Annotated in this window: 43 protein-coding genes; 9 read left to right on the top strand and 34 right to left on the bottom strand. The window is 74.1% G+C overall.

Annotated features, from left to right (window positions below):
* Nucleotides 1–253: 253 nt before the first annotated feature.
* On the top strand, nt 254–1210 hold the full coding sequence (locus tag J5Y04_RS28290) for a hypothetical protein (RefSeq protein ID WP_209415249.1): 957 nt from the start codon (nt 254–256) through the stop codon (nt 1208–1210).
* Between the two features lie 309 nt (nt 1211–1519).
* Here the strand turns inward: J5Y04_RS28290 and J5Y04_RS28285 are convergent, their stop codons facing one another.
* Nucleotides 1520–2329, bottom strand: a complete 810-nt coding sequence (locus tag J5Y04_RS28285) for an RNA methyltransferase (RefSeq protein WP_209415233.1) — start codon at nt 2327–2329, stop codon at nt 1520–1522.
* A gap of 99 nt (nt 2330–2428) precedes the next feature.
* Between J5Y04_RS28285 and J5Y04_RS28280 the strand changes: the two genes are divergently transcribed.
* A complete protein-coding gene (locus J5Y04_RS28280; RefSeq protein ID WP_209415232.1) occupies nt 2429–5197 on the top strand; it encodes a SpoIIE family protein phosphatase in 2769 nt (922 codons plus the stop codon).
* A 361-nt stretch (nt 5198–5558) separates the two neighbouring features.
* Here the strand turns inward: J5Y04_RS28280 and cobA are convergent, their stop codons facing one another.
* From cobA to J5Y04_RS28200, 16 genes are all read right to left on the bottom strand, one after another.
* Nucleotides 5559–6815 (bottom strand): uroporphyrinogen-III C-methyltransferase, encoded by a 1257-nt coding sequence (gene cobA, locus J5Y04_RS28275; protein ID WP_209415231.1) that lies wholly within the window; start codon nt 6813–6815, stop codon nt 5559–5561.
* A 106-nt stretch (nt 6816–6921) separates the two neighbouring features.
* Nucleotides 6922–10875, bottom strand: coding sequence for a nicotinate-nucleotide--dimethylbenzimidazole phosphoribosyltransferase (gene cobT / locus J5Y04_RS28270; RefSeq protein ID WP_209415230.1), 3954 nt, complete (start codon nt 10873–10875; stop codon nt 6922–6924).
* A gap of 629 nt (nt 10876–11504) precedes the next feature.
* A complete protein-coding gene (gene cbiE, locus J5Y04_RS28265; protein WP_209415229.1) occupies nt 11505–12767 on the bottom strand; it encodes a precorrin-6y C5,15-methyltransferase (decarboxylating) subunit CbiE in 1263 nt (420 codons plus the stop codon).
* 223 nt (nt 12768–12990) lie between these two features.
* On the bottom strand, nt 12991–13626 hold the full coding sequence (locus J5Y04_RS28260) for a GNAT family N-acetyltransferase (protein WP_209415228.1): 636 nt from the start codon (nt 13624–13626) through the stop codon (nt 12991–12993).
* A 190-nt stretch (nt 13627–13816) separates the two neighbouring features.
* On the bottom strand, nt 13817–14644 hold the full coding sequence (locus tag J5Y04_RS28255) for a MetQ/NlpA family ABC transporter substrate-binding protein (RefSeq protein WP_209415227.1): 828 nt from the start codon (nt 14642–14644) through the stop codon (nt 13817–13819).
* Between the two features lie 57 nt (nt 14645–14701).
* The gene (locus J5Y04_RS28250; RefSeq protein WP_209415226.1) at nt 14702–15448 is read right to left on the bottom strand and encodes a methionine ABC transporter permease; all 747 of its coding nucleotides are present in this window, start codon (nt 15446–15448) and stop codon (nt 14702–14704) included.
* Nucleotides 15445–16485, bottom strand: a complete 1041-nt coding sequence (locus J5Y04_RS28245; RefSeq protein WP_209415225.1) for a methionine ABC transporter ATP-binding protein — start codon at nt 16483–16485, stop codon at nt 15445–15447. The genes J5Y04_RS28250 and J5Y04_RS28245 overlap by 4 nt, the downstream gene beginning before the upstream one ends.
* Before the next feature lie 544 nt (nt 16486–17029).
* A complete protein-coding gene (locus tag J5Y04_RS28240; RefSeq protein ID WP_209415224.1) occupies nt 17030–17533 on the bottom strand; it encodes a GNAT family N-acetyltransferase in 504 nt (167 codons plus the stop codon).
* 381 nt (nt 17534–17914) lie between these two features.
* Entirely contained in the window at nt 17915–18172 is a 258-nt protein-coding gene (locus J5Y04_RS28235; protein ID WP_209415223.1) for an RNA polymerase sigma factor, read from the bottom strand.
* A gap of 107 nt (nt 18173–18279) precedes the next feature.
* The gene (gene argH, locus J5Y04_RS28230) at nt 18280–19704 is read right to left on the bottom strand and encodes an argininosuccinate lyase (protein ID WP_209415222.1); all 1425 of its coding nucleotides are present in this window, start codon (nt 19702–19704) and stop codon (nt 18280–18282) included.
* Nucleotides 19705–19972: 268 nt separating this feature from the next.
* On the bottom strand, nt 19973–20521 hold the full coding sequence (locus J5Y04_RS28225) for an arginine repressor (RefSeq protein ID WP_148647626.1): 549 nt from the start codon (nt 20519–20521) through the stop codon (nt 19973–19975).
* A 17-nt stretch (nt 20522–20538) separates the two neighbouring features.
* The gene (locus J5Y04_RS28220; RefSeq protein WP_209415221.1) at nt 20539–21750 is read right to left on the bottom strand and encodes an acetylornithine transaminase; all 1212 of its coding nucleotides are present in this window, start codon (nt 21748–21750) and stop codon (nt 20539–20541) included.
* Complete coding sequence (gene argB / locus J5Y04_RS28215) at nt 21747–22622, bottom strand: acetylglutamate kinase (RefSeq protein WP_209415248.1); 876 nt, start codon at nt 22620–22622, stop codon at nt 21747–21749. Before argB ends, J5Y04_RS28220 begins: the two co-directional genes overlap by 4 nt.
* 75 nt (nt 22623–22697) lie before the next feature.
* The gene (argJ, locus tag J5Y04_RS28210) at nt 22698–23870 is read right to left on the bottom strand and encodes a bifunctional glutamate N-acetyltransferase/amino-acid acetyltransferase ArgJ (RefSeq protein ID WP_209415220.1); all 1173 of its coding nucleotides are present in this window, start codon (nt 23868–23870) and stop codon (nt 22698–22700) included.
* A complete protein-coding gene (argC, locus tag J5Y04_RS28205; RefSeq protein ID WP_209415219.1) occupies nt 23867–24895 on the bottom strand; it encodes an N-acetyl-gamma-glutamyl-phosphate reductase in 1029 nt (342 codons plus the stop codon). Before argC ends, argJ begins: the two co-directional genes overlap by 4 nt.
* Nucleotides 24896–24991: 96 nt before the next feature.
* On the bottom strand, nt 24992–26194 hold the full coding sequence (locus J5Y04_RS28200) for a methyltransferase (protein ID WP_209415218.1): 1203 nt from the start codon (nt 26192–26194) through the stop codon (nt 24992–24994).
* Nucleotides 26195–26291: 97 nt separating this feature from the next.
* Between J5Y04_RS28200 and J5Y04_RS28195 the strand changes: the two genes are divergently transcribed.
* Together J5Y04_RS28195 and J5Y04_RS28190 are read left to right on the top strand one after the other, a co-directional pair.
* Entirely contained in the window at nt 26292–26693 is a 402-nt protein-coding gene (locus J5Y04_RS28195; RefSeq protein WP_148647631.1) for a VOC family protein, read from the top strand.
* A 25-nt stretch (nt 26694–26718) separates the two neighbouring features.
* Complete coding sequence (locus J5Y04_RS28190) at nt 26719–27093, top strand: RNA-binding S4 domain-containing protein (protein ID WP_209415217.1); 375 nt, start codon at nt 26719–26721, stop codon at nt 27091–27093.
* Nucleotides 27094–27220: 127 nt separating this feature from the next.
* Here J5Y04_RS28190 and J5Y04_RS28185 read toward each other — a convergent pair whose 3' ends face one another.
* From J5Y04_RS28185 to J5Y04_RS28175, 3 genes are all read right to left on the bottom strand, one after another.
* Nucleotides 27221–27727: an FBP domain-containing protein gene (locus tag J5Y04_RS28185; protein ID WP_209415216.1), complete on the bottom strand. Its 507-nt coding sequence runs from the start codon at nt 27725–27727 to the stop codon at nt 27221–27223.
* A gap of 61 nt (nt 27728–27788) precedes the next feature.
* Nucleotides 27789–28337 carry an HD domain-containing protein gene (locus tag J5Y04_RS28180; RefSeq protein WP_307853335.1) on the bottom strand — a complete coding sequence of 183 codons (549 nt, stop codon included), beginning with the start codon at nt 28335–28337 and terminating at the stop codon, nt 27789–27791.
* A 155-nt stretch (nt 28338–28492) separates the two neighbouring features.
* On the bottom strand, nt 28493–29383 hold the full coding sequence (locus tag J5Y04_RS28175) for an SAM-dependent methyltransferase (RefSeq protein ID WP_209415215.1): 891 nt from the start codon (nt 29381–29383) through the stop codon (nt 28493–28495).
* Between the two features lie 221 nt (nt 29384–29604).
* Between J5Y04_RS28175 and J5Y04_RS28170 the strand changes: the two genes are divergently transcribed.
* Together J5Y04_RS28170 and J5Y04_RS28165 are read left to right on the top strand one after the other, a co-directional pair.
* On the top strand, nt 29605–30528 hold the full coding sequence (locus J5Y04_RS28170) for a polysaccharide deacetylase family protein (RefSeq protein ID WP_245205548.1): 924 nt from the start codon (nt 29605–29607) through the stop codon (nt 30526–30528).
* 170 nt (nt 30529–30698) lie between these two features.
* A complete protein-coding gene (locus tag J5Y04_RS28165; protein WP_209415214.1) occupies nt 30699–31919 on the top strand; it encodes an MFS transporter in 1221 nt (406 codons plus the stop codon).
* A 66-nt stretch (nt 31920–31985) separates the two neighbouring features.
* On the opposite strand, the gene J5Y04_RS28160 is transcribed toward J5Y04_RS28165, so the two are convergent.
* Entirely contained in the window at nt 31986–32804 is an 819-nt protein-coding gene (locus J5Y04_RS28160; protein ID WP_209415213.1) for an SDR family NAD(P)-dependent oxidoreductase, read from the bottom strand.
* Nucleotides 32805–33155: 351 nt separating this feature from the next.
* Between J5Y04_RS28160 and J5Y04_RS28155 the strand changes: the two genes are divergently transcribed.
* Nucleotides 33156–34025: a 3-hydroxybutyryl-CoA dehydrogenase gene (locus J5Y04_RS28155; RefSeq protein WP_209415212.1), complete on the top strand. Its 870-nt coding sequence runs from the start codon at nt 33156–33158 to the stop codon at nt 34023–34025.
* Nucleotides 34026–34432: 407 nt separating this feature from the next.
* Here J5Y04_RS28155 and J5Y04_RS28150 read toward each other — a convergent pair whose 3' ends face one another.
* The 12 genes from J5Y04_RS28150 to infC form a co-directional block, all read right to left on the bottom strand.
* Entirely contained in the window at nt 34433–35164 is a 732-nt protein-coding gene (locus J5Y04_RS28150) for a hypothetical protein (RefSeq protein ID WP_209415211.1), read from the bottom strand.
* A gap of 107 nt (nt 35165–35271) precedes the next feature.
* Nucleotides 35272–36114, bottom strand: a complete 843-nt coding sequence (locus tag J5Y04_RS28145) for a chitosanase (protein ID WP_209415210.1) — start codon at nt 36112–36114, stop codon at nt 35272–35274.
* A gap of 111 nt (nt 36115–36225) precedes the next feature.
* Entirely contained in the window at nt 36226–37200 is a 975-nt protein-coding gene (locus tag J5Y04_RS28140) for an ABC transporter permease subunit (RefSeq protein ID WP_209415209.1), read from the bottom strand.
* Nucleotides 37197–38126 carry an ATP-binding cassette domain-containing protein gene (locus tag J5Y04_RS28135; protein ID WP_209415208.1) on the bottom strand — a complete coding sequence of 310 codons (930 nt, stop codon included), beginning with the start codon at nt 38124–38126 and terminating at the stop codon, nt 37197–37199. The genes J5Y04_RS28140 and J5Y04_RS28135 overlap by 4 nt, the downstream gene beginning before the upstream one ends.
* A complete protein-coding gene (locus J5Y04_RS28130) occupies nt 38123–38566 on the bottom strand; it encodes a GntR family transcriptional regulator (protein WP_209415207.1) in 444 nt (147 codons plus the stop codon). Before J5Y04_RS28130 ends, J5Y04_RS28135 begins: the two co-directional genes overlap by 4 nt.
* A gap of 100 nt (nt 38567–38666) precedes the next feature.
* The gene (gene pheT / locus J5Y04_RS28125) at nt 38667–41168 is read right to left on the bottom strand and encodes a phenylalanine--tRNA ligase subunit beta (protein WP_209415206.1); all 2502 of its coding nucleotides are present in this window, start codon (nt 41166–41168) and stop codon (nt 38667–38669) included.
* Nucleotides 41168–42289 carry a phenylalanine--tRNA ligase subunit alpha gene (gene pheS, locus J5Y04_RS28120; RefSeq protein WP_209415205.1) on the bottom strand — a complete coding sequence of 374 codons (1122 nt, stop codon included), beginning with the start codon at nt 42287–42289 and terminating at the stop codon, nt 41168–41170. The genes pheT and pheS overlap by 1 nt, the downstream gene beginning before the upstream one ends.
* A 250-nt stretch (nt 42290–42539) precedes the next feature.
* Nucleotides 42540–43643, bottom strand: coding sequence for an ATP-binding protein (locus J5Y04_RS28115; RefSeq protein ID WP_209415204.1), 1104 nt, complete (start codon nt 43641–43643; stop codon nt 42540–42542).
* Between the two features lie 51 nt (nt 43644–43694).
* Nucleotides 43695–44570: an RNA methyltransferase gene (locus tag J5Y04_RS28110; protein WP_209415203.1), complete on the bottom strand. Its 876-nt coding sequence runs from the start codon at nt 44568–44570 to the stop codon at nt 43695–43697.
* 293 nt (nt 44571–44863) lie between these two features.
* Nucleotides 44864–45259, bottom strand: a complete 396-nt coding sequence (gene rplT / locus J5Y04_RS28105; RefSeq protein ID WP_209415202.1) for a 50S ribosomal protein L20 — start codon at nt 45257–45259, stop codon at nt 44864–44866.
* Between the two features lie 109 nt (nt 45260–45368).
* Nucleotides 45369–45563, bottom strand: coding sequence for a 50S ribosomal protein L35 (gene rpmI / locus J5Y04_RS28100; RefSeq protein ID WP_030055648.1), 195 nt, complete (start codon nt 45561–45563; stop codon nt 45369–45371).
* A 140-nt stretch (nt 45564–45703) separates the two neighbouring features.
* On the bottom strand, nt 45704–46411 hold the full coding sequence (gene infC / locus J5Y04_RS28095; protein ID WP_209415245.1) for a translation initiation factor IF-3: 708 nt from the start codon (nt 46409–46411) through the stop codon (nt 45704–45706).
* A 459-nt stretch (nt 46412–46870) separates the two neighbouring features.
* Between infC and J5Y04_RS28090 the strand changes: the two genes are divergently transcribed.
* A complete protein-coding gene (locus J5Y04_RS28090; protein WP_209415201.1) occupies nt 46871–47248 on the top strand; it encodes a DUF1844 domain-containing protein in 378 nt (125 codons plus the stop codon).
* Nucleotides 47249–47306: 58 nt separating this feature from the next.
* Here the strand turns inward: J5Y04_RS28090 and J5Y04_RS28085 are convergent, their stop codons facing one another.
* Nucleotides 47307–48050, bottom strand: a complete 744-nt coding sequence (locus J5Y04_RS28085; protein ID WP_209415200.1) for an SseB family protein — start codon at nt 48048–48050, stop codon at nt 47307–47309.
* A 99-nt stretch (nt 48051–48149) separates the two neighbouring features.
* Here J5Y04_RS28085 and J5Y04_RS28080 point away from each other — a divergent pair, with 99 nt between their 5' ends.
* Nucleotides 48150–49382: an amino acid deaminase/aldolase gene (locus J5Y04_RS28080; RefSeq protein ID WP_209415199.1), complete on the top strand. Its 1233-nt coding sequence runs from the start codon at nt 48150–48152 to the stop codon at nt 49380–49382.
* Nucleotides 49383–49623 lie beyond the last annotated feature (241 nt).

The raw sequence follows: 49623 nt of genomic DNA, 5'->3' as shown, positions 1-49623 counted from the left end.
GCCCGGGCGTGCCCCCGACCCGGCGGGCGCTGCGCGCGCCCGCGCCGCGGCGGGCAGCCGGCCGGGCGGGCCTCAGGGCGGCGGGCAGGGCGTCCATGCCGGCGGGCACCCGGGCGTGCAGCCCGGTGGGCATGCGGGCGGGCCTCAGGGCAGGTACCCCGGCGTTCACCCCGGTGCCCGGGCCGGCGTCCACCCGGGCTCGCGGCCCGGTGCCGCGCAGCGGCGGCCGCAGGGCCAGCCGGCCACCACGCCGATGCCCCGGCCCGAGGCCGCCCAGGCCACCCGGCCGCTGCGCCAGCGCCAGCAGACCCCGCCGCCCGGACGGACCGGCGGGCCCGGCGGCCTCGCCGGACCGCGCGAGCGGGAGCCGCAGCGGGAGCGGGAGCCGCAGCGGACGGACCGGCCACGGCGCACCCGCGACCGGCAGCACACCCCCGTCCCGGGCGGCCGCCCCGGCACATCACGGCAGCGGCTGCTGAGGCAGCGGCTGGTCGTCTTCGTCACCGTCACGCTCGGAGTGGCCCTGGCGATCGCGGCGGCGCAGGGGTGCGAGAACCACAGCAACCAGGGTCACGGCCCGGCCGGCGGCGGGACCGTGAGCACCGCGCCCGTCCAGGCCGCCCAGCCGGCCGGGGCCGGGCAGTCGGTGGACGGTGTGTCGCCCACGGCGGTGCCCCAGACCGCGACCACCCCGCTGACCACGGCGGCCCGCGGCGACGGGGCACTGGCGCCCGCCCAGGGCGCCGGGCCCACGGTCGACTGGCCGAACCGCAGCTACCCCGACCCGGCGGGTGGCCCCGCCATCGCGCTGCGGGACGGGCGGTCGGCGGGCGCCGGGCCGCAGGTCGCGCTGAGCGCGGTCCTCCCGGCCCGCTACAAGGGTGCACCGGCCTCCCTGGTGGTGCTGCGGCGAGCAGAGGGATCGGTGCCGGTCGACCTGGTCCAGCTCTTCTCCTTCAACGGGGACGCGCCCGTGCCCCTCGCCTCCCGTTCCTCGGCCGCCGACCCGCAGGCGACCGCCACCTGGCGGCTCGACAACGGCGCACTGGTCCGTGAGGAGCGCAGCGCCCAGACGGGCGCCGCCGCCTCCACCCGCTACACGCTGCGGGCGGACGGGACCATGGAGGAGTCGTGGCCCGGCGCCCCCACTCTCACCGTCACCCCGCCACCGGCCGCCGCCCCCGCCCCGCCCACCGCCCCCGCGGGCTGACGCCCCGGGGCGCTCCCTGCGCCGCGTGTGCAGAACCCTCCGGGGCCCCGGGCAGGTACGGGAAGTCGGACCGGCCGACTTCCCACGCCCCGGGCTGCGCCTCCTGACCGGGCGCTCCCGGGAGCGGGTCAAGGCGGACCCGGGCAGCCGCAGACGCTCCGAACACAGCCGCACACAGGAAGTCGGACCAGCCGACTTCCCACTCCCCCACCACGGACAGCGCGGCGACCGCCAACCGGCCGGACGGCAGCGGGCGTCACTCCGGCGGGTCGCGTGGGAGCCGGGCCGGCCGGCCCTCCGTCTCAGGTGTCAGGAGGTCGCGGTGACGGCGTAGAAGGCCACGGCTGCGGCGGCGCCGACGTTGAGGGAGTCGATGCCGTGGGCCATCGGGATCCGGACGGGGTGGTCGGCGGCCGCGATGGCCTGGCGGGTGAGGCCGTCGCCTTCGGCGCCGAGCATGAGGGCCGCCTTGGGAAGCTGGTGCGGGGCCAGCGTGGCGAGGTCGACGGCGGAGTCGGCCGGAGTGAGGGCGAGCAGGCTGAAGCCGGCGGCGCGGACGGTGTCGAGGGCCGCCGGCCAGGGGTCCAGCCGGGCGTAGGGGACGGCGAACACGGCGCCCATGGAGACCTTGACGGCGCGGCGGTAGAGCGGGTCGGCGCAGTCGGGCGAGAGCAGGACGGCGTCCATGCCCAGCGCGGCGGCACTGCGGAAGATCGCGCCCAGGTTGGTGTGGTCGACCAGCCCTTCCAGCACCGCCACGCGGCGGGCACCGGCCAGCACCGCGGCGGCCTCCGGCAGGGGCTTCCGCTCCATGGAGGCGAGTGCGCCGCGGTGGACGTGGTAGCCGGTGACGGCCTCGGCGAGGGCGGGTTCGACGACGTGGACGGGGGCGTCGGCCTCGGCGATCACGTCCGCCATCACGTCCAGCCACTTGGCCGTGAGCAGCATCGACCTCATCCGGTATCCGGCGGCGAGGGCGCGGCGGATGACCTTCTCGCCCTCGGCGATGAACAGGCCCTCGGCGGGCTCGCGTCGGCGGCGGAGTTCGACGTCGGTCAGGCCGGTGTAGTCGGCGAGGCGCGGGTCTGCGGGATCGGTGATGGTGCTGGGTTCGGACACCCTGCGATCTTGCCAAGGCGGGGTGGAGAAGGCCAAACGGCCCAAAGGGTGGAGGTCGCTACCCTTGGCCCGTCGGCGCGCAGAGTGCAAATATGACGTATGGCCCGTTTTCCGGGCCGATCCTGGGCTCCGTCGGCCACTGGTGCTTCTGGCTCCTCTGTCGCCTCCCGTGCCACTGGCACCGCCGGCTCCGCCGGTGGGCGCCCACACGGTCGGCAACAGCAGCCACAAGCGGCGCAGCCGAAGCCGGTGAAGCACCGGTCGGTGGCCGGGCAGTTCTTCGCGCTCCAGGTACTGGTCGTGCTCCTGCTGGTGGCCTCCGCCGTGGTCGCCCTGGTGGTGCAGTCCCGCAACGACGCCCGGCACGAGGCGACCAACCGGTCCGTGGCGGTGGCGCAGACCTTCGCCAACTCGCCCGGCATCGTCGAGGCGCTGCGCTCCCCCGACCCGACCGCGATCCTCCAGCCCCACGCGCAGGCGGCGCGGATCAACGCGGGCGTGGACTTCATCGTCGTGCTCGATACCAACGGCATCCGCTACACCCACCCGAACCCGGCGCGGATCGGGCAGAAGTTCGTCGGCAACTACGAGCCCGCCTTGCAGGGCCAGGTGGTCACCGAGGAGATCAACGGCACGATCGGGCCGCTCGTCCAGGCGATCGTGCCGGTGCACGCGCCGGACGGCCAGGTGGTCGGGATGGTGTCGGCCGGGATCACGATCGCCAATGTGAGCAGCGCCAGCGAGCGGCAGCTGCCGGTCGTGCTCGGCGCGGCGGCGGTCGCGCTCGGGCTGGCCACCTGTGGGACGGCGCTGATCAGCAGGCGCCTGCGGCGGCAGACCCACGGGCTGGGGCCGGTCGAGATGACGCGGATGTACGAGCACCATGCGGCGGTGCTGCACGCCGTGCGCGAAGGTGTCCTGATCGTCGGCGGCGACGGGCGGCTGCTGCTCTGCAACGACGAGGCCCGCCGGCTGCTGGACCTGCCGGCCGACGCCGAGGGGCGGATGGTGACCGACCTCGGCCTGGAGACCGCGCCCCAGGACCTGCTGACCGCCAACCGGCCGGTCAGCGACGAGATGGTCCTGGCCGGGGAGCGGCTGCTGGCGGTGAACGTCCGGCTGACCGACCAGGCCGGCGGCCCGCCCGGCTGCGTCGCCACGCTGCGCGACTCCACCGAGCTGCTGGCGCTCTCCGGGCGGGCCGAGGTGGCGCAGCGGCGGCTGCGACTGCTGTACGACGCGGGCGTCACGGTGGGCAGTTCGCTGGACGTCACGCGGACGGCCGAGGAGCTGGCGCAGGTGGCGGTGCCGCGGTTCGCGGACTTCGTCAGCGTCGATCTGGCCGAGCAGGTCCTGGAGGGCGAGGAGCCGCCGCCGGGGCTCGAACTGGGGCGGATGCGCCGGGCGGCGTTCAGCGGCGTCCGGACCGACGCGCCGTTCTACCCCGTCGGCACGGTGGTGGACGTGGTGCCGACCTCGCCGCTGGCGGGGGCGCTGAGCAGCGGGCTGGCCGAGGTGGAGCCGAGGCTGGCTGAGGCGGAGGCCTGGCGGGAGCAGGATCCGGAGCGGTCGGCGCAGGTGCTGGCGTACGGGGTGCACTCACTCGTACGGGTGCCGCTGCGGGCGCGCGGGGTGCTGCTGGGGGTGGCGCGGTTCTGGCGGGCCGACCGGGCCGAGCCGTTCGACGAGGAGGACCTGGCGCTGGCCGAGGAGCTGGTCTCGCACGCCGCGGTCTGCATCGACAACGCGCGCCGGTACACCCGGGAGCACGCGATGGCGGTCACCTTGCAGCACAGTCTGCTGCCGCGCAGCCTGCCGGAGCAGAACGCGCTGGAGGTGGCGCACCGGTACCTGCCGGCGCAGGCGGGCGTCGGCGGGGACTGGTTCGACGTGATCCCGCTGCCGGGCACGCGGGTGGCACTGGTGGTCGGGGACGTGGTGGGGCACGGGTTGCACGCGGCGGCCACGATGGGACGGCTGCGGACCGCGATCCACAACTTCTCGACGCTGGACCTCCCGCCGGACGAGTTGCTGGGGCACCTGGACGAGCTGGTGAACCGGATCGACCAGGAGGAGTCGGCGACCGGCGGCTCCGCGGCCGTGACCGGTGCCACCTGCCTGTACGCGATCTACGACCCGGTGTCCCGGCGCTGCACGCTGGCCAGTGCGGGGCATCCGCCGCCGGCGATGATCGACCCGGCCGGGCGGGTGGTCTTCCCGGAGCTGTCGACCGGGCCGCCGCTGGGGCTGGCGGTGCTGCCGTTCGAGACGGTCGAGGTGGAGGTGGCCGAGGGCAGCCGGCTGGTGCTGTACACGGACGGGCTGGTGGAGGACCGCGAGCGGGACATCGACGAGGGGCTGGAGCTGCTGCGGGCGGCGCTGGCCGGGCCGACGCGGACGCCGGAGCAGACCTGTGCGGACGTGCTGGGCGCCATGCTGCCGGCGCATCCGCAGGACGACATCGCGCTGCTGGTGGCGAAGACGCGGGTGCTCGCGGAGGACCACGTGGCGGAGTGGGAGGTGCGGTCCGACCCGGCGGCGGTGGGCGAGGTGCGGGCGGCGGTGGCGGAGCGGCTGGCGCTGTGGGGGCTGGACGAGGCGGCGTTCGTCACCGAGCTGATCCTGAGCGAGCTGGTGACCAATGCGATCCGGTACGGAACGGGACCGATCCGGGTGCGGCTGCTCCGCGACCGGTCGCTGATCTGCGAGGTGTCCGACGGCAGCAGCACGTCGCCGCACCTGAAGTACGCGGCCACCACGGACGAGGGCGGGCGCGGGCTGTTCCTGGTCGCCCAGTTCGCGGACCGCTGGGGGACGCGGTACACGGCCACCGGGAAGGTGATCTGGACGGAGCAGCCGTTGGAGTGAGCGGCGGTGGGGGCGGGGCCGGGAAGCCGGGGGAGCCGGAGGCGGGAGGCCGGGGATGCGGCGAGGGGTTTGGAGTGGGAAGTCGGCTGGGCCGACTTCCCACTCCGTGCTGTTTGCAAAGTGCACTTTGCAAACAGCACGGAGTGGGGGCCCGAGGACGGGGGCCGGGGGCCGGGGCCGGGGATTCGGGGCCCGGGGCCGGGGATGCGGGGCCCGGGGACTCAGGGCCCGGTCTGCGGTTCTTGCAGGTGGTGGGGCGCCCGGGTGCGCGGGGTGATTGCCCCCGCCCCCTCTTTGCAAAGTCACACTTTGCAAAGAGGGGGCGGGCTTGGGCGGGCTGCGGCGGGCCGGGCCGGGCCGGTCAGGAGTGGGCGGCGGGGGCGGCGGGGGCGAGGACGTTGACGACGTCGCCGATGACGATCACGGCCGGGGGTTTGATCTGCTCCGCCTGGACGGTGGCCGCGACGGTGGCCAGGGTGGCGTCCACGCGGCGCTGGCCGGCGGTGGTGCCCTCCTGGACGACGGCCACCGGGGTGTCCGCCGGACGTCCGCACTCGACCAGCTTGGCCGCGATCGCGCCGATCTTGTCCACGGCCATCAGCAGCACCAGGGTGCCGGTCATCCGACCGACGGCCTCCCAGTTGGTCAGCGAGCGCTCGTCGTCCGGGCCGACGTGGCCGGAGATCACCGTGAACTCGTGCGTCATCCCGCGGTGGGTGACCGGCACGCCGACCGACGCCGGGACGCTGATCGAGCTGGAGATCCCCGGGACCACCGTGACCGGCAGTCCGGCCTCCGCACAGGCCAGCAGCTCCTCGCCGCCACGGCCGAACACGTACGGGTCGCCGCCCTTGAGCCGGACCACGAACTTGCCGGCCTTGGCGTGGTCGATGAGCGTCCGGTTGATCGCCTCCTGGGCCATGAAACGCCCGTACGGGATCTTCGACGCGTCGATCACCTCGACGTGCTCCGGCAGCTCGGCGAGCAACTCGCGCGGCGCCAGCCGGTCGGCGACCACCACGTCCGCGTCGGCCAGCAGCCGCCGGCCGCGGACGGTGATCAGGTCCGGGTCGCCCGGACCGCCGCCGACCAGGGCGACCCCGGCCCCGTGCGCGCGGTACTGGCGGGCGGCCAGCGAGCCGTCCCGCAGACCGTCCACGATGGAGTCGCGCAGGGCCGCGGAGTGCCGCGGGTCACCGGTGAGGACGGCAACGGTGGCACCCGCGTCGCGACCGCTGGCCGGCGTCCAGGCGGTGGCCGCGGCCGCGTCGTCGCTGCGGGCGCAGAACACCCGCTCGCGCTCGGCCTCGGCACTGACCTCCGTGTTGACCGCCGGGTCGTCGGTGGCAACCAGGGCGTACCAGGTGCCGGCGAGGTCACCGTCCTGGTAGCGGCGCTCGTGCCAGGTCAGTTCGCCGGCGTCGGCCATGGCCTGCACCGCCGGCGTGGTGGTCGGCGATATCAGGTGCAGGTCCGCACCGGTGGCGATCAGGGCGGGCAGCCTGCGCTGGGCGACGTGGCCGCCGCCGACCACGACGACACGGCGGCCGGCGAGCAGCAGGCCGACCGGGTACGGGGTGCGGCCCTCGGTGCCGGGGTGCGGGTTGGGCGCGGTCATGGGCGGGACTCCTGGATCAGGGGTGAGGGTGGTGGGGGTACGGCACGGCACCGCTCCGCGTTCCGGCGCGCCCTCGGGCCGGACCACGGAGCGGTGCGAACGGGCGTCAGGCCTTCTCGGTGACCCCGGCGGAGTCGAACGTGGCTACATCGTGCATCGCCCGGGCCGCACTCTGCACCAGCGGCAGGGCCAGCAGGGCGCCGGTGCCCTCGCCGAGCCGCAGGTCGAGGTCGATCAGCGGACGCAGGCCGAGCTTGGCCAGCGCAGCCTGGTGACCGGGCTCAGCGGAGCGGTGGCCCGCGATGCAGGCGGCCAGCACCTCGGGGGCGATCGCCTTGGCGGCCAGGGCGGCCGAACCGGCGATGACGCCGTCCAGGATGACCGGCGTGCGCAGCGACGCGGCACCGAGCAGGAAGCCGGCGATGGCGGCGTGCTCCAGGCCGCCGATGGCGGCGAGGACGCCGATCGGATCGGCCGGGTCCGGCTGGTGCAGGGTGAGCGCCGCGCGGACCACCTCGATCTTGCGGGCGTGGGTCGCGTCGTCGATGCCGGTGCCCCGACCGGTGACCTCGGCCGGGTCCAGACCGGTGAAGACCGAGATCAGGGCGGCGGAGGCGGTGGTGTTGGCGATGCCCATGTCGCCGGTGATCAGCGCCTTGTTGCCGGCGGCGACCAGGTCACGGGCGGTCTCGATGCCGATTTCGAGGGCCTTGAGGGCCTCCTCGCGGGTCATCGCCGGGCCCTGCGTCATGTCGCCGGTGCCGGGGCGGACCTTGCGCGGCAGCAGGCCGGTGGTGCGGCCCTGCTGGATCGCGTCGGGCAGCTCGGCGGCGACGCCGACGTCCACCACGCAGACCTCGGTGCCGATCTGCTTGGCGAAGGAGTTGATCACCGCTCCCCCGGCCAGGAAGTTGCCGACCATCTGGGCGGTCACCTCCTGCGGCCAGGGGCTGACGCCCTGGGCGTGGACGCCGTGGTCGGCCGCGAAGATCGCCACGCAGGCGGGCTCCGGGATCGGCGGCGGGCACTTGCGGGAGAGGCCGGACAACTGGGCGGAGATGATCTCCAGCATGCCGAGCGAACCGGCGGGCTTGGTCATCCGCTTCTGGCGGTCCCAGGCCTCGCCGAGCGCCTTGGCGTCCAGCGGGCGGATGCCGCGCAGGGTCTCGGAGAGCACGCTGTGCGGCTCCTCGCCGGGCAGCGCACGGTTGCCGTACTGCTCCTCGTGGACGACCCAGGACAGCGGGCGCTTCTTGGCCCAGCCCTGCTGCTGGAGCTCGGGCTCGTCCGGGAAGGCGTCGACGTAGCCGACGCAGAGGTACGCGACGACCTCCAGGTGCTCGGGCAGGCCGAGCTCGCGGACCATCTCGTCCTCGTCGAAGAAGCTCACCCAGCCGACGCCGAGGCCCTCGGCGCGGGCGGCCAGCCAGAGGTTCTCGACGGCGAGGGCGGCCGAGTACGGCGCCATCTGCGGCTGGGTGTGCCGGCCCAGGGTGTGCCGGCCGCCACGGGTGCGGTCCGCGGTGACGACGATGTTGACGGGCGTCTCGAGGATCGCCTCGATCTTGATTTCCTTGAACTGCTTGGCGCGGCCCTTGGGGAGCGAGTCCGCGTACGCCACGCGCTGGCGCTCGGCCAGTTCGTGCATCTTGCGGCGGGTCTTGGCCGAGCGGATGACCACGAAGTCCCACGGCTGGGAGTAGCCGACGCTGGGCGCGGTGTGGGCGGCCTCCAGGACGCGGATCAGCACCTCGTGCGGGATCGCGTCCGGACGGAAGCCGTTGCGGATGTCGCGGCGCTCGCGGATGACCTGGTGGACCGCGTCGCGGCCGGCGTCGTCGTAGCCGGGGGCGGCCGGGCCGCGCGGCTCGGCGGGCTCCTCGGGGGCGTGCTCCTCGGGGGCCGACTCCTCGGAGGCGGCCTCGGCGGAGGCGGGCTCCTCGGAGGCGGCCTCGGCGGAGGCGGGCTCCTCGGAGGTGGGCTCGGCGGCAGGCTGCTCGGCGGGACCGTCCGTGGCGACACCCTCGGCGGGGGCGTCCACGAGGGCCTCGGGGGCGGGGTCGGCAGCGGCCTCGGTCCCGGCGGGAGCGGCCTGGCCCTCGGGCTGCGCGTCGGCCTCGGCGGCGACGGAAGCCGCGGGCTCGACGGTCGACTCGGCGGCCTCGGTGGCGGCCGGATCGGCGGGTGCCGTCACCTCGGCGGCGGCGGCCTCGGCCGGCGCGGCCTCCTGCGGCTGCTCGGCCTCCGGTGCGGCGACGGCCTGGCCGGAGGGCATCTCGCCGGTGCCGACGGCCGTCTCCGCGACGGCCTCGGGCTGAGCCTGGGCCTCGGGCTGGGCACTCGCCTCGGCGGGCGCGCCGGCCTCGGCAGTGGCGTCCGTGCCGGCCTCGGCGGGCGCCTCGGACTGCTCGGCGGGCGCTATGGGCACGGACTGCTGCGCCTCGGCCTCCGCGCCCGCCGGTGCCTGCTCGACCGCCTCGACCTGCGGCAGACCGTGCGGGGCGGGTGCGGCAAGGAAGGCGGAGATCCGGCGCGGCTGGCCGGCCTGGACGCCCTGAGCCTGGGCGCCCTGAACCTGGGTGCCCTGAACCTGGGTGCCCTGAGCCGGGGCGGCGGCCTCGGACGGCTGCTCCTCGGCGGCGACCGGGACAGCCGGGTCGGCGGGGGCTCCAGCCTCCACGGGCGCCCCGGCGGCGGGCACCTCGGCAGCGCTCGGCTCGGTGGTGGTCGGCTCGGCGCTGCCCGGCTCGGCGGCGTTCGGCTCCACGACGGAGTCGGCCGGAGCCTCGACGGGGGCTTCCGCGGTGGGCTCCGCCACGGGCGCGACGAGAGCCTCGGGGGCCTCCGTCTGCGCGGCCACGGCCTGCGGCTCGGCCGGCTGCTCGGCAACGGCCTCGGACCCGGACTGCGCGACCGCCTCGACGGCGGCAGGCTCGGCGACGGCCACCTCGGCGACGGCAGGCTCGGCGTTGACGGTCTCGGCGTTGGCCGTCTCCGTGACGACCGGCTCGACCGCCACCGCGGCCTCGGCAACCTCGACGACCTGCGCGGCCCCGACGACCTGGGGAGCCTCGACGACCTGCGGGGCCTCCGGGGCCGGCTGCGGCACCGGCTGGGCCTGGACGGGCACGGCTGCCTGCGGCTCCTGCTGCCCGACGACGACCGGGATGCCGTGCGCGGGCGTGCCGCCCTGCGACGGGCCGCGGTCGGCGAGCGAGCGCACCGGGACCTGCCCGGTCATCAGCGACGGGTCCGGGACCGGCGGGCCGGCGTGCAGCGGGCGACGCGGCTGCTGAGCCGCCGTCAGCGCGTCCTGGCCCTGTGCCTGGAGCGGGGTCTGGACGGGCTGGCCGGGGCCCTGCGCCGGCTGGCCCTGGACCATCGGCTGTCCCGGGACCTGCTGTGCGGCCGGGTCGGTGCCGAGCACCGGCGGCTCCAGCGGCGGCCAGGACGGCTCGACGGGGGTGCCGGGCCCGCCCTGCTGGTCGGCGGCCGGGTCGGCGTGGAGGGCCGCGAGCGGCTCGCCCCAGGAGCCCTGCGGGCCGGGCATGAGCAGCACGTCGTCCTCGTCGTCGAGGAGGTCCGGCTGGTCGGGTTGGTCGAGGAAGTGGAAGGCGGGGCGCGGGGCGCCCGGGTCGACGGCCCAGCCCTCGGCCGGCACGCCGCCGACGGGGGCGCCCGGGACGGGCGCACCGGGCACACCGCCGACGGGGGCGCCCGGGACGGGCGCACCGAGCACACCGGCGACCGGGACGCCGTAGCCGGGCGCGCCGAGCGGCTGGCCCTGGCCGGGCAGGCCCTGCGGCGGCACCGCGCCGGGCATGCCGTTCCCCGGCACCGCGGGGTTCGCCATACCGGGGTTCGCCATACCGGGGTTCGCCATACCGGGGTTCGGCATCCCGGCGTTCGGCATCGCGGGGTTCGGGATCATGCCGCCGTCCACCGCGACACCCTGCACGGGTGCGACGCCCTGCAGGGGCGCGACAGCCGCGACGCCCTCCGGCCCGGCGAGCAGGTGCTCCGGCAGTCCCTCGTTCGGGACGTGGCCGCCATCGGTCATGTCAAAGCTCCTTCCAGGCCGCTGCCGCGCCCTTGGCGACGCGATCACCGACCGCAGCGCCCATCCGCACGGGCCGGGCCAGCAGCGGCCCGCCCCTCAACCACACACGGCCGCCGCGCCGAGGCGCTGCGGCCGAAGTCCTTCCGGCGCGCTGCGGCACCCCGGCCCGCGCACCACCCACAGGGGGCGGTGCGCCATCTGAAACAACGACAAGCCGGGGCAACCGGCACGACCGCACCGGACCCTACGGCATTCTCCAGGTCCGGCAGGCGGCCCGTCGAATTGCCCACACTCCGAGCCGTACCGGGTTGCATCGCGTCAAAAAGGCGACAAACCGACCGGATCGGGTGGGCCGTCGGACGCCGCAGCCGTCCCGGACGCCACACTACCGGCCCGGCGCCGCCGCCTCTCGAATCGGTGTCCGGATGCGACCGGGATCACCGACTCGATCACCGACTCGATCATTGACTCGATCACCGCGCGGATCTCCGCACGGAGCGGACGGCCCGGGCGGCGTCACCCCGTCAGGACCGGGGCCCGCAGGCGCGTCCGAGGGCGGTCCGCACCGGGGCGCGCGCCGGAACCCTCACCGGATGCGCCACCGGATGCGCCACCGGGGCACCTCGTCTTCACACGATCTGCTCACCCCAGAGCAGGAGCACGCCCGGCTCCCCCGCCCCGAGCCGCAGCGCGCCCGTCCCGTCCGTCTCCAGCGGGGAGGACTGCAGCAGCACGCCGTCCGGCCGGTAGCCGGCCTCGGCGATGGCGCGGCGGGTCTCCTCCGCCTCGGCGAAGCCGTGGGCGACGGCGACGAACCGCTCGGGCCGACGTGCCAGGACGGCGCGCACCACCGCCGGCCCGCCGGCCTCGACGACGGCGGCGTCCGGCTCCGGCAGGCCGCCGAGCACCTCGGGGCCGGCGCCGTGGACGGTCTCCACCTCGACGCCGTAGCGGCGGGCGGTGACGGTGAGCCGGGCGCAGGCCGCGCGGTCGGCCTCGATCGCGACGACGGCGGCACCGAAGCGGGCGGCCTCGACGGCGAGGGCGCCGTCGCCCGCGCCGACCGACCAGACGAGGTCGCCGGGGCGGGCACCCAAACGGGCCAGCACCAGGGCGCGAACGTGCGCGGGGAGCGTCTCGGATGCGCCGGGCGCGTCCTCCGTGCGCCCCGCGCCCGCGTAGGAGTCTGCGGGGAGCGCCCAGCCGCGGTCCGGGCCGGGGAAGCCGACCGGGCGTCCGGCCAGCCAGCCGGCCGCCTGGCCGACGCTGCCGGCCTGGGGGCCGCTGCCGTTGCCGCCGATGACCAGCACCACGCTGGGGTCGCGCCAGACGTGGTCGGCGACCCGGTCGGATGTGAGGACGGTGACGTCCTCCTCGGGGGTGCCGAGGGCCTCGCAGACCACGAAGGTCCGGTGCACCCCGCGCAGCATCAGGGCGAGTTCGCTGGGGCCGGCGCCGGGCGCGGTGAGGACGGCGACCTTGGGGTTGGCCCGGCAGATGTTGGCGGCGCGGCGCAGCCGTCCGCCGTGTGCGCTGACCACCTGGGCGTCCTCCCAGGGCATGCCGGCCCGGGCGAAGGCGGCGGCGACCGAGGAGACGGCGGGCAGGACTTCGAGTTCGAGGCCGTACTCGGGGCGGCGCAGGGTGCGGACGACGCCGAAGAAACCCGGGTCGCCCTCGGCGACCACGACGGCGGCGCCGCGGTGTTCGGCGATCCGCCGGGCGGCGAGCTGGACGTTCCCGAGGGCGAGCCGTTCGGCGCCCGGCGGCACGGGGAGGGCGCTGAGCTGGTAGGGGGCGCCGGCCACCAGGGTGGCCGCGGCGAGGGCCGCGCCGGCGGCCTCGGTCAGCGGGGTGCCGTCCCACCCGATGACCGTGATCCGGTCAGCCATCTGCGGCCTGTTCTCCCTCGCCTCGTGCGCCGACGTGCGGCGCCCGTGTGCGGCGCCGGTCAGAGGCTACCGGGTGTGATCCCCTCGGCGCCTACATCTCGCACACATGTCCGCCGCGGAGAGTCCTGACCGCGGCCCTGACCGCGGGCCTGACCGCGGGCCGCCCGGCGCGGCCGGGACCCGCGAGCCGGGACGCGCGGCCGCGCCCGGAACCGCCGGGCGCTCAGTCGCGCAGGACGTACCGGTGGTCGCCGGGCCAGCCGCTCCCCTGGTCGGCCGGGTTCTCCATGTCCTCCGGCAGCAGGCTCCACAGGATGAGGTCGCTGCGGCTCTCCTCGGTCACCTCGCCGGACTCGCCGCGCACTATCCAGGCGCTGCGCAGCACGCCCTCGCTGATGGAGCCGATCTTCTGGGCGACCTGCTGGGCGGCGGTGTTGCCGGCGGCGGTGCGCAGTTCCAGCCGCAGGAAGCCGCGGTCCTCGAACAGCCACTGGGCGACGCCGAGGACGGCCTCGGGCGCGTAGCCCTCGCCGCGTGCCCAGGTGGCGGTGACGTAGGAGATCTCGGTGGACCGCAGCCGCCAGTCGGTGTTGCGCAGCTCGACCAGTCCGACGAGGCGCTGGGTGAGGTGTTCGGTGACGGCGAAGACGATGCCGCGGCCGGCCGCGCGGTGGGCGGGGGCGAGGGTGCGGGCGAGTTCGGCGGCGTAGGACTCGGTGAAGGGGTGCGGGAGGTCGGTCCAGGCCAGGACGAGGTCGTCGGCCATCATCTCGGCGAGGCCGGGGGCGTCGTCCTCCGCAAGGGGGCGCAGCATCAGCCGTTCGGTGCTGATGGCGGTCTCGGGGAAGCTCGCTGCCATGCCGTCTCTCCTCGCCGGGTCGTGGACACACCGTACGCCTCCCGGTGCCCCCGGTGTCACGCGGTGCGCGGACCGGACGACGGTACGTCAGAAGCCGGTCTGTCAGGGAGTCACTGGTGCATACTGCCCGACCGGGCCCCCGCCGAGGTGCGGCGGGGGCCCGGTCGTGGAGGTGCGGTGATCCGGGGGATCAGAACGCGGGGATGACGGAACCCTTGAAGTTCTCCTCGATGTACTTCTTGACCTCGGGCGAGTGGAGCAGCTCGGCGAGCTTCTTGACCCGCGGGTCGTTCTCCTTGCCCTGCTTCACGGCGAGGATGTTGGCGTACGGGTTGCCCTCGGCCTTCTCCAGGACCAGCGAGTCGCCGTTGGGCTTGAGGCCGGCGTCGAGGGCGTAGTTGCCGTTGATGACGGCGGCGTCGAGGTCGTCGATGGAGCGGGGCAGCTGGGCGGCCTCCAGCTCCTTCCACTTGAGGTTCTTCGGGTTGCCGGTGACGTCGGCGGGGGTGGCGGCGGTGCCGACGCCGGCCTTGAGGGTGATCAGGTTGTTGTCGGCGAGCAGCTTGAGCGCGCGGCCCTCGTTGGTGGCGTCGTTGGGCAGGCCGACGGTGGCGCCGTCCTTGAGTTCGCCGATGGCCTTGGCCTTCTTCGAGTACACGCCCAGCGGCTCCAGGTGGACCGGCTCGACGGAGACGATCTGGGTGCCGTGCTTCTTGTTGAAGTCCTCCAGGTACGGGACGTGCTGGAAGTAGTTGGCGTCGGCCGAGCCGTCCTGCACCGCGGTGTTGGGGGTCACGTAGTCGGTGACCTCCTTGATGTTGAGCTTGAGGCCGGCCTTGTCCGCCAGGTTGTCCTTGACGTACTTGAGGATCTGGCCGTGCGGGGTGGGGCTGGCGACGACGGTCAGCGGGGCGTTCGGGTCGGAGGACCCGGAGGAGCCCGAGCTGCCGCAGGCGGCGAGGGAGAGGGCGATGCCGGCGGTGGCGAGGACGCTGGTGAACTTCAGGGCGTTGCGCACGAAAAGTGCCTTTCTGCGTGGTACGGGGAGCCGCGTCCGGAGTCGGGCGCGGGAGGTCTAGGGGGCGACGACGTCCTCGTCGGGGGTGGCCGGGGCGGCCGGCGCGGCGCCGCGCGGGCCGAGGAGGCGGGTCCGGCCGCCGGCGCGTCCGCGGTTGGCGAGGCTGCGGACGGCCTGGTCGCCGATCAGCTGGACGGCGGTGACGATGATCACCAGCTCCGCGACGATGATCCACATGAAGGCGGTCTCGAAGCGGAAGTAGCCGTAGTTGATGGCGAGGGTGCCGAGGCCGCCGCCGCCGACGACGCCGGCCATCGCGGAGTAGCTGATCAGCGTGATGACCGTGGTGGTGACGGAGGCGACGAGGGCGGGCAGTGCCTCGGGCAGCAGCGTCTTTCTCACGATGGTCCAGGTGGAGCCGCCCATGGCCTGGACGGCCTCGACCAGGCCGCGGTCGACCTCGCGGACGGAGGTCTCGACCAGGCGGGCGAAGAAGGGGATCGCGCCGATGGTGAGCGGCACGGTCGCGGCCTGCCAGCCGATGGAGGTGCCGACCAGCCAGCGGGTGAAGGAGATCAGGGCGATCATCAGGATGATGAACGGCACCGAGCGGACGACGTTCACGACGGCGCCGAGCACCTTGTTGACGGGCCGGTTCTGCAGCAGTCCGCCCTTGTCGGTGAGGACGAGGAGGACGCCGAGCGGCAGGCCGAGCAGTACGGTGCCGACGGTGGCGACGCCGACCATCTGGAGGGTCTCCCAGGTGGCGGGCCACATCAGTTCCTGCATCTGGTCCCAGGTCATGCCACCGCTCCGCTCGCCCTGCCGACGCCGTCCGCGTCGATCACGTCCACCTGGAGGCCCTGCTCGCGCAGGAAGCCGATCGGCACCACGTTGTCCGTCCGGCTGCCGGGCAGTTCGACCCGCATCCGGCCGACCATCCGGCCGGCGATGGTCTCGACGGCGGCACCGAGGATGTTGATGTCGATCTGGTAGGTGCGGGCGAGCTGGGAGACGAAGGGCCGGGCGGAGGTGTCGCCCTGGAAGGTGATCTCCAGCACGGTGCTGCCGGGGCTGCCGGTGCCGAACTCGCTGAGCGGGAAGAGCTCGCGGGCGAGCTCGGAGCCGGGCGTGGCGAGCAGGTCGGTGAGTTCGCCGGACTCGACCACCCTGCCGCCGCGCATCAGGGCGGCGGAGTCGCAGACGGACTTGATGACGTCCATCTCGTGGGTGATCAGCAGGACGGTGAGGCCGAGCTGCTGGTTGAGGTCGCGCAGCAGCTTGAGGATGGAGCGGGTGGTCTCGGGGTCGAGCGCCGAGGTGGCCTCGTCGGAGAGCAGCACCTTGGGGTCGCCGGCGAGGGCGCGGGCGATGCCGACGCGCTGCTTCTGGCCGCCGGAGAGCTGGCCGGGGTAGCTGCGGGCCTTGTCGGCGAGGCCGACCAGGTCGAGGAGTTCGGCGGCCTTGCGGCGGCGCTCGGTGCGGTCCAGGCCGATGATCTCCAGCGGGAGCTCGACGTTCTGCTGGACGGTGCGCGAGGCCAGCAGGTTGAAGTGCTGGAAGACCATGCCGATCCGGCGGCGGGCCTCGCGCAGCTCCCGGCCGGCCCGGTTCTCGCCGCCGGCGAGCGCGGTGAGCTCGACGCCGTCCACGGTGACCGTGCCGGAGCTGGGGCGCTCCAGCATGTTGACGCAGCGGATGAGGGTGGACTTGCCGGCACCGCTGGTGCCGACGACTCCGTAGACCTCGCCGGGGCGGACGTGCAGGTCGACGCCGGCGAGGGCGGTCACCTCGCGGCCGCGGGAGCGGTAGACCTTCGTGAGGTCCGTGGTGGTGATCACAGCTGCTTCCGTGGGTCGGGGGCGGACGGCGCACGGCCGCGGGACCGGGTTGCGGTCGGCGACGTGGACGGCGTTTCGCCAGGGGGATCCGGACCTGCCACCCCTTGATCGCCCCCGGTGCGCGGTCGGGCCGCGCGACGGCGTGGCCCTTACGAGTCATCAGGGAACGCCACCCGCCCGTGGACGGGCAGGCGGAGGGAGGGGGTGCTCTGCGGCAGGCGGGGCGCGCTCACTCAGGACGGGAGCGGCCGGTCTCGCTTCGGGGCGCGAGGAGGGGGAACGGTGGCCCTCAGCAGTGACACATTCGACGACACATGGCGCGCTCACCTGCCGGCAGGGTGCCGGTGGGGGTCCATTGCGTCGTCGCGGTCATGTGAGCCAGTAAATCAGATGGGCCGATTTGGTCCCAATTATTTGGCTCCTCCGTCCGTAATGCGGACAGGAACCGCTGTGACCAGCAACGATACGGCCCGGCACCGCCTCCGGGATGTCCGGATGATGGCGGCGCCGGGCCGGTGGGGCCGGGTACGGGCCCCGGGAGGGCTCAGGCGGTGGCGGCGAGCTCGACGGCGGCGGGCTTCTCCAGGTGGACCAGGCTGAGCCGGCCGTTGACCTGCTCGACGGTGGTCTGGCGGTAGCCCTGGCGGGCGTAGAGGCGCAGGTTGCCGAGGCTGCGGTGGCCGGTGAACAGGCGGTAGGCGGTCACCGGGCGACCCTCCTCGGCGAGGCGGCGCTCCAGCGCCTCCAGCAGCCGGCCGCCGAGGCCGTGGCGCTGCATCCGGGGATGGACGACCAGACGCCCTATCCGGGCGATGCCGTCGGGGCCGGTCCGGCCGCGGACGGTGCCGACGACCTCGTCGCCGAGGCGGGCGACCAGGAAGTGCTGTTCGGTCAGTTCGCCGCGCAGGCTCTCCAGGGTCTGCGTCAGCGGCTCCAGGGTCCAGTCGCCGTACAGCTCGGCCTCGCTCTGGTAGCCGAGGTACTGGAGCTTGAGGATCTGCTCCGCGTCCTCGGCGTCGGCCGCCGAGATGATCACGCTCATGCCCATGTGCTGGGGCCTCCCCAATGTCGTGCCCGGCGCGCAAACGTGAGGGTGCCGCACCGGATGCCCTGCCGGAGGTATCCCGGCCGGGGATCTGCCCTGACCGGGGGTGGCGCACGAACGTACCAGCCGTGGAGCCCCGGTCGGGCCCGCGACGCCGATGGCGCGTTCACGCTCAGTATCCGAGCGATCGCGCGACCGTCAAGAGCTACGTTCGCCAGCGCTCTACCCGCGCGTCAGCTGCTCTCAACCTTCCGGCTGCCGGACGTGGCGAGGGTCACGTCCGGCGGGAACGGGGCGGGGACGCCGGCGGAGGGCCGCTCGGGACGCCCGGGCGGCGCGTCCGGGGCGGCGGCCGAAGGGGCGGCGGGGCCGGGCCGCGGGCGGTCAGCCGTAGCGCTCGCCGTGCAGGAGGGCGCGCAGGCAGGCGAGGCAGCGGGAGCGGGTCGGGCCGATCGAGCCGCGCGGCATGCCGAGGCGTTCGGAGAGCTCGCGGTAGCTGGGCGGCGGGTCCTCGGCGAGGGCCGCGACCAGCTGGGGGCAGCGGCCGGGCAGGGCGGCCACCGCCTCGCGGACGAGGCGCCGCCGCAGGACGGCGAACACCTCGTCCTCGGCGGAGGGGACGGGCGGAAGGTCGGCGCACACACCGTTCATGACCGGGCGGGGGCGGCCCCGGTTACGGGCGTCCGGTCGTGTGCACGCGAAAGGGGCGCGGCGGCCGGACCGCCACGCCCCTGCCCCGGACCGCGGGGTCAGCCCCGGACCCACGCCTCCTGGAGCGCCAGGTCGGCCTTCACCTCGCCGAGCTGGACGGCGACCGCCGAGGGGGCGGTGCCGCCCCGCCCGTTGCGCGAGGCGATCGCGCCGTGGACGCTGAGCACCGAGCGGACCTCGGGCGTCAGGTGGCCGGAGATCGCGGCGAACTGCTCGTCGGTCAGGTCGGCCAGCTCGATGCCCTGCTGCTCGCAGGTCTTGACGCAGGCCCCGGCCACCTCGTGCGCGACCCGGAACGGCACGCCCTGCTTGACCAGCCACTCGGCGATGTCGGTGGCGAGCGAGAAGCCGGCCGGGGCCAGCTCCTCCAGCCGCTCCCGGTGCACGGTGAGGGTGGCCATCATGCCGGTGAAGGCGGGCAGCAGCACCTCCAGCGTGTCGCAGGAGTCGAAGACCGGCTCCTTGTCCTCCTGGAGGTCCCGGTTGTAGGCGAGCGGCAGCGCCTTGAGCGTGGCCAGCAGGCCGGTGAGGTTGCCGATCAGGCGGCCGGACTTGCCGCGGGCCAGCTCGGCGATGTCCGGGTTCTTCTTCTGCGGCATGATCGAGGAGCCGGTGGAGAAGGCGTCGTGCAGCGTGATGAAGCCGAACTCCTTGGTGTTCCAGATGATCACCTCCTCCGCGATGCGGGAGAGGTTGATCCCGATCATCGCGGTGACGAAGGCGAACTCGGCGACGAAGTCGCGCGAGGCCGTCCCGTCGATGGAGTTGCCGACCGAGCCGCGCTCGAAGCCGAGGTCGGCGGCGACCGCCTGCGGGTCGAGGCCGAGCGAGGAGCCGGCGAGCGCACCGGAGCCGTACGGGGAGACGGCGGTGCGGGCGTCCCACTGGCGCAGCCGCTCGGCGTCCCGGCCGAGGGCCTGCACGTGCGCGAGGACGTGGTGGGCGAAGAGGACGGGCTGGGCGTGCTGGAGGTGGGTGCGGCCCGGCATGGCGGTGTCCGGGTGCTCCTCGGCCAGGCCGACCAGGGCGTGCTGGAGGTCGAGGACGAGCCCGCCGATGATCTTCGCGTGGTCCCGCAGGTACATCCGGAAGAGCGTGGCGATCTGGTCGTTGCGCGAGCGGCCGGCCCGCAGCTTGCCACCGAGTTCGGCGCCGAGCCGCTCCAGCAGGCCGCGCTCCAGCGCGGTGTGGACGTCCTCGTCGGCGACGGTGCCGGTGAAGGTGCCGGCCTCGACGTCGGCGAGCAGCTGGTCGAGGCCGGCCAGCATGCCGTCGAGTTCGGCGTCGCCGAGCAGGCCGGCCTTGTGCAGCACGCGGGCGTGGGCCTTGGAGCCGGCGATGTCGTACGGCGCGAGGCGCCAGTCGAAGTGGACCGAGGCGGAGAGCTTGGCCAGCGCCTCGGACGGGCCGTCGGCGAAGCGCGCGCCCCAGAGGCGGACGTCGGAGGACTTCTCGGCGGACATCGCGTGGCTCCTTGTGCGGGGTACGGGAAGGGGGTTGGAGGGGGTGGGCCGGTCAGCCGAGGCCCCGGCGGGCGGCGGGCTCCGATGGCGTCCCGAAGGTCTCGGTGAAGCCCTCGGACGTCGACCGGTCGAAGGTGTCGCCCGTGTCGCACATGGGTACGGGGGCGTACAAGTTTGCGGCGATGGGCATAATTATGCACTACGCCGTATGAAACGCAAACCCCGGCCGGTGAAGGTCCACCGACCGGGGTCCGTACGGGTGCGGGTGCTACTGGGCCTTGGCCTGGGCGAGTTGCATCAGGTGGTCGGCGAGGGCCTGGCCGCCGGCCGGGTCCCGGCTGATCAGCAGGACGGTGTCGTCGCCGGCGATGGTGCCGATGATCTCGAAGACCTCGGCCTGGTCGATCGCGGAGGCCAGGAACTGGGCCGCGCCCGGCGGGGTGCGCAGCACGACGAGGTTGCCGGAGGCGGTGGCGGACACCATGAGCTCGCCGGCCAGCCGGGCCATCCGGCCCTCGCTGGCCGACTCCCCCATCGGTGCGCGCGGCGTGCGGTCGCCGCCCTCGGCCGGGACGGCGTAGATGAGTGCACCGTCCCGGTTGCGGATCTTCACCGCGCCCAGCTCGTCCAGGTCCCGGGAGAGGGTGGCCTGGGTGACCACCAGTCCGTCGTCGGCGAGCAGCTTGGCGAGCTGGCTCTGCGAGCGCACGGGCTGGCGGGTGAGCAGGTCCACGATCCGCCGGTGGCGCGCGGTCCGGGTCTGCGGGACCTGCGGCGACGGGCCGGCGGCGGGTTGGCCGGAGTTGGGTACGGTCATGTGATTATTCTCCCGGACTACGCTCGGCTCGCATCGGCCGGGGCGTTCTCCCGCACCGTCCGGAGGATCTCCGGCAGGGCGGCCAGGAAGGTGTCCGCCTCCTGCTCGGTGAGCACCAGCGGCGGCGCCAGCCGGACGGCGTCCGGTACGGCGGCGTTCACCAGGAAGCCGGCCTCCTGGGCGGCCGCCTGGACCTGGCCGGACACCGGCTCGGTGAGCACGATGCCGAGCAGCAGGCCGGCGCCGCGCACGTGCGAGACCAGCGGGTCGCCGATCGCCTCGATGCCGTTCCTCAGCCGCTCGCCGAGCTTGCGGACGTGCTCCAGCAGGCCCTCGGACTCGATGGTGTCGAGCACCGCGAGCGCCGCCGCCGCGACCACCGGGTTGCCGCCGAAGGTGGTGCCGTGCTGGCCCGGGGTGAGCAGCTCGGCGGCCTCCCCGAAGGCGAGGACGGCGCCGATCGGCAGGCCGCCGCCGAGCGCCTTGGCGAGGGTGACGACGTCCGGCTCAACGCCCTCGAAGGCCTGGTGGGCGTACCAGTGGCCGGTACGGCCGATGCCGGTCTGGATCTCGTCCAGGATCAGCAGGGTGCCGGTGGCGCGGGTGATCTCGCGGGCGGCGGCCAGGTAGCCGTCGGGCAGCGGGATCGCGCCGTTCTCGCCCTGGACCGGCTCCAGGAAGACGGCGGCGGTCTCGGTGGTGACGACCGCCCGCAGCGCCTCGACGTCGCCGAACGGGACGTGCGTGACCTCGCCGGGCAGCGGGAGGAACGGCGCCTGCTTGGCGGGCTGGCCGGTGAGCGCGAGGGCGCCCATGGTCCGGCCGTGGAAGCCGCCCTCCAGGGCCACGACACGGGTGCGGCCGGTCCGCCGGCTGATCTTGAACGCGGCCTCGTTGGCCTCGGCGCCGGAGTTGCAGAAGAAGACCCGGCCGCCCTCCCGGCCGTCCAGGGCCAGCAGCCGTTCGGCGAGGGCGATGGTGGGCTCGGCCATGAAGAGGTTGGAGACGTGGCCGAGCGTGCCGATCTGCCGGGTGACCGCCTCGACGACCGCCGGGTGGGCGGTGCCGAGCGCGTTGACGGCGATGCCGCCGAGCAGGTCGGTGTACTCCTTGCCGTCGGCGTCCCACAGCTTCGCGCCCTCGCCGCGGACCAGCGGGATCCGGGGGGTGCCGTAGTTCTCGGTGAAGGAGTGCCGGTACCGCTCGGTGAGTTGCTCGTTGGAAGTCATGCCAGTCCCCCGGTCACGGTCGCTTCGTCGTCCGGCACGACCATCGTGCCGATGCCCTCGTCGGTGAAGATCTCCAGCAGCAGGCTGTGCTGCACCCGGCCGTCCAGGACGCGGGCGGTGCCCACGCCCGAGCGGACGGCGCGCAGGCAGCCCTCCATCTTGGGGAGCATGCCGCTGGCGAGGCCGGGCAGCAGCTCCTCCAGCTCGCTCGCGTTGAGCTGGCTGATCACGTCGTCGGAGTTCGGCCAGTCCTTGTAGAGGCCCTCGACGTCGGTGAGGACGACGAGCATCTCGGCGCCGAGCGCGACCGCGAGGGCGGAGGCGGCGGTGTCGGCGTTGATGTTGTAGACGTGGCCGTCGGCGCCGCGGGCGATCGAGGAGATCACCGGGATCCGGCCGTCGGCGATGAGCGCCTTCACGGCGCCCGCCTCGATGTTGACGATGTCGCCGACCAGGCCGATGTCGACCTGCTCGCCCTCCACGACCGCGTACCGCTTGACCGCGGTCATGGTGTGGGCGTCCTCGCCGGTCATGCCGACCGCGAACGGGCCGTGGCCGTTCAGCAGGCCGACCAGCTCGCGCTGGACCTGGCCGGCCAGCACCATCCGGACCACGTCCATGGTCTCGGGGGTGGTGACCCGCAGGCCGTTGGTGAAGGACGACTCCAGGCCGAGCCGGTCCAGCTGGGCGCTGATCTGCGGGCCGCCGCCGTGCACCACGACCGGGTGCAGGCCGGCGTAGCGCAGGAAGACCACGTCCTGGGCGAAGGCCGCCTTGAGGCTCTCGTCCACCATGGCGTTGCCGCCGAACTTGATCACGACGGTCTTGCCGTGGAAGCGCTCCAGCCACGGCAGCGCCTCGATCAGCGTCATGGCCTTGGGCAACGCGGTGTTGTTGCGGGCCTGTTCGCCCTTGGGTGCGATCTGCACGGGATTCCCTTGATCGGCTCAGGTGGAGTAGGCGCTGTTCTCGTGCACGTAGTCGGCGGTGAGGTCGTTGGTCCACAGGGTGGCGGCGGCCTCGCCGGCGTTGAGGCGGGCGGTGATGACGACCTCGCGGCCGGTCATGTCGACGAGGTCGCGGTCCTCGCCGACGCTGCCGTCCCTGCAGACCCAGACGCCGTTGATGGCGACGTCGAGGCGGTCCGGGTCGAAGGCGGCGCCGGTGGTGCCGATGGCGGCCAGGACGCGGCCCCAGTTCGGGTCCTCGCCGTGGATCGCGCACTTGAGCAGGTTGTTGCGGCCGATCACGCGGGCGACGTCGACGGCCTCCTCCTCGGTGGCGGCCGCGGTCACGTCGATCCGGATGTCCTTGCTGGCGCCCTCGGCGTCGCCGATCAGCTGGCGGGCGAGGTCGGCGCAGACGGTGCGGACGGCCTCGTCGAACTCGGCCTGTCCCGGGGTGACGCCGGAAGCCGCCGAGGCGAGCAGCAGCACGGTGTCGTTGGTCGACATGCAGCCGTCGGAGTCGATCCGGTCGAAGGTGGTGCGGGTGGCGCCGCGCAGCGAGGCGTCCAGGGCGGCGGCGTCGAGGTCGGCGTCGGTGGTGAGGACGACCAGCATGGTGGCGAGGCCCGGGGCGAGCATGCCGGCGCCCTTGGCCATGCCGCCGACCGTCCAGCCGGCCGGGCTGGTGACCTGGGCCGTCTTGTGGACGGTGTCGGTGGTCTTGATCGCGATCGCGGCGGCCTCGCCGCCGGTCGTGCTGAGGGCGGCGGCGGCCTCGGCCACGCCGGGCAGCAGGATGTCCATCGGGAGACGGACGCCGATCAGGCCGGTGGAGGCGACGGCGACCTCGCCGGCGTTCACCTTCAGCTCCTCGGCGGCCCTCTCCGCGGTGGCGTGGGTGTCCTGGAAGCCGAGCGGGCCGGTGCAGGCGTTGGCGCCGCCGGAGTTGAGGACGACCGCGGAGACCACGCCGCCCTTGAGGACCTGCTCGGACCAGAGCACGGGGGCGGCCTTGACCCGGTTGGAGGTGAAGACGCCCGCGGCCGCGAGCGAGGGGCCGTCGTTGACGACCAGGGCGAGGTCCGGGGTGCCGGAGGCCTTGATGCCCGCGGTGACGCCCGCGGCGCGGAAGCCCTTGGCGGCGGTCACGCCGACGTTGACGTTCTTGGTCACGGTGCGACTCCGTTCACGGGAAGGCCGAGCTCCTCGGGGAGGCCGAGGGCGATGTTCATGCTCTGCACCGCGCCGCCGGCGGTGCCCTTGACCAGGTTGTCGATCGCGCTGATCGCGATGATCCGCCCGGCGGTCTCGTCCAGGGCGACCTGGACCAGGGCGGCGTTCGAGCCGTAGACGCTGCTGGTCTGCGGCCACTGCCCCTCGGGCAGCAGGCGGACGAAGGGCTCGCCGTCGAACGCCTCGGCGTAGGCGGCGCGCAGGCTCCCGGCCGTCACGCCGGGCTTCGCCTTGGCGGAGCAGGTGGCGAGGATGCCGCGCGGCATCGGCACGAGGGTCGGGGTGAACGAGACGGTGACCGGCTCGCCCGCGACCGGGGTCAGGTTCTGCGACATCTCCGGGGTGTGCCGGTGGAGACCGCCGACGCCGTAGGCGCTGACATTGCCCATGACCTCGCTGCCGAGCAGGTGGGTCTTGGCGGCCTTGCCGGCGCCGGAGGTGCCGGAGGCGGCGACGATCACGGCCTCGGGCTCGGCGAGCTTCGCGGCGTACGCCGGGAAGAGCGCGAGCGAGACCGCGGTGGGGTAGCAGCCGGGCACGGCGATCCGGTTGACGCCCTTGAGGGCGGCGCGGTGGCCGGGCAGCTCGGGCAGGCCGTACGGCCAGGTGCCGGCGTGCGCGGAGCCGTAGAACTGCTCCCAGTCGGCCGCGGCCCTGAGCCGGAAGTCGGCCCCGCAGTCGACGATCAGCACGTTCCCGCCGAGCGCCTCGGCGACGGCGGCGGACTGGCCGTGCGGCAGCGCCAGGAACACCACGTCGTGGTCGGCCAGCACCTCGGGGGTGGTGGGTTCCAGGATCCGGTCGGCGAGCGGGAGCAGGTGCGGCTGCAGCGCGCCGAGCCTGGTGCCCGCGTTCGAGCCGCCGGTCAGCGCCCCGATCTCCACCTCGGGGTGGCCGAGCAGCAGGCGCAGCACCTCACCGCCCGCGTACCCGCTCGCGCCGGCGACGGCGACTCGCAATGCCATGGCGTTCCCTCCTTAGTCGTGGCATGAATATACGCAGCACGGAACATTCATGCAAGGAGTATGCGACGGACCCACCCGGGGCGGTCACCGCCCGGGTCAGCGCTTGACGGCTCGCAGGATGACGAACTTGGGGTTGCCGGCCACGAGTTGGCAGTTGCCGAAGAGGCGGCGGAGCTTGACGTGGTAGCCGAGGTGGCGGTTGCCGACGACCCAGAGTTCGCCGCCGGGGCGCAGGGCGCGGCGCGCGCCGGTGAACATGCGCCAGGCGGTGGCGTCGGTGGTGGCCTGGTGGGAGTGGAACGGCGGGTTGTTGAGGACGAGGTCGACCGAGCCGGCCGGGACGGCCTCGGTGTCGAGGGCGTCGGCGGTGAGGAACCGGGCGGGCGCGTCCGGGCCGAGGTTGGTGCGGAAGGTGGCCTCGGCGGAGGCGACGGCCTGGTGGGACTCGTCCAGGAAGACGAGTTCGGCGCCCGGGCCCGCCAGGGCGGCGGCGGTGCCGACCACGCCGTTGCCGCAGCCGAGGTCGACGACGCGGTCGCCGGGGGCGGCGGCCGGCAGGTGGCCGAGGAGGAAGCGGGTGCCGATGTCGAGGCGCTCGGCGCAGAAGGTGCCGGCGTGGTTGACCACGGTGCGGCCGGCGGCCGGGCCGATGTCGTCCGGCAGCGCGTAGGAGTGCGGCCACGGGTTGGGGCCGGGGTCGAGCGCCGGGTCGGGGGTGCAGAAGACCAGCCGGGCCTTGCGGACGGCGAGCGAGGTGCGGGTCGGGCCGAGGATGCGCTCGAAGAGCCGGAGCGTGGAGGTGTGGATCTCGGTGACCATGCCGGTGCCGATCACCACGGTGCCCGGGTGGACGGCCGGGGCGAGGCGGTGCAGCTGGTCCTCCAGCAGCGCCAGGCTCTTCGGGACCCGGACCAGCAGGACGTCGATCCGCTCCGGCGGGGTGTCCTGGGTGGTGAGCAGCCGGGCGGCGCCGGGCGCGGCGCCGGCCCGGGCGAGGTTGGCCAGGGTGGCCTGCCGCCCGAGGTGGGAGTCGCTGATCTGCACGGGGGCGTGCGCGGCGAGAGCCGTCGTCAGCGCGCCCCAGCGGTCGCCGAGGACGACGACGGTGCGGCCGGTGAGGTCGGTGGCCCCTCCCTCGGCGCCGGCGGCCTCCCCGGCCAGGTGGCGCAGCAGGTACTCGTCCGCGGCGTCCCAGGCGCGCAGCCGCTCGCGCGGGTCCTCCGGGTAGCGGGTGAGGTCGAGGGTGCCCCACGGGGTGGTGAAGGGGGTGGCGGCGGCAGGCGTGCTGAGGCGGTTCATCGTGGTCTCAGGCTAGCCGACCGCCGGGCGGGGGCCGCCCGGACGGCCGATACTGGAGGGGCCCGTCCGGACGGGTCTGACCGGAAGGGGATCAGACATGGACTGGAAGCTCGAAGTGGTGGTCGTCCCGGTGTCCGACGTGGACCGGGCCAAGGTCTTCTACGAGGAGCAGGCCGGCTTCACGGTGGACCACGACACCCGGATCCGGGACGGGGTGCGGGTGGTGCAGCTGACGCCGCCGGGCTCCGGCTGCTCGATCGTGCTGGGCACCGGTGTGACGGACGCTCCGCCGGGCTCGCTGAAGGGGCTCCAGCTGGTGGTGACGGACATCGACCGGGCGCACGGCCAGCTGGTCGCGCGCGGGGTGGAGGTGAGCCCGGTCCAGCACTTCGAGGCCGGCGCCCGGGTGGACGGGCGCGGCGGCGACTGGAACTCGTTCGTCTTCTTCTCCGACCCCGACGGCAACGGCTGGGCCGTCCAGGAGTCGCCGCCGCGGTAGCCGAGGGCCTGGGTAGGCTCGGAGGATGGTCGAAGACGAGGGAAGCGTCCGGGTCGACAGCTGGATCTGGTCCGTGCGGCTCACCAAGACGCGGGCGCTGGCGGCGGCCGCGTGCCGGGCCGGGCACGTGAAGGTGAACGGGGAGCGGGCCAAGCCCGCGCAGGCGTTGAAGCCGGGGGACGAGGTCCGGGTGCGCCAGGAGGGGTACGAGCGGGTCGTCGTGGTGACGAAGCTGGTCCGCAAGCGGGTCGGGGCGGGCGTCGCGGCCGAGTGCCTGGTGGACAACAGCCCGCCGCGGCCGCCGCGTGAGCTGCTGGCGGTGGCCGGCGAACGGGACCGGGGTGCCGGGCGGCCCACCAAGCGGGACCGGCGCGAGCTGGACGGGCTGCGGCGGCGGTAGGCGGCGGTGGGCGGCGCGCCGACGGCGGCCACGTTGCCCGCCAGGCCGCGCGGTCAGGCCCGGCGTCGGTCAGGCCGCGCGGTCAGGCCCGGCGTCGGTCAGGCCGCGCGGTCAGGCCCGGCGTCGGTCAGGCCGCGGTGTCGGTGAGGACCTTCGCCAGGAAGCCGCCCAGGTTGGCCACCGCGCGGGCGATCTGCTCCTCCTGCGACAGCGACTCCTCCGCCCGGCTGACCAGGGCGGACTGCTTCAGCCCGCGCACGTAGAGCGAGCACTGCAGGTCGGCGCAGACGTAGGTGCCGACCGTGTTCCCCTCGCGTCCGGCGGCGCCCGCCCTGCGCGCGGCGAGCAGCGCGACGCCGGAGCCCGCGTGGGTGGAGATGCAGAACGAGCAGACGTTGCTCATCCGCAGGCTGCGGCGCACCGAGGGCACCCGCAGCGTGACGCCGACCAGGCCGCCGCCGTGCTCGGCCACCAGGTGGCCGCGGTCGGGCGCGCCCTGGTCCCGCCAGCCGAGGAAGTCCAGGTGCTCCCAGGGGAGTTCGGCCAGGCCCCGGGGCAGGTTGAGCCGACCGGCCTCGCCCTTGGAACAGTTGACGAAGGAACCGCGGATCTCGTTCTCGCTCAGGGGCTTCATGCTGCGGAAGCTAGCACCGGCCCGCGCGGGGTGTCGCGCCAATATCCGCCGGGACGCCCCGCTACCGGACGGGGTGGGCGGCCTGGACGGCGAGCCGGCGCGGGGCGTCGTCGCCGATCCGGGTGAGCAGGTCGTCCAACTCCAGGAAGACCTCCCAGGGTTCGCGGCGCCCGGCCGTCGCGAGCCGGTCGACCACCCTGTCCTCCAGGTCACGGACCCGGCTGTTCTTCCACGCCTTGTCGGCCAGGCTCACCAGCAGGTCCTCGACCGTGACGCCCGGCTCGCCCCACCGTGCATGGGTGCGGGCGAACCGGGCCAGCCGCTCGGGGACGCCGTGGGCGAGCAGCAGCTCGTACCCGGCGGGTTCGTGGGCCGAGCCGGGCGCGGTGAGCTCCTCGCGGTGGACGGCCTTGCCGATGTCGTGGGTGGCGGCCCCGAACAGCACCGCCTCCCGGTCCAGCACGAGGCCGGGACAGGCGGCGGCGCACCAGTCGGCGACGGTCCGCGCGACCTCGTGGACCAGACCGAGGTGGGCGACCAGCCGTGGCGGCGCGGCGACGGCTTCCAGCAGACGGGCGGCGGCGGCGGGCAGCGGCGGGATGTCGGTCACGGGCGCAGGGTAACCCGGGCGGGTGAAGAGCCGGCGACTGACGTGTTGTCAGTGGCGCGGGCTATCGTCCGGGTGCACGGGGACGCGGGGCGGTCCCGGCGCCTGGAGGGGAGGCGCCGGGGCCGGCCACGGCGTACGGACGGCAGCGGCACGGCTCAGCGCTTGAAGGCCACGCCCGCGTACGCCGAGACGTCCTGCCAGCCCTCGGGCAGCTCGCCGGTCGGGACGTGCCCGGCCTCGGGGCGCCAGAGCGGGAGCTGGACGAGGCCGGGACCGGCGAACTCGAAGTCCCCGAAGAACGGTTCGACGGCGCCGCGCGGGCGCAGCACCAGCGGGGCGCTGGCGCTGCGGTAGATGCGGGCGCCCTCGGCCGCGCTCTCCCGGGAGGCGAAGTCGGGGCTGCCGTGCGAGAGGATCAGCACGCTGCCGGGGGCGAGCGCGTCGCGCAGGGTGCGGACGATCGCCTCGGCGCCGTCCTCGTCCCGGATGAAGTGCAGGACGGCGACGAGCATCAGGGCCACCGGCTCGCCGAGGTCGACGGCGGCGCGCAGGCCGGGGTGGCCGAGGATCGCGGCGGGTTCGCGCAGGTCGGCCTCGATCACCGAGGTGTGGCCGGCCGGGTGGCCGGCCAGCAGGGCCCGGGCGTGGGTGGCGACGATCGGGTCGTTGTCGACGTACACCACGCGGGCGTCCGGGGCGACCCGCCGGGCGACCTCGCTGGTGGAGCCGACGGCGGGGATGCCGGTGCCGATGTCGACGAACTGGCGGATGCCCCGGCCGGCCGCGAACTCGACGGCGCGGCCGAGGAACTCGCGGTTGGTGCGGGCCAGCAGCGGCAGGGCCGGGTAGGCGGCGATGGCGGCCTCGGCGGCCTTGCGGTCGGCCTCGAAGTTGTCCTTGCCGCCGAGGTAGTAGTCGTACATCCGGGCGGTGTGCGGGATGCCCGTGTCCAGCTCGGTCGGCGGCTGCCAGTCGTCGGCCCGCGCCCAGTCCCAGTCGGTGCCCGTTCCCGTGCCGGTCGTCGCCGCAGCGGTGTCCTCGTGCATCGTGTTCCGCCCCCTATGCCTGACTGCCGGAGTCCCCCGACCGTCGCGGTGCGTGTACCACCGCGCGGTGCGCCGTGATCGTATCCGACGACCCGCCGTGGAAACAGCGCGAGTTCACGTTTCCGCAGCCCTCCACGGATGGTGTGCGTGCATGTCAATACCAGTCCCGGGGCGGCCCCTCGAATCGCCCCGGCGTTTCGCCGTCTCTATGCTGGCTGCCGATGACTGCCGACCGGATGACCGCCGACCGCCGCACCGTCCTGCGCGCCGCCGCCCGACTGGCCGGCCTCGCCGCAGGCAGCGGACTGCTCACCGCCTGCGGCAGCACCGGCCCGCGCCGGGCCGACCCGGGGGCGCTCGCCGTGCACCCCGGCACCGTCCACCCGGGCGGCGACCCCGGCGCCGTGGACCCGGCCTGGGCGGGCGGCGAGGGCCCGGCCTCGCCCGCCCCGGTCGCGACCGCCCCCACCGCGCCCGCACCCGACCCGGCGGCCACCCCCAGTGCGCCGCCCGCCCCGCCCGTGCTGCCGCCGCTCGCCGCCGGCACCCCGGCCGAGGTCGCGTACGGGCCGCGCACCGGCAAGAACGTCGCCCTGACCTTCCACGGCAGCGGCGACCCGAAGCTGGCCACCACCCTGCTGGAGATCGCCGAACAGCACGGCGCCAGGCTGACCGTGATGGCCGTCGGCAGCTGGCTGGACCAGCAGCCGCAGATGGCCCGGCGCATCCTCGACGGCGGCCACGAGCTGGGCAACCACACCCAGAACCACCAGAACATCTCCGCGATGTCCGCCGAGCAGGCCCGCGCCGAGATCGCCCAGTGCGCGGAGCGGCTCCAGCGGCTCACCGGCTCGATCGGCCGCTGGTTCCGGCCGTCCGCCGCCCAGTACGCGACCCCGATGGTGCGCGAGCAGGCCAGGGCGGTCGGCTACGAGCACGTGCTCTCCTTCGACGTCGACCCGCGCGACTACAGCGACCCGAGCGCGGCCGAGCTCCAGCGCCGGGTGCTCGGCTCCGTCAAGGGCGGTTCGGTGGTCGCCCTGCACATGGGCCACCAGTGCACGGTGGACGCGCTGCCGGCCATCCTGGACGGGCTCGTCAGGAACGGGCTGAAGCCGGTCACCGCCAGCCAGCTCTGCGCCTGACACCCCGTCCGGCGGGCGTCCGTCACGGGCCGGGCGGGGCGGCCCGGCCGGCCCGGCTGCCGGCGACGGTGGTGGTGCCCGTCGCCTTTCCGGTGGCGGACCGCCGCCATCCAGCGCAGCCGGCCCCGCCGGGGCCGGGCGCCACGGGACCGGCTGCCTACCGTGGGCGGATGACCAACCGCCGGACCGGCCGGGGTGCCGCGGGCCGCCGGGCCTACCTCGGGGCCGCCGCCGCCTTCGCCGTCTGCATGGCCGGCACCACCCTGCCGACCCCGCTGTACGGCCTGTACCAGGAGGAGATCGGCTTCTCCGAGCTGATGGTGACGGTGGTCTTCGCCGTCTACGCCTTCGGCGTGATCGGCGTCCTGCTGCTCGTCGGCAACGTCTCCGACTCCGTCGGGCGCCGGCCCGTCCTGCTCTGCGGCCTGGCCCTCGCGGCCGGCAGCGCGGTCGCCTTCCTCGCCGAACAGGGCCTGCCGCTGCTCTGCCTGGGCCGGCTGCTGTCCGGCCTGTCCGCGGGCCTGTTCACCGGGACCGCCACCGCGTACGTCCTGGAGCTGGCCCCGCCCGGACGCCGGGCCCGCGCCGGGTTCGTCGCGACCGCCGCCAACATGGGCGGGCTGGGCTGCGGACCGCTGCTGTCCGGTTTCCTCGCCGAGTACGCGCCCCGGCCCCTGGTCCTGCCGTTCGTGGTGCACCTGGTGCTGCTCGCCGCCTCGTTCGCGGTCACCTGGTCCCTCCCGGAGACGGTCCCCGGCGCCCGGCCGCTGCGCACGGCCCGCCCGCAGCGCCTCCGGCTGCCGCCCGAGGTGCGGGGGGTCTTCGTCCCGGCGGGGGTCGCCGCCTTCACCGGCTTCGCCCTGCTCGGCGTGTTCACCTCGGTCAGCCCGGCGTTCCTCGCCGAGGACCTGGGCATCCACAACCTCGCGGCCGTCGGCCTCATCGTCTTCACGGCCTTCTTCGCCTCCACCCTCGGCCAGCTGCTGGTGCCCCGGCTCGGCACCGCGCGGGCCGTCCCGCTGGGCTGCCTCGTCCTGATCGCCGGGCTGGCCCTGCTCGCCGTCTCCCTCGCCTGGACCACCCTGCCGCCGCTGGTCCTCAGCGCCCTGGTGGGCGGCGCGGGCCAGGGCATGGGCCTGCGCGGCGCGGTGGGCGAGATCGCCGCGGCCGCGCCCGCCGAGCACCGCGGCGGCGCCCTCTCGGCGCTGTTCGTGGTCGCGTACTTCGGCATCTCGATCCCGGTCATCGGCGTCGGCCTGCTCAGCGAGCCGCTCGGCCTGGCCGACGCCGGCCTCGTCTTCACCGCCTGCATGGCCGTCCTCGCCGCCGCCTCCGGCGCGTACCTCCTGCACCGCACCCGCACCGCCGAAGCCGCCGCCCCCTCCCGGTGACCCCGGCCGGTTCCCCCGCCCGCGGGGGCGCCCCGGGTCTGCAAGGCCCGGACCCGCGGAGCGGCGCTAGCCCATCGGGTCGTCGGGCCCGTACGGGCGCAGCCGCAGCGTGCGGGCGTCGGAGGCGCGGATCTCCTCCGCGCGGCCGACCAGTTCCTCCAGGTTGTCCCGGCCGGCATGGATGAAGCGCCCGTGCAGGGCGTCGAAGCGGCCGCGGGCGGCGTCCACGATGACCGCGACCACGTACGGGATGGAGCCCCAGGTCTTCATGGAGGCGAACATCGGCATCCCGGCGGTCATGTCGGTGGCGACCGCGCCCGGGCTGATGTCGAGCACCACCACCTGGTGCTCGGCGAGCGAGTCGGCCATGTTGTCGGAGAGCTGGAGCAGTGCGCCCTTCGAGGTGGCGTACGCGGTGTAGTGGCCGTCGGGGCGCAGCGCGAAGCCGGAGTTGAGGTTGACGACCCGGCCGCGGCGGCGTTCGACCATGCCGGGCAGGACGCAGCGCAGCATGTTGTACGGGCCGCGCAGGTTGGTCTCGACGACCTGCCACCACTGGTTGGCGTCGGTCTCCCAGAGCGGGACCTCGGCGCTGTCGACCTGGCCGGCGTTGTTGACGAGCAGGTCGACAGCGCCGAGGTCGCGTTCGACGACCCGGACCGCCTCGCGGACCGAGCCGGGGCGGGTGACGTCGGCGGTGACGGCGACGCCGCGGGCGCCGTGCCGGGCGCACTCCTTGAGGGTGTCGGTGAGGGTCTCGTGGGTGCGACCGACCAGGCCGACCGCCATGCCCTCGGCGGCGAGGCCGACGGCGATCTCCCGGCCGATGCCCCGGCCTGCTCCGGTGACCAGGGCGACCTGTCCTGTGAGCGATCCCGTTGCCATCCCCGACTCCCTTCGCCTGCCGGCGGCGGCGGGCCTCCACCGGCCGTGGGCCCGTGCCGCCCCGTGCCGCCGACGGGCTTCGCCTGCCCCGGCCGTCCCGCATTCTGTCCGGCCGCGGGCGTCGCGGAACCCGGGCACACGGGTTCCGGCGGCCGGCCCACCCGTTCGGCTCAGCCTCCCGGCGGGCCGGCCGCGGCGGGGAGGGGATGACCTACTCGCCGGTACGGAGTAGTAACGTCGTCGGGGCGGTGCACCGGTGCACGCATTCCGGTGCACCGGCCCGCTGAACAGCAGCTTGCTGGGACACCTGTCGCTGGGGCCGCACCCCCAGCACCACCGAAGGGCAACTGAGTGAGTGACATCGCGCGCGTCGGAGTGATCGGCTGCGGCCTGATGGGGTCGGGCATCGCGGAGGTGTTCGCCCGGGCGGGGCTGGACGTCCTGGTGTCGGAGGCCAGCGGGGAGGCGCTGGAGTTCGGCCGCACCCGGCTGACCAACTCCCTGGAGACGGCCGTCAAGCGGGGCAAGCTGACCACGGAGCAGCGCGACGACGCGCTGGCCCGGCTGGCCTTCACCACCGACCTCGCCGACTTCGCCGACCGCGACCTGGTGGTCGAGGCGGTCGCCGAGCGCGAGGACATCAAGGTCCAGATCTTCCAGACGCTGGACCAGGTGGTCGAGCGCCGGGACGCCATCCTCGCCTCCAACACCTCGTCGATCCCGATCGTGAAGCTGGCCGCCGCCACCTCGCGCCCGGAGCAGGTCATCGGCCTGCACTTCTTCAACCCGGCACCGGTGCAGAAGCTGGTCGAGGTGATCCCCACCCTGACCACCTCGGCCACGACCACCGAGCGGGTCGAGGCCTTCGCCACCCAGGTGCTCGGCAAGGAGCCGATCCGCGCCCGGGACCGGGCCGGCTTCGTGGTGAACGCCCTGCTGGTGCCGTACCTGCTCTCCGCGGTGCGGATGTTCGAGTCGGGCGTCGCCACCGCCTCCGACATCGACAAGGGCATGGAGGCCGGCTGCGCCCACCCGATGGGGCCGCTGCGGCTGTGCGACCTGATCGGCCTGGACACCATCGTCTCGATCGCCGAGTCGATGTACGACGAGTACAAGGAGCCCCTGTACGCGGCTCCCCCACTGCTCTCCCGGATGGTCGACGCGGGCCTGCTGGGCCGCAAGTCGGGCCGCGGCTTCTACGACTACACCGCCGGCGCCTGACCGGCGCGGGAACGGTGACGGGGCCCGGGAGCGGTATCCAGCTCCCGGGCCCCTGAGGTGCCACCCAATTGCTCTGCGCCGGCACGTTTAAGGGTGTGGGTCAGTCTCACAGCATTCGCTCTGCCATTAAAGCTACCGCGCCATGGGAGAGGCGCAGACGGGAGTCGAACCCGCAACCTAATGCTTGAAGCACACACCCGGTCGATCCGGCGCTCGGCGGCGAATGCTGAGACTTGAGCGAGAGTCTGAGTTTCACAGGGGTGCCTCTGCCATGTTGGGCCACCCCGGCGCGTGGTGCCGGGGGGAGGACTCGAACCTCCACCGTGTTCCCTGATGTCAGCTTCAACTTCAGTGTCAGCTTGCGCTCTTCGCGCCACCCCCGTTCTCACACGGGGGCGATCATGGGGCTACCCGAACAGGTAGCCGAACACCGCGTCGCCGACCCGCTGGTCGGTGACCTCGGCGCTGTTGGCCTCCTCGCGGGCGAACTGGACGGCCTGCTGGAGCTTCTCGACCCGCTCCAGGAGCTCGTTCACCCGCCGGGCCGGAAGGGCCCCGGAGAACTTCACCGTCGTCCAGTAGCCGACCGCGATGTCCTCGTAGTAGACCTCGACCTGTGCGGGGTGCTTCTCCGTCGCCTCCGCCTTCACGTGGTTGCGCGGGACCTTCTTGGTGCGGATCGTGCGCACCGCCTCGGTCTTCCACGAGTCCGTGGAGGCGTCGAGGTTCCACGCCTCGGAGGCGTCCAGCACGGGCAGCTTGCGGACGAAGGTCCGCAGGTCGGTGAGCTGCTTCTCCAGGAAGAGCAGGTAGGTGACCGGGGCTGCGGCGACCAGCGTCCGCCCGTCGACCACCACGTCGGCCCGGGCCGCGGTGTTGGCCCAGTCCTTGGTCGCGGTGACGTCGAACAGCCGCGTCAGGGTAGCGGCGGTGGTCCGCAGGACGTCCTCGGCCTTGACCTGGACCCGGGTGGACTCGGGGGGAAGCTCCTCGCCCTCCTCGTCCTTGGGCTGGTACGTCCGGGAGATGCCGGCCAGCAGCGCGGGCTTCTGCAGGTCCTGGTGGGAGTGCGTCAGCTCCTGGAAGGACTTCGACTTGACGCCCTTTTCGACGGCGATGATCTGGTTCAGCTTTGCCACACCCGGGACGCTAGCAGCACGTCCGTTCGGGCGTCATCCGGATTAACGCGCGTGCCCCGCGGCGGGGGCCGGGCACACCGGCGCCCCGCCGCGGGGATGGCGTGGGATCAGCTGTTGATGGCGTAGCTGTCGCCGTAGACCTTCCACTTGAGCGGCGGGTTCAGGTCGAAGTTCTTGGCGTTGAGGAAGACCAGCTGCTCGGTGTCGACGCGGCTGGTGTCGGAGTGGGCCTCCTCGGTCTTCATCGCGGCGCGGCGGGCGTCCAGGAAGGCCTTGAGGTAGGTGGCCTCGTCGCCGCCCTGGGCCGGGGTCTTGGCCTTCTTCATGGCGGTCTTGCGGATTCCGCCGAAGCTGGTCGAGTCGGTGCCGGGGCCGTGCATGACGATGGCGTCGTAGTAGGCGAACTGGCCGAGCGCGCGCAGGCCGTCGGCCTTGGCCTGGTTGACGGCGGGGTTGAAGTAGACGCGGTCGCGCTCGTCGTTCTGGGCCTGCTGGAAGACGCCGTCCTTGGCGGCGGTCGCCCAGTCGCGCTCGAAGGCGGAGCCGAGGCCGGCGTGCGACTCGGTGCCGTTGACCTTGCGCAGCGCGGGGAGGTACTTGGCGAGGACGTTGCCGGGCTTGAGGTCGGTGTAGTGCTCGACCAGGTCGAGCATGTCGCCGGTGCCGGAACAGAAGCCGATGATGCCGGCGGTGTAGCCGCGGCCGTCCTTGATGTCCTCGATGTACTTGTACTGGGCCTTCCAGTCCAGCGAGGAGTTCTCGGCGCTGGACACCAGCTGCATCGCGATGTCCTTCTTGTGCGGGTCGTCCAGTCCGGCTCCCTTGAGCTGGACGGCCGACGCGGCCGCGGGGGCGGCCTGGGCGGCCCCGGCGGCCGCGACCGTGGCGGGCGCGGCCACCAGGGCGGCGGCGAGGGCTATGCGGAGGGCACGGTGGTGCTGGGGGCGCATTCGACGCTCCGTTTCCTCGGGGGAAGTTAGGAAAGTTTCCTAACGAGAAGGTAGCGCCCCCATCCCCCACCCCCGCAAGGCCTTTGACGGAATATCTTCAAAACCGGCGCATCAGACCGCCCGACGGCGCACCCACCAGAGCGCCGCCGCGCACAGCACCACCGCGACCGCGGCCGTCCAGCCGAACTCGACGAACTGGAACGACCAGTAGCGATCGTCCGGCTGGTAGGTCTCGTGCACGGTGTAGCCGCCCTCGCTCACCAGCTTCTGGGCCCCGTAGAAGTCGTGCCCCAGGTCGAAGAGCTCGCCGCTGCCGATCCGGTTGCCGGCCGGGTCGGTGATCCAGCTGGCGCCCGTCCAGCGGTGGTCGACCGAGGACTGCGCCAGCGTGTGCACGGTGTCCTGCAGCGGGGTCCGGTAGTGGAACCGCAGCGACTCGGCGACCAGGACGGTCACCACCGACGCCGCCACGCCGATCCCCACCGCCACCACGGTCCGGCGCAGCACCGCGCCCGCGAGCACGGTCAGCCCGAACACCAGCAGGACCCGGCCGACCAGGGCCGGTGGGGCACTCGCGAAGAGCAGCGGGGCGAACCGGCTCCCCGAGCCGTCCAGCGGCGCGATCCACCAGTGGGCCACCACGGCCGCCCCCGCCGTCGCGGCCGCCAGCACACCGCCCACGACGGCCAGCCCGCCCACCGCCCACCGGGTGCGCCCGGCGCCCTGGGTCCAGGCGAAGCGGACCGTGCCGTGCTCGAACTCCCGTGCCAGCAGCGGACCGCCCGCGAACGCGCCGAGCACGCCGCCGAGCAGGTAGACGATGTTGCCGCCGACCATCAGCTCGGTGCCGTACTCGCGCAGGAACCCCTTCCAGCGTTCGTTGCAGGCCCGTGTCGCCATGTCGCAGCCGCCCGCCCCGGAGCGGTCGAACCCCGCGTGCACGAAGTACCCAGTGACGGCGAGCACCAGGACCAGGGCGGCGAGCACACCCAGCAGCGTCCGTACCGAGGACCGGTGGCGGAGCCACGCCGCGAGGAGCACCCCGCTGCGGGACAAGGCGGCGGGAGCGGCGGTGACGGCACTCATGACAGCAGAACCCTCTCGTCTCGACGGACGGCCCCGCGCGGGCCGGGAAGTGCGGAGGCGGCCGGCTCGCGCAGGTAGGCGAGCACCAACTCCTCCAGGCCGACGCGCTGCTGGCGCCAGCTGCCGCCGACGGGGGCGTCCACCCCGCCGGTGCGCACCAGCAGGTGGGACTGGGCGCCGGCCCGCCGGTCGCGGACCACCGGGAGCCGGGCGGCGACGGCGTCGGCCTCGGCGGTGGGACCGGTCAGCATCCGGTGTCCGCCGAGCAGGTCGTCCACCTCTCCGCCGACCTGGACCCGGCCGCCGCCCAGCACCACCAGGTAGTCACAGGTCTGCTCCAGCTCGGCGACGGCGTGCGAGGAGAAGATCACCGAGAGGCCGTCCTCGGCGACGGCGGTCAGCAGCACGGCCATGAAGTCGTGCCGGGCGAGCGGGTCGAGGGCGGCCAGGGGTTCGTCCAGCAGCAGCAGTTCGGGCCGCTTGGCGAGCGCGAGGGCGAGCGAGACCTGGGCCTGCTGGCCGCCGGAGAGCCGGCCGTACCTGCGGTCGAGCGGGATGCCGAGCCCGTCCAGGTGGGTGCGGGCCCGCGCCTCGTCCCAGCGCCGGTTGAGGCCGCGGCCCATCCGCAGCAGGTCGCGGACGGCCAGGCCCGGGTAGAGCGCGGCGTTCTGGGCGACGAAGCCGATCCGGTCCAACGCCCCCGGCGAGCCGGGCGGTTCGCCGCCGAGCACGGTCAGGGCGCCCTCGGTCGGGGCGGTCAGGCCTGCGGCCAGGTTGAGCAGCGTGGACTTGCCGGCGCCGTTAGGGCCGACCAGGGCCACCACGTGCCCGGCGGGGACGGCGAGATGGCAGTCCCGCAGCGCCCAGGAGCGGCGGTAGCGCTTGCCCAGCCCACCGCAGTCGATCACCGTGTCGGGCGCCTTCACGCCACCACCCCGTCCCGTCCCTCGCGGAGGTCGCGCAGCGCGTCCTCGAACACCGCGGCCATTCCCTCCTCGTCCAGCCCGGCCGCCCGCGCGGTGCGCAGCCAGTCGAGCAACCCCCGCCGCAGCGCGGCCCGTTCGCGCAGCGGCACGACGCCGGCGGGCAGCCCGCGGACGAAGGTGCCCTGGCCGCGCCGACCGGCGGCCAGCCCCCGGTGTTCCAGCTCGCGGTACGCCTTGAGCACGGTGTTGGGGTTGATCGCCAGCCCCGCCACCACCTCGCGCACCCGGGGCAGCCGGTCGCCCTCCGTCAGCCAGCCCATCCGCAGCGCCTGTTCGACCTGTTGCACCAGTTGGAGGTAGGTCGGGACGCCGGAGGCCGGGTCCAGGCGGAACTCGATCGGCGAGGGCTGGTCCCCCTGCTGCGGTTTATCTACTTCCATAGTTAATGAGTTAAGAAGATATCCGACGCCGCGTCAAGTCGGGAACGACGAAGGGCCCCGCCGGATCCGGGATCCGGCGGGGCCCTTCGGGCGTTGCGCGTCAGGCGCCGCGCAGCACCGCACCCGTACGGGCGACGGCCTCGGCGACGGCCGCCTCACGGGCGGCGGTGGCCTCGTCGGCGGTCAGCGTCCGGTCGGTGGCGCGGAAGCGCAGCGCGTACGCCAGCGACTTCTTGCCTTCGCCGACCTGCTCGCCGGTGAACACGTCGAACAGCCGGATGGCCTCCAGCAGCTCGCCGGCGCCGTTGCGCAGCGCGGCCTCGACCTCGGCGGCCGGGACGGCGGAGTCCACGATCAGCGCGACGTCCTGGGTGGCCACCGGGAAGCCGGAGACCGCCGGGCCGGAAACCCGCCCGGTTCCGTCCTCGGTCAGCAGGTCCACGTCGAGCTCCATCGCGGCGGTGCGCTCCGGCAGCCCGAGCGCCTTGACCACGCGCGGGTGCAGCTCACCCGCGTGGCCGACCACGCGGTCGGTGCCGGCCACGACCAGCTCGGCGCAGCGGCCCGGGTGCCAGGGCAGCAGCTGCCCCTGGCGCACGGTCAGCTCGACGCCGGCGGCCCGGGCGACCGTGCGGGCCGCCTCGACGGCGTCCGCCCAGCCTGCCTGGGCGCCCTTGCCCCACCAGCCGGACGGCAGCCGCTCGCCCGCGAGGGCGACGGCGACCCGGCGCGGCTGGTGCGGCAGCGCGGCGTCCAGCGCGGCCAGCTCCTCGTCGCTCGGACGGCGGTCGACGGCCGGGCGCGGCGCGACGGACAGCTCGTCCTTCGGGAGGAAGACGGTGCCCGTCTCGAAGACCGCCAGGTCGGTGTTGCCGCGGCCGACGTTGCGGCGCAGCGCCCCGAGCAGGCCCGGCAGCAGCGTGGTGCGCAGCGCCGGCTCCTCGTCGTTGAGCGGGTTGACCAGCTTCACCGTGCGGCGGCGCCGGTCGTCCTTCTCCAGGCCGAGCGCGTCGAACGCGGCCTCGCCGACGAACGGGTAGTTGTTCACCTCGACGTAGCCGGCGGCGGCCAGCGCGACACCGACCCGGCGGTGGGTGCGCTGGGCCTCGGTCAGGCCCTTGCCCGGCGGCACGGTGGGCATCCGGGCGGGGACGTTGTCGTACCCCTCCAGGCGGATGACCTCCTCGGCGAGGTCGTACGGGTCGGTGAGGTCGGGGCGCCAGGTCGGCGGGGTGACCTCCAGGACGTCGGCGCCCGCGACGGAGCAGCCGATCTCCTGCAGGCGCCGGGTGACGGTCTCGCGGCCGTACGCGGTGCCGGCGACCCGGTCGGGCAGGTCGGCGGCGATGGTGATGGTGCGCAGCGGGTGCGGGGCGGCGATGTCGGTGACACCCGCCTCGGCGGTGCCGCCGGCGATCAGCACCAGCAGGTCCACGGCGCGCTGCGCGGCGGCGCGGGCGGCCTCCGGGTCGACGCCGCGCTCGAAGCGCTTGGACGCCTCGGACGGCAGCTTGTGCCGCTTGGCGCCGCGGGCGATGGCGACCGGGTCGAAGTGCGCCGCCTCGATGATCACCTCGGTGGTGCCCGGGCCGGCGGCCGGGTCGAGGATCTCGGTGGAGGCGCCGCCCATGACACCGGCCAGGCCGATCGGGCCGCTGTTGTCGCAGATCAGCAGGTCCTCGGCGGAGAGCTTGCGCTTGACGCCGTCGAGGGTGGTGAGGGTCTCGCCGTCCTCGGCCCGGCGGACCAGGATCGGGCCGTCGACCCGCTGCTTGTCGTAGGCGTGCAGCGGCTGGCCGACCTCCAGCATCACGTAGTTGGTGATGTCGACGGCCAGCGAGATCGGGCGGATGCCGGCCTTCTGGAGGCGGCGCTGGAGCCAGATCGGCGACTTGGCGGCCGGGTCGAGGCCGACCACGGTGCGGGCCACGAAGCGGTCGCAGCCGGCCGGGTCGGCGACCTTGACCAGGTAGCCGTAGGAGTTGGCCGGCGGCACGTCGAGCAGCGCCGGGTCGGCCAGCGGCAGCCCGTACGCGGCGGCGGCCTCGCGGGCCACGCCGCGCATGGAGAGGCAGTAGCCGCGGTCCGGGGTGACGGCGATGTCCAGCACCTCGTCGACCAGCTGGAGCAGCTCGATCGCGTCGGTGCCGGGCTCGTACTCGGGCGGGAGCACGATGATGCCGTTGTGGTCGTCGCCCATGCCCAGCTCGCGGGCGGAGCAGATCATGCCGGCCGAGGTGTGGCCGTAGGTCTGCCGGGCGGCGATCGGGAACGGGCCGGGCAGCACGGCGCCCGGGAGCACGACGACGACCTTGTCGCCGACCGCGAAGTTGGTCGCGCCGCAGACGATCTCCTGCGGCTCGCCGGTGCCGTTGGCGTCGCCGACGTTGACGAAGCAGTGCCGGATCGGCTTCTTGAAGCCGGTCAGCTCCTCGATGGAGAGCACCTGGCCGACCACCAGCGGGCCCTTGAGGTCGGCGCCGATCTGCTCGACGGTCTCGACCTCCAGGCCGGCCCGGACCAGCCGCTCCGCCACGTCGCGGCCGGTCTCGCCGGCCGGCAGGTCGACGTACTCGCGCAGCCAGGAAAGCGGGACGCGCATCAGATCTCCATCCCGAACGGGAGGGTGAAGCGCACGTCACCCTCGACCATGTCGCGCATGTCGGCGACGTTGTGACGGTTCATCAGGATCCGCTCCAGGCCCAGGCCGAAGGCGAACCCGCTGTAGCGGTTCGGGTCGACGCCGCAGGCGACCAGCACCCGCGGGTTGACGACGCCGCAGCCGCCGAGCTCGATCCAGCCCTCCGAGGAGCACGTCCGGCACGGCTTGTCCGGGTTGCCGACGGACTCGCCGCGGCAGACGAAGCACTGCAGGTCGATCTCGGCGCTCGGCTCGGTGAACGGGAAGTACGAGGGGCGCCAGCGCAGCTCCAGGCCGTCGCCGATCAGCTTGGAGACCAGCTGCTCGATGGTGCCCTTGAGGTCGGCGAAGGTGATGCCCTCGTCCACGGCCAGGCCCTCGACCTGCCGGAAGACCGGGGTGTGGGTGGCGTCGAGCTCGTCCGTCCGGTAGACCCGGCCGGGGCAGACGACGTAGACGGGGGGCTCGCGGTCGAGCATCGTGCGGGCCTGGACCGGGGAGGTCTGGGTGCGCAGCACCACGCCGGAGTCGGCGGAGCCGTCCGGGGCCTGGACGAAGAAGGTGTCCTGCATCGAGCGGGCCGGGTGGTCCGGGCCCAGGTTGAGGGCGTCGAAGTTCAGCCACTCCGCCTCGACCTCGGGGCCCTCGGCGACCTGGTAGCCCATCGCGACGAAGGTGTCCTCGATGCGCTCGGCCAGCGTGGTCAGCGGGTGCCGGGCGCCGCGCGGCGCGCGGTCGTAGGGCAGCGTGACGTCCACCGCCTCCTCGACCAGCACGCGGGCGTCGCGCTCCGCCTCCAGCTCGGCCTGGCGCTTGGCGAGGGCCTGGTTGACGGCGCCGCGGGCCTGCCCGATCAGCTTGCCGGCGGCGGCCTTGGCGTGCGGGGGCAGGGCGCCGATCTCGCGGTTGGCGAGGGAGAGCGCGGAGCGGTCGCCGGTGTGGGCGACCTTGGCCTGCTTCAGCTCGTCGAGGGAGGCGGCGGCGGCGAAGGCCTGCACGGCCTCGTCCCGGGCCTGCTCCACCACCTCGGGCTTGAGGGCCTCGACCTCGACCGGGTCGTACGACTTGTTGGGTGCCGACATCTCTATCTTTCCCGTGCTCCTGCTCGTCCGTGCTCAGGTAAAGGGGGGCTCGCGACCTTCGCGTCACGCCCGGCGTGGCCGGGGCACGGGCAGCCCCCGCCTCGGTTCCCGGGGAGGTTGTCCGCGGCACGGCCGCGCAGGGCGTTGCGCAACGCCAAAGGTCGAGTGTAGTCGCAGCGCGTAGCGCGGCTGCCTCGGTGCCCGCCGGGCCCTCGACTCACACGCGGTCGTGTTCGTCGCTCGTGCTCCTTCAGAGCATGAAGTCGGGCACCCCGGCGGGCAGGATAAATCGGAACCGGGCGCCGCCGCCGGGCGCGCGGTCGACGCGGATCGAGCCGCCGTGGGCCTCCACGATGCCCTTGACGATGTAGAGGCCCAGGCCCGTGCCGCCGCGCTTGGAGCCGCGCCAGAAGCGGGTGAAGACGCGCGGCATCGACTCCTCGGGGATGCCCGTTCCTTCGTCGCTCACGGTGACTGCGGTGCCTTCCACGGTGCGGGGCGGGGTGCCCGAGCGCTCCCAGACGGGTGCCTCGACGACCTCCTTGGCCGGTGCCACCTCGATCGTGACAGTTCCCTCACCGTGGCGCACCGCATTTTCCAGCAGGTTGCCCAGCACCTGGTCGACCTTGTCCGGGTCCGCCCAGAGCACGGTGAGCGGCCCGCCGATCCGGATGTCGAAGCGGTCCTCGGGGATGCCGGTGGCGACCTTGCGCTCCACGTGCCGGCGCACCGCCGCGGCCAGGTCGACCACCTGCTTGCGCAGCTCCAGCCGGCCGGCGTCGATCCGGGAGATGTCGAGCAGCTCGGCGATCAGCCGGGTGACCCGGTCGGCGTCCGCGTCGACGGTCTCCAGCATCAGCCGCTTCTGCCCGTCGGTGAACCGCTCCCACTTGGCCAGCAGCGTCGCCGTGAACCCCTTGACGCTGGTGAGCGGCGAGCGCAGCTCGTGCGCAACGGTGGCGATCAGCTCGGCGTGGCTGCGCTCGGTCCGGCGGCGCGCCTCGGTGCCGCGCAGGGCGATCACCAGCCGCTCCAGCGGCCCCTGCGGGCACTCCCGCACGTACCGGGCGGAGACCAGCACCTCACGGCCGCCGGGCAGCAGCAGGTTGCGCTCCGGCTGGCTGGTGCGGACCGCCAGGCCGCCGTACGGGTCGGTCAGCTGCCACCAGCGGCGGCCGTCGAGGTCCTCCAGCGGGAGGGCCTCCTCCAGCGGGCTGCCGAGCACGGCCTGCGGGCGGATGCCGGTCAGCCGGGCGGCGGCCCGGTTGAAGCAGACCACCCGGCCCCGGGCGTCGGCGACCACCAGGCCGTCCGGCAGGTCGTCCGGATCGAGCTCTGGCCTGCTGCCGACCATGGGTGTCCTCCCCGATTACCCACCGTGTCTTTCCCCCCACCGAGGCAGACCCTAGCGCCCCTGGCCCTGTGCGCGACACCCTCCGGGCGAGCGCTGCGCCCGGGCGGAGGCATAGAGGCAGACGGCGGCGGCCGTGGCCAGGTTGAGGCTCTCGGCGTGTCCGTGGATCGGCACGCGCACCACCTCGTCGGCGAGTGCGCGGGTCTCCTCCGGGAGCCCCCAGGCCTCGTTGCCGAACACCCATGCGCCGGGTGCGCCCAGCGTGCCCTCGTCCAGCTCCTGGTCGAGGTCGCGCTCCCCCGCGCCGTCGGCGGCGAGCACCCGCACGCCGGCCTCCCGCAGCCGGGCGACCGCCTCCTCGACCGGCACGCCGACGGCCACCGGGAGGTGGAACAGGCTGCCGACGGAGGCCCGGACGGCCTTCGGGTTGTACAGGTCCACCGAGGCGTCGGTGAGGACCACGGCGTCCGCGCCGGCCGCGTCGGCGGTGCGCAGCACGGTGCCGGCGTTGCCGGGGTCGCGGACGTGGGCGAGCACGGCGACCAGCTTCGGGCGGGCCTCGAGCACCTCGGCGAACGGCGTGTCGATGAAGCGGCAGAGCGCCACGATGCCCTGCGGGGTCACCGTGTCGCAGATCTCCGCGATGACCTCGTCGGTGGCGGTGAGCACCGGCAGGCCCTCGGCGAGGGCGGCGTCGACGATGCCGGCGTGCCGCTCGGCGGCCTCCGGGGTGGCGTACACCTCGACCACGGCGTGCTCGGCCGTACCCGGCAGCTTCCCGAACGCGACGGCCTCGCGGACGGCCTGCGGGCCCTCGGCGAGGAAACGGCGCTCCTTGGTGCGCTGGTTCCGCTTGGCGAGCCGGCGGGCGGCGACGACGCGCGGCGAGCGCAGGGAGGTGAGCAGGGGCGTGTCGGTGCTCGGCATGGTCTCGTCTCTGTGGCGGGGAGCCGGTGGCGGTGCGGTGCGGTGCGGTGCGGTGCGGTGCGGGCGGTGCGGGGCCGGCGGCGGTGCGGGGCCGGCACCCGGGGAGTTCAACGACGGCGGACGCGGAAAGGCGCGAGGACGCCGGGACGCCGTCCGGCGGCGGCACGCGGAACCCGGGGCCGCGGCACCCGGCCGCGGACCCGGCGGGACGCGGGACGACGGCGGAACGCAAAACCGGACCCGCAGGAGGTGCCTGCGGGTCCGGTCTGTGCGACTGCTGATCCAGGAGGGGATCAGGCGGCGTCGGCGGCGGCCTTCGGGGCGTTCACGTCGGCCGGCAGCGCCTTCTGCGCAACCTCGACCAGCGACGCGAAGGCGCCCGGGTCGTTCACCGCGAGGTCGGCCAGCATCTTGCGGTCGATCTCGACGCTGGCGGCCTTCAGGCCCTGCACGAAGCGGTTGTAGGTGATGCCGTTAACACGGGCCGCAGCGTTGATGCGCTGGATCCACAGCTGACGGAAGTCGCCCTTGCGCTTCTTGCGGTCGTTGAAGTTGTAGACCAGCGAGTGGGTGACCTGCTCCTTGGCCTTGCGGTACAGGCGCGAGCGCTGGCCACGGTAGCCGCTGGCGCGCTCCAGGATGACCCGGCGCTTCTTGTGGGCGTTGACTGCCCGCTTGACGCGTGCCACTTGATTACTCCTTGGGTTGGACCACGGACTACTTCACGCGGTCCGTCATTCGAATGGGTCGGGAAGGATCAGCTGTCCCGCACGCGGCTGACGCCGGGCGGGAGCGCGATCACTTGCCGAGAAGCTTCTTGATCTTCTTGGCGTCAGCGGGGGCCAGCTCGACGGTCCCGGCCAGCTTGCGGGTCAGCGTCGAGGGCTTGTGCTCCAGGAGGTGGCGGCGGCCGGCGCGCTCGCGCAGCACCTTGCCAGAGCCACTGATCTTGAAGCGCTTGCTGGCGCCACTGTGCGTCTTCTGCTTCGGCATTTCGCCGTATCTCCTCGTCGGTCCGTCCACGCCCGCGCGGTGTGCGCCGCGCGGGCGTGAAGGATGGATCTGCGGTGACCGGGCGGGACGCCCCGTCACCCTTGGTGGCCGGTCACCCGGGCCGCCCTGGCCGTGAAGGCTCAGGCGTCCTGGGAGGCCTCGGCCGGCTGCTCGACCTCGTCGTCGGCCGTGTCGGCCTCCGCCTCGGCCGCGGCGTTCTCGGCCTCAAGCGCTGCGTCCTCGTCGACCTCGGCGTCGTCGGGGCCGGTGGTCCGGCCCTGGCGCTCGGCCTTGCGGGCGTCCGCGAGGGCGCGGGCCTCGGCCATCGCCTCGGTCTTCTTCTTGTGCGGGCCGAGAACCATGATCATGTTTCGGCCGTCCTGCTTGGCCGAGGACTCCACGAAGCCCAGGTCCTGGACGTCGTTCGCCAGCCGCTGCAGCAGTCGGAAGCCCAGCTCGGGGCGGGACTGCTCACGACCGCGGAACATGATCGTGATCTTGACCTTGTCGCCCTGCTTGAGGAACCGGACGACGTGACCCTTCTTGGTGTCATAGTCGTGCGGGTCGATCTTCGGCCGGAGCTTCATCTCCTTGATGACCGTGTGCGCCTGGTTCTTGCGCGCCTCACGGGCCTTCATGGCCGACTCGTACTTGAACTTGCCGTAGTCCATGAGCTTGCACACCGGCGGCCGGGCGGTCGCCGCGACCTCGACCAGGTCGAGGTCGTACTCCTGCGCGAGCTCCAGCGCCTTGGCAAGCGGCACGATGCCGACCTGCTCGCCGCTGGGACCGACGAGTCGCACCTCGGGGACGCGAATCCGGTCGTTGATGCGGGGCTCGGTGCTGATGGGGCCTCCTCGGTTGCACCTTCTGCGATGCGGCCGTCGGACGGCGGTCGCACGTAGTGGACTCGACCACTGGGCGGGGCTTCATTCGTGCTGCGCTGCCTGACTTGCTGCTAGGCACTGCATGCACCGCGACACGAAAAAAGCCCCGCTCGGTACAAGCGGGGCTCCACACAACCGGGGGCCGCGTCCGGTGAGGGACGCTGCGGGCGACTCGGCGCCTGGGCGCCCGTCGCGGACCGGACCCGTCGACCGCGAGGCCGATCGGGTGGGAGACTTTCGCGGTTGCCCTCTCGGGCCTCCTGGGTGGAGCCTCCTCTTGCTGGCCGGGCGCCCTCAGGGCTCCTGGCCGGTCAGTCTCGAAGCATACAGCCCACAGGGGTCGAACGCTATTCCGCCCCTTCCCACCGGCCCTTGTACGCTCGCCCTGTACGGACACCGGCACGACGGAACGAGCCCCCCTTGAGCAGCGAGCCCACCCAGAACCCCGCCGCGGACGACGAGGCGATCGGTTTCGACGACCTCACCCGGGACATCGCCGAGGTCCCGGCCGTCGAGGTGATCACCACCGTCGCGGTGCACCTGATGAGCGCCGCCGCCGTGAAGTGCGGCCTGGCCGAGGGCGGCGAGGCCGACAAGGACCTCGACGAGGCGCGCAAGCTCATCACCGCGCTGGCCGGGCTGGTCACCGCCGGCGCCCCCGAGATCAGCAACTTCCACGCCGCCCCGCTGCGGGACGGCCTGAAGTCGCTCCAGCTGGCCTTCCGCGAGGCCTCCCTCGTCCCGGACGCGCCGGGCGCGGGCCCGGGCGAGAAGTTCACCGGCCCCGTCTACGCCTGACCCCTCCCCGGACACGGCGGTGCCCCCTCGGACCCGGTCCGAGGGGGCACCCGCGCGTTCAGCGCCGGTGGAGCGGCTCGCCCGGCAGCGCGACGCCGGCGGGCAGCACCGCCAGGCTCAGGCCCCGGTCGAGCCGGACCCGCAGCACCGGGTCGGCGGCCACCGCCCGGCCCACCCGCTCCGCGGCCGCCTGCACGCCCGCCTGGTCCAGCGCCGGGTCGAAGACCACGGCGAGCAGCCCGTCACCGTCCTGGTACGGCGCCAGCAGACCGCTCACCACCTCCGGCTCGGCCGCCAGCAGCGCCCGGACGGCCTCCCGCACCTCGGGGTCGTCCAGCGGCGGCAGGTACGGCCGGTTCTCCGCCAGCGCGCGCAGCCGGGCGCCGGACAGCCGGTACGTCACCGGGCCGGCCGGGTCGACCAGCAGGGTGTCGGCCCGCTCCGAGAAGGCGACCATCGCGGCCTGCGGCGCGGCGACCGGCGCCGGGCGGGCGTCGGCGCGCCAGCGGGCCATTGTCTCCATCGAGGTGAAGGCCGGCAGCGCGCGCCGGCCGTCGGCGGCCTCGACCACCGGGACGGCCATGTCACTGGTCTTCTCGTGCTTGTGCCCGTGCTCGTCCACCTCGACCTCGCCGAGGACGGCCACGATCGGGACCATCAGCCGGGTCGGCGCCAGCGCGGCGAGCAGCTCCGGTTCGGCCGTGCGGTCCTGCGACCAGCGCGCGAGCGCCTCGGCCAGCGCGGGGTCGGCGGTGCCGTCGTCGGCGGCGAATCCTGGGTTCGGGATGTTCTTGCGCTCCACCAGGCCGACCCTATGCCACCCCGCCCCGCGGCCACACGGTCCGAAGGTCCCGCGTCCGACCCCTACCCGGCGGTAGGGAGGGTGTGGCAAGGTGCGGCCATGGCCACGCTCGAAGCTGCTGCCCGTACCGCGCCCACCCCCTCGCCAGCGGCCGACCGCGCCCGGTACGACCGAGCCACCGCCCACCTCGACGGCCCCGTGGCCGTCGTCGACCTGGAGGCCTTCGACGCCAACGCCGCCGACCTGGTGCGCCGGGCCGCGGGCAAACCCGTCCGGGTGGCCAGCAAGTCGGTGCGCTGCCGGGCCCTGCTGGAGCGGGTACTGGCGCTGGAGGGCTTCGCCGGGGTGATGAGCTTCACCCTCGCCGAGTCGCTCTGGCTGGCCCGCACGGGCGTGCGCGACGTCCTGCTCGCCTACCCCTCCGCCGACCGGGCCGGCTTCGCCGAACTGACCGCCGACCCGGAGCTGGCCGCCGGCGTCACCGTGCTGCTGGACGACCCGGCCCAGCTCGACCTGATCGACGCCGCCAGGGCCGGCTCCGCCGAGGTGCGGGTCTGCCTGGAGCTGGACACCGCGCTGCACCTGCTGGGCGGCCGGGTCCGGGTCGGCGCCCGGCGCTCGCCGCTGCGCACGCCCGAGGACGTGGCCGCCCTCGCCGAACTGGTGCAGCGCCGCCGGGGGTTCCGGGTGGTCGGGCTGATGGCGTACGAGGGGCACATCGCCGGCGTGGGCGACGACGTGCCCGGGCGGCCGGTCCGTTCGCGGGTGGTCCGGCTGATGCAGGCCAAGGCGCGGACCGAGCTCGCCGCGCGCCGCGCCGAGGTGGTCCGCCAGCTGCGGCGGGTGGCCGAGCTGGAGTTCGTCAACGGCGGCGGCACCGGCAGCGTCGAGTCGACCGTCGCCGAGCGGGCGGTCACCGAGGTGGCGGCCGGCTCCGGGCTGTACGTGCCGCGGCTGTTCGACAACTACCGCTCCTTCCGGGGGCGCCCGGCCGCGCTGTTCGGCCAGCCGGTGGTGCGCCGGCCCGGGGTCGGCGTGGTGACGGTCCTCGGCGGCGGCTACCCGGCCTCCGGCGTGGCCGGCCCGGACCGCTCGCCGGTGCCGTACCTGCCGCAGGGGCTGCGCTACGACCCGATGGAGGGCGCCGGCGAGGTGCAGACCCCGCTGCTCGGCGCGGCCGCCGACGACCTGCTGATCGGCGACCGGGTCTGGTTCCGGCACGCCAAGGCGGGCGAGCTGTGCGAGCGCTTCGCCGAGCTGCACCTGATCGAGGGCGACGCGGTGGTGCGGACCGTCCCGACCTACCGGGGCGAGGGGAAGACGTTCCTCTGACCCCGACGGCCGGCCCGCCACCCGACCGGGCGGCCGCACGGCCGACGACCTTTCCCCCGCCTTAAGCAGGCCCGATGGGATGCCTAACTCCGGCTTCCCGTCGGGCCTTTGTGCTGCGCTTACGGCTACAGTCCGTCAAAAAGTGTCCCACAACGGGCTATTGCCAGTTGGTCTAGTCCAATCATACGCTCTGGCCGGGGCCCGCGCGCCGGGTCGGCGGCCCCAGGGCAGACGTGTCCAT

It is taken from the genome of Kitasatospora sp. RG8 (assembly GCF_017813315.1).
In the GTDB taxonomy this organism is placed as follows: Bacteria; Actinomycetota; Actinomycetes; order Streptomycetales; family Streptomycetaceae; genus Kitasatospora.
The sequence above is the reverse complement of the archived record's forward strand: the minus strand, read 5'-3'. Positions and strand labels throughout refer to the sequence as shown.

Coding starts and splice junctions, on each gene's coding strand:
- J5Y04_RS28290 (WP_209415249.1), top strand. CDS start 254: ATGCCCCGGCCCGAGGCCGCCCAGGCCACCCGGCCGCTGCGCCAGCGC.
- J5Y04_RS28280 (WP_209415232.1), top strand. CDS start 2,429: ATGGCCCGTTTTCCGGGCCGATCCTGGGCTCCGTCGGCCACTGGTGCT.
- cobA (WP_209415231.1), bottom strand. CDS start 6,815: ATGACCGCGCCCAACCCGCACCCCGGCACCGAGGGCCGCACCCCGTAC.
- cobT (WP_209415230.1), bottom strand. CDS start 10,875: ATGACCGATGGCGGCCACGTCCCGAACGAGGGACTGCCGGAGCACCTG.
- cbiE (WP_209415229.1), bottom strand. CDS start 12,767: ATGGCTGACCGGATCACGGTCATCGGGTGGGACGGCACCCCGCTGACC.
- J5Y04_RS28260 (WP_209415228.1), bottom strand. CDS start 13,626: ATGGCAGCGAGCTTCCCCGAGACCGCCATCAGCACCGAACGGCTGATG.
- J5Y04_RS28250 (WP_209415226.1), bottom strand. CDS start 15,448: ATGACCTGGGACCAGATGCAGGAACTGATGTGGCCCGCCACCTGGGAG.
- J5Y04_RS28240 (WP_209415224.1), bottom strand. CDS start 17,533: ATGGGCATGAGCGTGATCATCTCGGCGGCCGACGCCGAGGACGCGGAG.
- argH (WP_209415222.1), bottom strand. CDS start 19,704: ATGTCCGCCGAGAAGTCCTCCGACGTCCGCCTCTGGGGCGCGCGCTTC.
- J5Y04_RS28225 (WP_148647626.1), bottom strand. CDS start 20,521: ATGACCGTACCCAACTCCGGCCAACCCGCCGCCGGCCCGTCGCCGCAG.
- J5Y04_RS28220 (WP_209415221.1), bottom strand. CDS start 21,750: ATGACTTCCAACGAGCAACTCACCGAGCGGTACCGGCACTCCTTCACC.
- argB (WP_209415248.1), bottom strand. CDS start 22,622: ATGACGCTGATCGAGGCGCTGCCGTGGCTGGAGCGCTTCCACGGCAAG.
- argC (WP_209415219.1), bottom strand. CDS start 24,895: ATGGCATTGCGAGTCGCCGTCGCCGGCGCGAGCGGGTACGCGGGCGGT.
- J5Y04_RS28200 (WP_209415218.1), bottom strand. CDS start 26,194: ATGAACCGCCTCAGCACGCCTGCCGCCGCCACCCCCTTCACCACCCCG.
- J5Y04_RS28195 (WP_148647631.1), top strand. CDS start 26,292: ATGGACTGGAAGCTCGAAGTGGTGGTCGTCCCGGTGTCCGACGTGGAC.
- J5Y04_RS28190 (WP_209415217.1), top strand. CDS start 26,719: ATGGTCGAAGACGAGGGAAGCGTCCGGGTCGACAGCTGGATCTGGTCC.
- J5Y04_RS28185 (WP_209415216.1), bottom strand. CDS start 27,727: ATGAAGCCCCTGAGCGAGAACGAGATCCGCGGTTCCTTCGTCAACTGT.
- J5Y04_RS28175 (WP_209415215.1), bottom strand. CDS start 29,383: ATGCACGAGGACACCGCTGCGGCGACGACCGGCACGGGAACGGGCACC.
- J5Y04_RS28170 (WP_245205548.1), top strand. CDS start 29,605: ATGACTGCCGACCGGATGACCGCCGACCGCCGCACCGTCCTGCGCGCC.
- J5Y04_RS28165 (WP_209415214.1), top strand. CDS start 30,699: ATGACCAACCGCCGGACCGGCCGGGGTGCCGCGGGCCGCCGGGCCTAC.
- J5Y04_RS28160 (WP_209415213.1), bottom strand. CDS start 32,804: ATGGCAACGGGATCGCTCACAGGACAGGTCGCCCTGGTCACCGGAGCA.
- J5Y04_RS28145 (WP_209415210.1), bottom strand. CDS start 36,114: ATGCGCCCCCAGCACCACCGTGCCCTCCGCATAGCCCTCGCCGCCGCC.
- J5Y04_RS28140 (WP_209415209.1), bottom strand. CDS start 37,200: ATGAGTGCCGTCACCGCCGCTCCCGCCGCCTTGTCCCGCAGCGGGGTG.
- J5Y04_RS28130 (WP_209415207.1), bottom strand. CDS start 38,566: ATGGAAGTAGATAAACCGCAGCAGGGGGACCAGCCCTCGCCGATCGAG.
- pheT (WP_209415206.1), bottom strand. CDS start 41,168: ATGCGCGTCCCGCTTTCCTGGCTGCGCGAGTACGTCGACCTGCCGGCC.
- pheS (WP_209415205.1), bottom strand. CDS start 42,289: ATGTCGGCACCCAACAAGTCGTACGACCCGGTCGAGGTCGAGGCCCTC.
- J5Y04_RS28115 (WP_209415204.1), bottom strand. CDS start 43,643: ATGGTCGGCAGCAGGCCAGAGCTCGATCCGGACGACCTGCCGGACGGC.
- J5Y04_RS28110 (WP_209415203.1), bottom strand. CDS start 44,570: ATGCCGAGCACCGACACGCCCCTGCTCACCTCCCTGCGCTCGCCGCGC.
- rpmI (WP_030055648.1), bottom strand. CDS start 45,563: ATGCCGAAGCAGAAGACGCACAGTGGCGCCAGCAAGCGCTTCAAGATC.
- J5Y04_RS28080 (WP_209415199.1), top strand. CDS start 48,150: ATGGCCACGCTCGAAGCTGCTGCCCGTACCGCGCCCACCCCCTCGCCA.